Genomic DNA, 57,671 nt, shown 5'->3' with positions numbered 1-57,671 from the left:
GACGACCCGGCCGGCCGCGTGCATGGCATCGATCGACGTGTCGCTCTTCAGTTCCACCATGCCAATTACTATACCGGTATTAGAATAGGCGGCATGGTGCGCACCCCCCTCACCCCCGAAGAGCGAGCGCGCGGCGAGCGGCTCGGCCGGCTGCTGCGCGAAGCCCGCGGCGACCGCAGCATGACGCACGTCGCGACACTCGCCGGGATCTCCGCGGAGACCCTGCGCAAGATCGAGACCGGCCGGGCCCCGACCCCCGCCTTCTTCACCGTGGCGGCGCTCGCCGGGACCCTCGGTCTGTCGATGGACGACATCGCCGCGCGGTGCGCCCCGCCGGAGAGTGACGTCGCCGCCCGAAAACTGCCTGTAGCCGCGGCGTAACACAACTGGTGTTTCCTGCCGAGCGGACGAAAACGCTCCAGTCGGTTGGGGAGTTGAGCGATGACCGCGGACCAGTTGCCGGGCCGGGCCAGGGAGTTCGGCGTCTGCCTGGCGGACCTGCTGGCGCGACTCGACCAGGCCGACGGCTGGTGCGGGGTGTTCTGGCAGCGTGACCCCGACGGCATGCGGGACTGCCTGGAGGGGCGTGAGGTGCCGCCCTGGGACGTGGTGGAGGCGCTGCTGAGCGATCTCGCCGCGCGCTACGACTCCGGGACGGCCCGGGCCGAGGCGGGCCGGCTGCGCACCCTGCACACCGCCGCGCTCGCCGCGTACGACGCCCGGCCCGGCGCCCGGGGCGACCTCGGCGACCGGCTCGACCTGATGCTGCGCGAACAGCGGTACGCCGCCGAGCGGCAGGCCGAGCTGGGCCGGCTGCTGGCCGGGGCCGCCACGCCCCAGGAGACCGAGGCGCTCCACGTCGACCTGGCCTGGGCCCGCGACGACCACACCCGGGCCACCGCACGCTGCGCCGAACTCGGCGCCCGCATCGCCGAACTGGACCGACGCGCCGCCGCCGAGCACTCCACCGCCCCGGGCCCCGGCCGGTACCCGGGCGGCGTACCGCAGGATCCCGCCGCGGACTCCTCGGGCGGGCTTCCCGGCGGTGTACCGCACCGGCCGGGTGCTCCGGCTGCCGCCGAGCGCGCCGGCGTGGACTCCGCGGGGTATGCCGGCGGTGTACCGCAGCAGCCGGGCGATCCGGCCTCCGCCGAGCACGCCGCGGTGGACCGCCCCGCCGCACCCGCCGGACGCGCCGAGCCCTCGCAGCCCACCGTGCCCGCCAAGACCGCCAAGCCCCGCAAACGCCGCCGTGGCGGTGCCCGGTTCGCCGGTCTGCCCGACGGCACGGCCGAGGAGGACGCCGCCCCCGCCGTCGTACCGCCCGCGGCCTTACCGGCCCCGGCCGACGGCGGGGGTGCCGTCCCGCGCGGCGCCCGCTTCGCGGGAGCGGCCGGCCCCGCGGAACCGGTGCAGCCGCGCGCGCCCGAGCCGGACGCCGAGGACCGGCGGGAGGCCGCGCGGGTGGTCCAGGCGCTGGCGCGGCTGCGCGGCCAGGGGCGCAGCGGAGAGGCGCACGCCCTGCTCGCCGAGGCCGCCCACGGGCCCGCCGCCCGGCTGCCGCTGCTCGCCGCCGAACTGCGCCACGCCGGGCTCGGTGCCGACTGGGCCACCCTGCTGTGGGAGGCCGCCTCGCTGCCCGTCACCCGGCTGGTCGCCGCCGCCGACGCGCTGGCCGCCGCCGGCCGGGCGGGCGACGGGGAGCAGGTGCTGCGGCAGGGCGTCGCCCGTCCCGCCTCCGAGGTCGGTCAGGGCGTGCTCGGCCTGGTCGACGCGGGCCGCGACCGCGAGGTCCGGGCACTGCTCGACACCTACGTCCGCGTCCGAACCCCCGAGGAGGCCGCCCGCAGCGCCGGACCCGACCCGCACCGGCTCGCCCCGCTGCTGCTGCGGGCCGCCCAGGGCGTCTCCCACCAACGCCACTGGGACCTGGTGCACGCCCTGCGCGTCGCCGGGCTCTCCCCCTCAGGACCGCACCCCTGAAGGCCCCGCACGCCCCACGGGCCCCTCTCACCCACCGGAGTGTGAAACACGATCGACACCGCCGCTTGACGACGATGGTCTTGGCAAGCCTGTCCGAGGGGGCTTACGTTCGTCCTTCTAGGCCTGCGTCTACGGGCGTAGAGGCTCTGACGTCCCGTCGAAGGAGCAGCTCATGGCCAACGTCGTACGCGCCGCTCTGGTCCAGGCGACCTGGACCGGCGACACCGAGTCCATGGTGGCGAAGCACGAGGAGCACGCCCGCGAGGCGGCCCGGCAGGGCGCGCGGATCATCGGCTTCCAGGAAGTCTTCAACAGTCCCTACTTCTGCCAGGTCCAGGACCCCGAGCACTACCGCTGGGCCGAGCCCGTCCCCGACGGTCCGACCGTCCGCCGGATGCAGGACCTCGCCCGCGAGACCGGCATGGTGGTCGTCGCCCCCGTCTTCGAGGTCGAGCAGTCCGGCTTCTACTACAACACCGCTGCCGTGATCGACGCCGACGGCACCGTCCTCGGCACCTACCGCAAGCATCACATCCCGCAGGTCAAGGGGTTCTGGGAGAAGTTCTACTTCCGGCCCGGCAACCTCGGCTGGCCGGTCTTCGACACCGCCGTCGGCAGGGTCGGCGTCTACATCTGCTACGACCGCCACTTCCCGGAGGGCTGGCGGCAGCTCGGCCTCAACGGCGCCCAGCTCGTCTACAACCCGTCCGCCACCCACCGCGGCCTCTCCGCCCACCTCTGGCAGCTGGAGCAGCCCGCCGCGGCCGTCGCCAACGAGTACTTCGTCGCCGCGATCAACCGCGTCGGGCAGGAGGAGTACGGCGACAACGACTTCTACGGCACCTCGTACTTCGTCGACCCGCGCGGCCGGTTCGTCGGCGACCCGGCCAGCGACACCAAGGAGGAACTCGTCGTCCGCGACCTGGACTTCGGCCTGGTCGACGAGGTGCGCCGGCAGTGGGCCTTCTACCGCGACCGCCGCCCCGACGCCTACGAGGGGCTGGTGCGGCCGTGACCAAGGACCTGCTCGGCCGCCACCGGGCGGTCCTGCCCGACTGGCTCGCCCTCTACTACGAGGACCCGCTGGAGATCACCCACGGCGAGGGCCGCTACGTCTGGGACGCCGACGGCAACCGCTACCTCGACTTCTTCGGCGGCATCCTCACCACCATGACCGCGCACGCCCTGCCCGAGGTGACCAAGGCGGTCGCCGAGCAGGCCGGGCGGATCCTGCACTCCTCCACCCTCTACCTCAACCGGCCGATGGTCGAACTCGCCGAGCGCATCGCCCAGGTGAGCGGCATCCCGGACGCCCGCGTCTTCTTCACCACCTCCGGCACCGAGGCCAACGACACCGCCCTGCTGCTGGCCACCGCCCACCGGCGCAGCAACACCGTCCTGGCCATGCGCAACAGCTACCACGGCCGCTCCTTCGGCTCCGTCGGCATCACCGGCAACCGCGGCTGGTCCCCGACGTCGCTGTCCCCGCTGCAGACCCTGTACGTGCACGGCGGCGTCCGCACCCGCGGGCCCTACGCCCACCTGGACGACCGGGAGTTCATCGCGGCGTGCGTCGAGGACCTCACCGACCTCCTCGGCCAGACCCGCCCCCCGGCCGCACTGATCGCCGAGCCGATCCAGGGCGTCGGCGGCTTCACCTCCCCGCCGGACGGCCTGTACGCCGCCTTCCGCGAGGTGCTGCACGAGCGCGGCATCCTGTGGATCTCCGACGAGGTGCAGACCGGCTGGGGACGGACCGGCGAGCACTTCTGGGGCTGGCAGGCGCACGCCCGCAGCGGTCCGCCGGACATCGTGACCTTCGCCAAGGGCATCGGCAACGGCATGTCCGTCGGCGGAGTGATCGCCCGCGCCGAGATCATGAACTGCCTGGACGCCAACAGCATCTCCACCTTCGGCGGCACCCAGATCACCATGGCCGCCGGCCTCGCCAACCTCGGCCATCTGCTGGAGCACGACCTCCAGGGCAACGCCCGGCGGGTCGGCGGACTGCTCATCGAGCGGCTGAGGGCGGTAGCCGCCCAGGTGCCGCACGTACGCGAGGTGCGCGGACGCGGGCTGATGATCGGCATCGAACTCACCCGGCCCGGCACCGACCGGGCCGACCCCGAGGCCGCGTCGGCCGTGCTGGAGGAGGCCCGTTCCGGCGGGCTGCTCATCGGCAAGGGCGGCGGGCACAGCACCAGCGCGCTGCGCATCGCCCCGCCGCTGACCCTCACGGTCGCGGAGGCCGAGGAGGGCGCCGCGATCCTGGAACGCGCGCTGCGCAGCCTGTGAGCCGGCGGGAGGAACCGCCCGGAGGGACAGGAGGGAACCGCACATGACCCGGACTCTGATCACCGGCGGTCTCGTGATCACGGCCGCCGACGAGATGCATGCCGACGTACTGATCGAGCACGGCCGGGTGGTGGCCCTGGCGGCGCCGGGCAGCCAGCAGTGGACGGCCGAGCGGGTGATCGACGCGTCGCAGCGGTACGTCATCCCCGGCGGGGTCGACGCACACACCCATATGGAGCTGCCGTTCGGCGGCACCTTCGCCTCGGACACGTTCGAGACCGGCACCCGGGCCGCGGCCTGGGGCGGCACGACCACCATCGTCGACTTCGCCGTGCAGTCCAAGGGCGCGGCGCTGCAGGCCGGCCTGGACGCCTGGCACGCCAAGGCCGAGGGGCAGTGCGCGATCGACTACGCGTTCCACATGATCATGTCGGATGTGAACGAGTCGACGCTGAAGGAGATGCCGAAGCTCATCGAGCACGGGGTGACCTCGTTCAAACTGTTCATGGCCTATCCGGGGGTGTTCTACTCGGACGACGGCCAGATCCTGCGGGCGATGCAGCAGGCCGGGGAATCCGGCGGGCTGATCATGATGCACGCGGAGAACGGCATCGCCATCGACGTCCTCGTCGAACAGGCCCTGGCACGCGGCGAGACCGCCCCCCGCTATCACGGTGAGGTCCGCAAGGCCCTGCTGGAGGCGGAGGCCACCCACCGCGCCATCCAGCTCTCCCGGGTGGCGGGAGCGCCGCTGTACGTCGTGCACGTCTCCGCCGAGGAGGCGGTCGCCGAGCTGGCCGCCGCCCGCGACAAGGGGCTTCCGGTCTTCGGCGAGACCTGCCCGCAGTACCTGTTCCTGTCCACCGACAATCTGGCCGAGCCGGACTTCGAGGGCGCCAAGTACGTCTGCTCCACCCCGCTGCGGCCCAGGGAGCACCAGGCGGCGCTCTGGCGGGGCCTGCGCACCGACGACCTCCAGGTGGTCTCCACCGACCACTGCCCGTTCTGCTTCACGGGCCAGAAGGAACTGGGGCGCGGCGACTTCTCCAAGATCCCGAACGGCCTGCCCGGAGTGGAGAACCGGATGGACCTGCTGCACCAGGCCGTCGTCGACGGCCGTCTCACCCGGCGCCGCTGGATCGAGATCGCCTGTGCCACGCCGGCCCGGATGTTCGGCCTCTACCCGCAGAAGGGCACGATCGCGCCGGGCGCGGACGCCGACGTGGTGATCTACGACCCGCACGCCACCCAGACCCTGTCGGCGGCCACCCACCACATGAACGTCGACTACTCGGCCTACGAGGGGAAGACCGTCACCGGTCAGGTCGAGACCGTGCTCTCGCGCGGCGAACTCGTCATCGACCGGCGCACCTACGCGGGCCGCGCCGGCCACGGCACCTTCGTGCCCCGCTCCACGTGCCAGTACCTCGGCTGAACGGCACACACAGCACAGCGCCACAGAGCACGGCACGACACAGCACAACACCGCACGGCACGAGAAACCGCACCGCACCGTACCGACTTTGGAGGTCCCGAGTGGACTTCGGACTCGTCCTGCAGACCGACCCGCCCGCCTCGCAGGTCGTCGGCCTGATGCGCCGGGCGGAGCGCAACGGCTTCCGCTACGGCTGGACCTTCGACTCCGCCGTGCTGTGGCAGGAGCCCTTCGTCGTCTACAGCCAGATCCTCGAACACACCACCGAACTCCGGGTGGGCCCGATGGTGACCAACCCGGGGACCCGGACCTGGGAGGTGACGGCCTCGACCTTCGCCACCCTGAACGACATGTTCGGCAACCGGACCGTCTGCGGCATCGGCCGCGGCGACTCGGCCATGCGGGTGGCCGGCCGCAGGCCCGACACCCTCGCCCGCCTCGGCGAGGCCGTCGACGCCATCCGTGACCTCGCCGAGGGCCGGGAAGCGGTGGTCGACGGCAAGCCGGTCCGCATCCCGTGGATCAGGAACGGCAGGCTTCCGGTGTGGATGGCCGCCTACGGGCCGAAGGCGCTCGCGCTCGCCGGGCAGAAGGCCGACGGCTTCATCCTCCAGCTCGCCGACCCGTTCCTGACCGAGTGGATGGTCAAGGCGGTCCGCCGTGCCGCCGCCGACGCGGGCCGCGACCCGGCCTCGGTCACGGTCTGTGTCGCCGCCCCCGCCTATGTCGGCGACGACCTGGCACACGCCCGCGAGCAGTGCCGCTGGTTCGGCGGCATGGTCGGCAACCACGTCGCCGATCTGGTCGGCCGCTACGGCGAGCACTCCGGCGTGGTCCCCGACGAGCTCACCGCGTACATCAAGAACCGGCACGGCTACGACTACAGCCACCACGGCCGGGCCGGAAACCCCTCCACCGACTTCGTCCCCGACGAGATCGTCGACCGCTTCTGCCTGCTGGGCCCGGCACAGGCCCATGTCGACAAGCTCCGGCGGCTGCAGGCACTGGGCGTCGACCAGTTCGCTCTGTACAACATGCACGACGCCCGGGAGGCGACCATCGACGCCTACGGCTCGGACATCATCCCGGCCGTCAACGGCTGACCCGGAGCGAGCCCTGCCCCGGGGGCACCGCGCGGTGCGACGGTCCCCGGGGCAGGGCGTCCTGCACCGGCGCTCCTACCAGTGGACGGGCAGGCGCTCCGGGATCCGTTTCATGAACCCGGTGCGCCACACCAGTTGCTCGACGGGGACGGCCAGGTCCAGGCGGGGCATCCGGTCCAGCAGGACCCGGATCGCCACCTCGGCGTGCTTCCTGCCCAGGGCGGTGGCCGGACAGTAGTGCGCCCCGCCGCCGAAGGACAGGTGTGTGCCCGCGTCAGGACGGTCCAGCCGGATGGTGTGCGGGTCGTCGTACCGGTCGGGGTCGTGGTTGGCGGCCTCGACCAGGACCAGCACCAGCTCGCCCCGGGCCACCGTGACATCACCGAGCCGCACGTCGTCCAGGGCGATCCGGGGCAGCCCGTCGGCGATCGACAGGTTGACGCGCAGCAGCTCGTCGACGGCGGTGGGGACCAGGCCGGGTTCGGCCGCCAGCCGGTCCCGGACCTCCCGGTTGAGCAGCAGGGTCGTGCACATCATGGTCAGGGCGCCCATCACCGAGATCACCCCGGCGCCGAACATGGTGACCCCCACCGTCGCGAACATCTCGTCGGACACCTGCGCGTAGTCGGGTGTGCCGCGCAGCGCGGCCAGCTCGCCCATCAGCCCTGCCGTGTCCGGGTCGTCCAGACGGTCCTTCATATAGGCGATGTCGCGGTCCCAGTTGAGCGCGGCGGCGGGCACCGGCCGCGGGCTGTTCATGAAGGCGGTGTGCAGGCTGCGGTAGAGACGGTCCGCGTCCGCCGGGGGGACGCCCAGCATCCGGCAGTGCAGACCGGTGGAGTACGGCACCGCGAAGTCCCGGCGCAGGTCGGCCGGTGCCCCCTGGGCGACCAGCGCGTCGGCCAGCTCCCCGGCGTACCGCTCCATCCAGTCGGCGTGCGCCTTGGGGTTGAGGGCGCGCATCACCGCCCTGCGCAGCCCGGCCCCGGTGATGTTGCCCATGTTGTTGACGACCTCGGGCGGGATCGTCAGCGCGTACTGGCGGGGCACCCCCGGGGCGGAGGTCTCCTTGAGGCTGAAGCGGTCGTCCTCCAGCACCTGCCGGCACAGGTCGTAGGAGGACACCAGCCAGGCCCGGTCCCCGGCGATGGTGCGCACCCGGGTGACCGGGCGGTCCCGCAGCAGGGCCGGCACCTCCTCCGGGAGCCGGTCGCCGCGCGGCGAGAACGGGAAGTCGAGCAGGTCCGTGTCGGGTGCGGTGGTCACCGGTCGGCCTCCGTGCGGGTCGGGTTGATGATGCCGTGGCCCTGGTTGCGCGATGCGCGCAGCCCGTGCCCCGGCCCGTACAACAGGTCGGCCAACGGCAGTACCTGGTGGTAGCAGTTGAGTGAGGACGCGACGTCGAAGATCGCCGGGGAGTCGAGGAACAGCGGCAGTTCGGCCAGGATGTAGCGGGTGCAGACGTCCCGCTGCCGGGGGGTGCCGGCCCGCCCGGTGACCTTGTCCTGCAGGAAGCGGTCCACCAGGTCGGCGACCGTCGCCCGCAGCACGGGGTCGTCGGCCATCAGGGACTCCACCCGGTCGCTGAGCCGGCGGTAGCCGGGCAGTCCGGTCAGTGCGGACACCGGCCGTGCCGCCACCCGGGTGCCGGACGGATCGGCGGACAGGGCGGCGTTCGCGACCTTGGCCCGCACTCCGCGCAGGTTCTTGACCGCCTTGCGGCGGGCGTCGTCCGGCGCATAGCCCAGCGCCTCGTACATGTCGGCGACGTGCAGATCCGTATAGACGATGTCGACCCGGGCGAAGCGCTCGGCCGCCCAGTGCGCCAGGCCGGTGACCGTGTCGGCGGTGAAGAAGCCGTTGCCCGGCGAGACGCCGATGACGGCATGGCAGGCCTCTTGCTCGATGACCCGGCAGTGGGAGGTGTACGGCCGCACGGTGAATATGTCGGTCGTGATGGTCGTCAAGGTGACGATTCCTTCGGGAGCCGCTAGTCCCAGTGGGGCCTTGTGCCCCCGGTGTGGCGACTCTGGGGAGAACCTAACCGAAGGCGGGCGCGTCACACAGCATGACCGGCCAGTAACTCTGCGGATTATCCGGACCGTTGGCGTCCGTATCCGTCCGGGGGCCAGTGGGGTGGGCCTGCCGCGGCCGGCCGCAGCGCCGCAGGTCAGCCCTTCCCGCCGTCCTGCAGGGTGGCGACCGCCTCCTTGGCCGCCTTGATGGCCCCCTTGTTTATCTCGTCCGTGCTGGGTGCCTTCTTCGTCTCGAAGTCGCTGCCGTTGTACGTGATCACGACCACCGCGTTGGCGGCGCGGACCAGCACGGTGCCCTCACGGGTCTGCTGCTGGTCCTCGGTGGTCAGGTTGACGACCGAGTAGGCCGCGTCGCCCACCCCGGGCACCTCGCCCCCGCCGTCCCGGTCCGCGACCCGCTCCTCGTACGACTTCCGGGCCGCGTCGTCCGACCGCATCACCTCGAAGGAGACGTCCAGCCAGCGGTAGTCGTAGCCCTTGAGCGCGTTCCAGGAGCAGGTGCGGCGCACCTCGGAGTCGGTCGACGGTATCTCCTTGCCGGCCGTCTCGGCGCCCGGCACGAGCGACGAGACCGTCTCCTTCCCCAGGCTGGTGCAGGGCGCCGGGGCGGCGCCGTAGGTCCGGGACACCGCCTGCGTCGACGGGGCCGACGGCGACCGGGTGGCGGTCTCGGGCTGCGACGTGGGCTCGGCGGCCGGTGCCGCGGCGAACGGGCCGGTCGACAGCGCCCAGCCCGCCGAGGCGAGCACGGCGACCGGGGTCAGACGTGCGATGAGGGCGAGCGGCAGGGGGAGGGGCACGGCGCACTTCTCGTGGGGACGGTGCGGAGAGGAGTCCGCACTGCGGACGGGACGCCAGTGTCACACGACTCCCTGTGGGGCGGAAGTGTCAACTCGCTGCGTGCCCGCGCGGTGACGCAGACACACGGACGGCGCCGGGCTCGCTGGGGGATATGCCCGGAAACCCCGGAAACCCCGGAAGTCGGCAGGTGCCGGCTCCGGGGCCCGGAGCGGACCCGGGCCGCCGCGCGTTCACCGCGGGCGGTCGCCGGCGATGGTGACGCGTTCGGCGATGCGCCGGTGGCCGTCGTAGTCGTTCACCGCGTAGTGCTGGGTGGCGCGGTTGTCCCAGAAGGCGATGTCCCCTGGCTGCCAGCGGAAGCGCACCTGGTACTCGGGAACGTGCGCCTGCTGGAACAGCAGCCGCAGCAGCCGGTCGCTCTCGTCCCGGTCCATGCCGACGATGCGCGTGGTGAAGGAGGTGTTGACGAACAGCATGCGCCGTCCCGTCACCGGATGGGTGCGCACGACGGGGTGCTCCACGGGCGGGAAGAGGTCCTGGAACGCCGCGAGCCGCTCGGGCCCGTAGAAGCGGATGAACCCGGGGATGAAGTCGTGCACGGCACGGGCGTCGTCGACGCGGTCCTTCACGTCCTGCGGAAGGTTGTCGTAGGCGGCGGCCATGTCCGCCCACATCGTGTCCCCGCCGGACGGCGGCACTTCGCGGAGCTGGAGGACGGCACCGAGCGCGGGACGTTCGCGGAAGGTGACGTCGGTGTGCCAGACGTTCTCGAACGTCCGGACACCGCCGGCGCCCTTGTCGAAGCGGACGACGTCCTCGCTGGAACCGGCGGCCAGCAGGGGGTTGGTCTCCAGTTCACCCCAGTTGCCCGCGAACGCGCGCTGCCGGTCGGAGGTGAGGTGCTGGGAACGGAAGAAGAGGACCTTCCACTCCAGCAGGGCGCGGTCGAGCTCCTCGAACAGGGCGGGGGTGAGCGGGTGGGAGAGGTCGACGCCGCGGATCTCGGCGCCGATCGTGCGGGCCCGCGGGACGAGCTCGAACAGTTCGTAGGGGCGCTCCTCCGAGCCCTCCGGGAGCCGGTGCAGGGTGCGCGGTCCTTCGTGGAGCCCGTCCTGGGGGATGCGTGCGGCGCGGAGGACGGCTGCCGGTGCGGCGTCCGTGGCGGTCATGCTGCTCGTCTCCTTCGACCGGTCCTGGTCGGGTCGTGTGCCGATGTGTCAGGGGTGGGTGTGTGCTGCCAGAGCCGTCTGCGCGGGGCGGCGAGGGGCGGGCGGCAGGGCAGGCCTGCGTGCCCGGCGGACCGGCGGGGGAGAAGCAGGTACTCCGTGCCGTCCGCCACACGGGGGCGCCGGCGCCCCCGGAGGGGCGGCGCAGATGGCTCAACGGCGGTGGGTCATCGACCGGAGCGCTCACACCCGGCTCGATCGGGGCAGCGCGAGTGCCCCGTCGTCGAGTCGAACCAGGTGGTAGTCATGAGGCCGATTGTGCGATCTTCAATTGCCGCTGTCAACGGCGGCACCTTCCCGCCGGGACGGCGGGCCGCCCGGCCGACGCGCGCAGACAGCGAGGTGAGAGCCCGATGTTCACCACCCGCCCCACCCTCCAGGGCACCTTCGGCATGGTGTCCTCCACCCACTGGCTGGCCTCCCAGTCGGCGATGGCCGTCCTGGAGGACGGCGGCAACGCCTACGACGCCGCCGTCGCCGGTGCCTTCGTGCTGCACGTCGTCGAGCCGCACCTCAACGGGCCCGCCGGAGAGGTGCCGATCCTGCTCGCCCCGGCGGGTGGTGAGGTGCGGGTGCTGTGCGGCCAGGGGGTCGCGCCGGCCGGGGCGAGCGTCGCGCACTACCGTGCGCTCGGCCTGGACCTCGTCCCCGGTACCGGACCGCTCGCCGCCGCCGTCCCCGGCGCCTTCGACGCCTGGCTGCTGCTGCTGCGCGACCACGGCACCAAGTCCCCGGCCGAGGTGCTGAAGTACGCCATCGGCTACGCCGAGCAGGGGCATCCGGCCGTGGAACGCGTCGGCGGGACGGTTTCGGCCGTGCGCGGGCTGTTCGAGACCGAGTGGACGACCTCGGCCGAGGTCTATCTGCCCGGCGGGCGTCCGCCCCGGCCCGGAGAGCGGCTGCGCAACCCCGCCCTCGCCGCCACCTGGAAGCGGCTGCTCGCCGAGGTCGCGGGGGCGGGCGACCGGGCGGCGCAGATCGAGGCGGCCCGGGAGGTGTGGCGCGCCGGATTCATCGCCGAGGCGCTGATACGGCAGGCGGGTCGGCCCACGATGGACACCAGCGGCGAGCGGCACACCGGCACGCTCACGGCCGCCGACCTCGCCGGCTGGTCCGCGGCCTACGAGCCGCCCGCCACGTACGACTGGAACGGCTGGACCGTGTGCAAGGCCGGCCCCTGGAGCCAGGGCCCGGTGCTGCTCCAGCAGCTCGCCCTGCTGCCGCCCGAACTGCCGGCGTACGGCTCCGCGGACTACGTCCATCTGCTGGTCGAGGGCTGCAAGCTCGCCATGGCCGACCGGGAGGCCTGGTACGGCGACGCGCGGGAGGTGCCGCTCGACGACCTGCTGTCGGCTCCGTACAACGCGCAGCGGCGCCGCCTCGTCGGCGAGCGGGCGTCGTACGAACTGCGGCCGGGGAGCCCGGGCGGGCGCACGCCACGGCTCTGCCGGTACGCGCGCGCGGGGGCCACCGGGGAGCCGGGCTTCAACCCGACGGGCGCCGGGGAGCCGACCGTCGCCGGGAGTCCGGCCTCCGCGGTGCCGGGTGAACCCGGGGTCCGTGCCGACGGCGGCACCCGCGGCGACACCTGCCACCTCGACGTCGTCGACCGGTGGGGCAACATGGTGGCCGCCACGCCCAGCGGCGGCTGGCTGCAGTCCAACCCCGTCGTGCCGGAGCTGGGCTTCCCGCTCGGCACCCGGCTGCAGATGACCTGGCTGGAGGAGGGGCTGCCGAACTCCCTCACCCCGGGCCGCCGCCCCCGGACCACCCTCACCCCGTCGATCGCGCTGCGCGACGGCGTGCCCGTGATGGCGTTCGGCACCCCGGGAGGAGACCAGCAGGACCAGTGGCAGCTGCACTTCCTGCTCGCCGTCGCGCTGCGCGCCCCGGTGCGCGGCGGCCTCGACCTGCAGGGTGCCGTCGATTCCCCGAACTGGCACAACGACAGCTTCCCCGGCTCCTTCTTCCCGCGCGGCATGCGCCCCGGCAGCGTGACCGTCGAGTCCAGGATGCCCGGTGCCGTCGTCGCGGAACTGCGCCGCCGCGGCCATGACGTCACCGTCGGTGACGCCTGGTCCGAGGGGCGGCTGTGCGCGGTCGCCCGGGACCCGGGGACCGGGATTCTGTCGGCGGCGGCCAATCCGCGCGGCATGCAGGGATACGCCGTGGGACGCTGAGCCCCGGAACCTGTTGTTCATGCCGATTCCACCCGGAGTGCACCGGGCGGGCGGGGATTGTCAGTGGCGCATGCTCTCATGGAGTCATGATCGAAGAGACCGAAACCATCGACGAGTTTCTCGCCGGGCACGCCCACGAGGTCGAGGAGGCCCTCCGCAAGGCCGCCGCGCTGGAGATCATGCCGCGCTGGCGCCGCCTCGCCGCCGACGAGGTCGACCAGAAGAGCGGACCGCACGACCTGGTCACCGACGCCGACCGGCAGGCCGAGCTGTATCTGACCGACGCGCTCGGCGCCCTGCTGCCCGGCTCCGTGGTGGTCGGCGAGGAGGCGGTGCACGCCAACCCGGCGTCGTACGAGGCGATCCGGGGCGGGACACCGGTGTGGATCGTCGACCCGGTCGACGGCACCCGGCAGTTCGTGCACGGCGACCCCGGCTTCTGCACCCTGGTAGCGCTGGCGCACCACGGCCGGGTCCTGGCCTCCTGGACCTACGCCCCCGCCCTCGACCACCTCGCCACGGCGATACGGGGTGCGGGCGCCTTCCTGGACGGCGAGCCGCTGCGGGCCGGTTCCCCGGAGCCCGGCCGCGAGCTCAGGGTGGCCACCTCCCACCCGGACTTCACCACGGACGAGCAGAAGAGCGCCCTGCTCGGCCTGCACATCCCCGGCGTGGCCCCCCGCCCCTGCGGCTCGGCCGGACTGGAGTACCTGGCGGTCGCCCGCGGCGACCTGGACGCGACCGCCTTCTCCTGGGAGGCCGCCTGGGACCACGCCGCAGGTCTGCTGCTGGTGGAGGAGGCAGGCGGCGCCCATCTGACCCGGACGGGCGAGCCGTTCCACATCACCGGGGGCAACGACCTGCCGTTCACCGCCGCCCGCGACGCGGCCACCGCACGCCGGGTGACGGCCCTGCTGGCCGGCGGGGCCGCCTGATCCGGCCGCGGCTGTCCGCTCGCCCCGGACCGGAGTCCGCCGCACCCCACCCGCGCGCGGAGTCCGCCGGAGCCCCGGCATATCCTGATCCCCAGAGGCCATCGGCTGACGAAGGGGTCCGAAGGTGCCGTCGATGCTCGATACCGTCGTGGTGGGTGCGGGACCGAACGGCCTGACGGCCGCAGTCGAGCTGGCCCGCCGCGGCTTCTCGGTCGCCGTGTTCGAGGCCCGGGACACGATCGGCGGCGGCGCCCGGACCGAGGAGCTCACGCTGCCCGGCTTCCGGCACGACCCGTGCTCCGCGGCCCACCCTCTCGCCGTCAACTCACCCGCCTTCCGCTCGCTGCCCCTGGAGCGCTACGGCCTCGAGTGGCTGCACCCGGACCTGCCCATGGCCCACCCGTTCCCCGACGGCTCCGCCGCCGTGCTCTCCCGGTCGGTCGCCGAGAGCGCCGCCTCGTTCGGCCCTCGTGACGCGGGCACCTACCGCAGGCTGATCGAGTCCTTCCTGCCCCGCTGGGACACCCTCGCCCGGGATTTCATGGCGCTGCCGCTGACCGCGCTGCCCCGCGACCCGGTCACGCTGGCCCGCTTCGGGCTGGTCGGTCTGCCCCCGTCCACCTGGCTGATGCGCCGGTTCCGGGACGAGAAGGCCCGGACCCTGTTCGCCGGTCTGGTCGCGCACGTCATGGCCCCGCTCGGCGGCCTCGCCACCAGCGCCGTCGGCCTGGTCTTCGCGCTGGCCGCGCACGCCCGCGGCTGGCCGGTGGCCCGCGGCGGCTCCCAGTCCATCTCCGACGCCCTCGCCGGGTACCTCACCGACCTCGGGGGCACCCTGCACACCGACTTCGAGGTCAAGCGGCTGGACGACCTGCCCCCCGCCCGCGCCTATGTCTTCGACACCTCGCCCGCCGCCCTGGCCCGGATCGCCGGCTTCGGCCGGTACTACGAGGGCTACCGGTACGGCCCCGGCGTCTTCAAGATCGACTATGCCCTGGACGGCCCGGTGCCCTGGACCGCCGAGGAGCCCCGCACCGCGGGCACCGTCCAGATCGGCGCCGACAGCGCGGAGATCGGCGCCGCCCTGCACGCGGCGTCCCGCGCCGGACGTGCGCCGGACCGGCCGTTCCTCATCACCGTGCAGCCGGGCGTCGCCGACCCCACCCGGGCCCCGGCCGGCAAGCAGGTCTTCTGGGCGTACGGCCATGTCCCGGGCGGCTGGACCGGCGACCTCACCGACGCCATAGAACGCCAGCTGGAGCGCTTCGCCCCCGGCTTCCGCGACCGGATCCTGGCCCGGGCCACCGCCGGCCCGCCCGAGCTGGCCGCCCGCAACGCCAACTACGTCGGCGGCGACATCGCCACCGGCGCCGTCTCCGGCCTGCAGATCCTGCTGCGCCCCCGGCTCTCCCTGTTCCCGTACGCCACCCCGCACCCGGCGGTCTTCATCTGCTCCTCGGCCACGCCGCCCGGCCCCGGGGTACACGGCATGTCGGGACACAACGCCGCGAAGGCCGTCTGGCGGAGGCTGCGGCAGAGCGGAGGCTGAGACGGACATGACCACCATCACCTTGGTGCAGGGCGACATCACCCGCGAGAGCGTCGACGCGATCGTCAACGCCGCCAACTCCTCGCTGCTCGGCGGCGGCGGGGTCGACGGCGCCGTCCACCGGCGCGGCGGGCCCGCGATCCTCGCGGAGTGCCGCGAGCTGCGCGCCTCCCGGTACGGCAAGGGCCTGCCCACCGGACAGGCCGTCGCCACCACCGCCGGCGAGCTGGACGCCCGCTGGGTGATCCACACCGTCGGCCCGGTCTGGTCGTCCTCCGAGGACCGCTCCGCCCTGCTCGCCTCCTGCTACCGGGAGTCCCTCCGGGTCGCCGACGGCCTCGGCGCCCGGACGGTGGCGTTCCCGGCGATCTCCACCGGTGTCTACGGCTGGCCGATGGACGACGGCGCCCGCATCGCCGTCGAGACGGTGCGCGCCGCCGGGACCACCTCGGTGGCCGAGGTCCGGTTCGTCCTCTTCGACGACCGGGCGTACCAGGCGTTCGCGGCGCAGCTCGGCTGACCGGCACCGCCCGCCGGGGACCGTATGCCGTCCATCACCCGACCCCTGGGTGCGCCGGGGCCCTGCCAGGCGCTTTAATTGCGTCCGATGTGCAAGAACCAGCATTGGGCAACAAGGGTGGGGTGCAGATGAGGACCCGTCGGATACGTAGCGCCGCCGCGGCGGCAGCGGCGATGGCCGCGGGGGTCACCGCCTGCTCGGCCCCCGGTGGCGGCTCCGGCGGCGGCGACGGCAAGACCGCCGACACCGTCGTCATCGGTGTCGCCTCCGAACCGGACACGCTCAGCCCGCTGCTCGGCTACGGCAGGGACGGCAACTCCAAGATCTTCGACGGGCTGCTCGCCCGCGACACCGACCTGGAGCTGCGGCCGGCCCTCGCGGCGGAACTCCCCGAGGTCACGGACGACGGCCGCACCTACACCTACACCCTGCGCGAGGGCGTGAAGTTCAGCGACGGCGAACCGCTGACCGCCGAGGACGTGGTCTACACGTACCGCACGGTGCTCGACGAGAAGACCAACAACACCACCAAGAGCGAACTGGACGCCGTCAAGAGCGTCGACGCGAGCGGCGACGACACGGTCGTCTTCCGTCTCAAGTACCCCTACGCGGGCTTCGCCGCGCGCACCGTGCTGCCCGTCGTGCCCGAGCACGTGGCCGGCGGGCAGGACCCCAACACCGGGTCGTTCAACACCGAGCCGGTCGGCACCGGCCCGTACGTCCTCGCCGACTGGCGGAAGGGCGAGAAGCTCACCTTCAAGGCCAACCCGCACTACTGGGGTGCCGAGCCCGCGGTGACCTCGTTCACCATGGCGGTCATCGCCGACGACAGCGTCCGCGCCACCCGGCTGCGCTCCGGCGACCTCGACGGCGCCGTGCTGCCGCCCAACCTCGCGGCCACCTTCAGGAACGACGACGGCAGGCGCACCCACGAGGCGAAGTCGTACGACTTCCGGGCCGTCACCCTGCCCACCGGGAACAAGGTCACCGGCGATCGCGCGATCCGGCAGGCCCTGGATGCCGCCGTGGACCGCCGGGCCATGGTCGACAAGATCCTCGAAGGCGCCGGCCGGCCCGCGTACGGGCCGCTGCCCACCGACGACCCCTGGTTCACCGAGGACATCGAGCGGACCCGGGACCTCGCCGAGGCCCAGCGGATCCTGGACGAGGCCGGCTGGACGCCGGGCAAGGACGGCATCCGCGGCAAGGACGGGCAGCGCGCCACGTTCACCCTGTACTACCCCTCGGGCGACAAGGTCCGCCAGGACCACGCCCTCGCGTACGCCTCCGACGCCAAGCAGGCCGGTATCGAGGTGAAGGTGGAGGGCGCCACCTGGGAGGTCATCGAACCGCGGATGGGCCGCGACGCGGTCCTCGCCGGCTTCGGCAGCGTCGGCGACCCCGACTTCGGCCTCTACACCCTGCTGCACTCCTCGCTCGCCGGCGACGGCTTCAACAACATGGCCCGCTACGACAACCCGGTCGTGGACGAGGCCCTGGACACCGGCCGGCAGAGCCAGGACCCGAAGCAGCGCGCCGCCGCCTACGACAGGCTGCAGAAGGCACTGGTCGACGACCCCGGGTACACCTTCCTCACCCACATCGACCACCTCTACGTGCTCGCCGACCGCTGGGACGGGCTGACCACCCAGCTCGAACCGCACGAGCACGGCTTCGCCAGCGGCCCGTGGTGGAACATCGAGGACTGGCAGCCGAAGGCATGACCCGCAGTCCCCGGAGACTTCCCTGGGGAGCGATGGCACGGCTGGCGGGGCGGCGGGCACTGTTCGCCGCCCCCGTCCTGGCCGTCGTCACCTTCGCGGTCTTCGCCATCGCCGCCGCCTCCCCGTTCGACCCCGTCAAGGCCTACGCCGGCACCGCGGCCCTCGGCGCCGACCAGGAGACCCTGGACCGGCTGCGCGCCAACCTCGGAGTCGACCGGCCCTTCGTGAGCCGCTGGTGGGACTGGCTGACCGCCGCGCTCTCCGGCGACCTGGGCCACTCCAGCGTGATGCGGCAGCCGGTGGTCCAGGTGATCGGCGAGCGCCTGGTGTGGTCGGCGCTGCTGTGCGCCGTCGCCTTCGCCGCCGCCGTGCTGCTCGGCACGGTGCTCGGGGTGCTGGCCGCGCGCCGCCCCGGCGCACCGCTGGACCGGGCGGTGACCTCGCTGTCGTACGCCCTGGAGGCCGCCCCCGTCTTCTGGATCGCGCTGCTGGCGGTCTGGCTGTTCGCGCTCCAGTGGGACCTGCTGCCGGCCGGCGGCCTCACCGACACCGGAAGCAGCCAGGTCACCGCGGGGCAGGTGGCGAGCCACGTCGTGCTGCCCGCCGGGGTGCTCGCCGTCTCCCAGCTGCCCTGGTTCACCCTCTACGTGCGCCAGGGGGTCACCGACGCCCTCGCCGAGGACCCGGTACGCGGCGCCCGCGCCCGCGGTCTGAGCGAACGCACCGTCCTGCTGGGCCACGCCCTGCGCTCCGGACTGCTGCCGGTGCTGACGCTGATCGGCTCCCGCGTCCCCGAACTCATCACCGGCGCCCTGCTGGTGGAGACCGTCTTCAGCTGGCCGGGCATCGCGGCGGCCACCGTGGAGGCGGCCACCGCGGTCGATTTCCCGCTGCTCGCCGCGCTGACCACGCTAGCCACCGCCGCGGTACTCGCCGGCAACCTGCTGGCGGACCTGCTCTACGGACTGTTCGACCCGAGGGTGAAGCTCAGTGACATGTGACGCCCCCGCTCCCCCGGAGCAGACCTGGCGGTCCTACGGCGGCGACCGCCGCTCCACCCGCACCCTGCGGGTGCGCACCTCCGCCGTGCTGGTGGCGGTGACCGTCCTGGCCGTACTGCTCGTCCCCCCGCTGGTCCAGCTCGACCAGCAGGCCGTCGACCTCGCCGCCAAGCTGCAGCCGCCCAGCTGGGAGCATCCCTTCGGCACCGACGACGTCGGCCGGGACCTGCTGCTGCGCTGCGTCTACGGGCTGCGCGTCTCGCTGCTGGTCGGGGTGGTGGCGGCGGTGGCGGCCACCGTCGTCGGCACCGCGGTGGGCGCCGCCGCGGGGGCACTGGGCGGCTGGTTCGACCGCGGCATCATGCGGATCGTCGACACCTTCTCCTCCGTGCCGCACCTGCTGCTCGGCATCTTCATCGTCGCCCTGTTCCGGCCGGGCGTCTGGCCGGTGGTGGTCTCGGTGGCGCTCACCCACTGGCTGTCGACCGCGCGCATCGTCCGCGCCGAGGTGCTGTCCCTGCGCTCGCGGCCCTACATCGACGCCGCCGTCTGCGGGGGCGCCTCCCGGTGGCGGGTGGCGGTCAGGCATCTGCTGCCCGGCGTACTGCCGCAGGCGGCGCTGGCCGCCGTGCTGATGATCCCGCACGCCATGTGGCACGAGTCGGCGCTGTCCTTCCTCGGGCTCGGGCTGCCCACCCACATGGCGAGCCTCGGCAACCTGATCGAGAGCGCCCGCACCTCGTTGCTGGCGGGACAGTGGTGGCCGACCCTCTTCCCGGGCCTGTTCATCATCGTCCCGACCCTCGCCGTCGCCGGTCTCGCCGGCGCCTGGCGGGAACGGATCAACCCCCGCCGGCGATCGGAGCTGATGCTGTGACCCACGGAACCGACGCGGCTCCGGATGCCGCCGACCCCGTGCCCCACGACGGTGCCGTCCCGGCCACCGGTGCCGACGCCCCGACGGAGCGCACCGCCCCCGTGCTGGCCGTGCGTGGGCTGTCCGTGCGGTTTCTGATGCCGGGCGGGCGGCGGATCGCCGCGGTGACCGACGTGGCGTTCGACGTGGCGGCGGGGGAGTGTCTGGCACTGATCGGGGAGAGCGGCTGCGGGAAGTCCGTCCTGGCCTCCGCGCTGCTCGGGCTGCTGCCCGGCAACGCGCAGAGCGCCGGCCGGGCCCGGCTCGGAGACCTGGACCTGCTCGCCGCCGACGAACGCACCCTCGCCCGCACCGTACGCGGGCGGCTGATCGGTCTCGTCCCGCAGAGCCCCGCCGCCCACCTCACCCCCGTACGCACCATCCGCTCCCAACTGGAGGAGACCGTCGCGGCCCTGACCCCGGTCCGGGGCGGCGCCGAGCTGCGCACCGCCGCCGAGGCCGCCGCCGAACGCGCCGCGTTCCCCCCGGACCACCTCGACCGCCACCCGCACGAGCTGTCCGGAGGGCTCGCCCAGCGCGCCGCCACCGCGCTCGCCCTGGTCGGCGACGCCCCGCTGCTGCTGGCCGACGAACCCACCACCGGACTCGACCGGGACCTGGTGGACCGCACGGTCGACGAGCTGCGCCGGCACGTCGACGGCAGGACCGGGAAGGGCGACGCCGCCGGGCGCCGAGCGCTGCTGATGATCACCCACGATCTCGCCGCCGCCGAGCGGATCGCCGACCGGGTCGCCGTGATGTACGCCGGCCGGATCGTCGAAGTCGCCGAGGCCGCCGCCTTCTTCGGCACGCCCGGACCCCGCCACCCCTACGGCCGCGGCCTGCTCCAGGCCCTGCCCGACCGCGCGTTCACCCCCGTCCCGGGAATGCCCCCGGAGCTCGGCGCGCTCCCCGACGGATGTGCCTTCGCCGCCCGCTGCGACCGCGCCACCGACGCCTGCTCCGTGCAGCCGGCGCTGTCCGGCACGGTCGCCTGCCACCACCCGCACACCGCTCACCCGCACACCGCCCACCCGGAGGCCGCCGACCGTGCTTGACCTGCGCGCCATCACCGCCGGATACACCAGGAGCACCCCGGTGGTCCGGGACGTCTCGCTGAGCGTCGCCCCCGGCGAGGCGGTCGGGCTGCTCGGCCCCAGCGGCTGCGGCAAGTCCACCCTGGCCCGCGTCGCGGCGCTGCTGCACCGCCCCGACGCGGGCAGTGTCGTCGTCGACGGCGAGCCGGTGCGCCGCTGGCGCCACCGCGCACCGCGCGAGCAGCGCACCGCGTTCGGCGTCGTCTTCCAGCAGGCGCGGCTCTCCGCCGACCCCCGGCTGCCGCTGGCCGACCTGATCGCCGAACCGCTGCGCGCCACCGGCCGGCGCCAGGGCAGCGCCGACCGGGTCGCCGAACTGGCCGCCACCGTGGGGCTCACCGGCGACCTGCTGACCCGGCGGCCCCACGAGGTCAGCGACGGCCAGCTGCAGCGCGCCTGCCTGGCCCGCGCCCTGGTACTGCGCCCGCGCTGGCTGGTCTGCGACGAGATGACCGCCATGCTCGACGCCTCGACCACCGCCGCGCTGGTCCGGGCGGTGGAGGACTACCGTTCGGCGACCGGCGCCGGCCTGCTGGCCGTCGGCCACGACCGCACCCTGCTGGACCGCTGGTGCGACCGCACCGTCGACTTCACGAGCCTGTCCACCGCGGTCCCCCGCAAGGCAGCCGACCGGTAACTCGCCCTCCGGTTAATCGACATGCATCCGTCGAACCAGGGCAACGGGCGCACCCATCGGGGTTCATCGGGCGCGGATTGGCTGGTCAGGTCCGACCATCCGCCGTCTGGAGGTTCGATGACCCGGCCGCGCACCAGTATGGACGACCCCCTGAAGCGCAGGGGATTCCTCGGGATGGCCGGCGCCGGTGCGGGCGCGGTGCTCGTCGGCACCGCCGCCGCGCCCGCCGTCGCCGCCCCCTCGAGGCGGATCCCCGGCGACCTCTTCCGGCTCGGCGTCGCCTCCGGCGACCCGCTCCCCTACGGCGTGCTGCTCTGGACCCGGCTCGCGCCGAAGCCGCTGGAGTTCGACGGCGGCATGCCCCGGCGCCCGGTCCCGGTGCACTGGGAGATCGCCCTCGACGCACGCTTCCGGCGGGTCGTCCGGCGCGGCACGGAGCTCGCCGTGCCCGCCGAGGCGCACACCGTCCACGCCGACGTACGGGGCCTCGGCCCGCACCACGAGTACTACTACCGCTTCCGCGCCGGCCGGTCCGTCTCCCCGGTCGGCCGCACCCGCACCGCGCCGGCCCCCGGCACCGCCCCCGCCGTCGAGTTCGCCTTCGCCTCCTGCGCCAACTGGGAGCAGGGGTACTTCACGGCGTACCGGCGCATGGCCGAGGAGCGGCCCGACGTGGTCTTCCATCTCGGCGACTACCTCTACGAGTACCGGGCCGGGGCGAACGGCAGTGTGCGCACGCACATCGGCGACGAGATGAACACCCTCGACGAGTACCGGCAGCGGCACGCCCAGTACAGGACCGACCCCGACCTGCAACTGCTGCACGCCACCGCGCCCTTCGTGGTCACCTGGGACGACCACGAGACCGACAACAACTACGCCGGCCTCGTTCCGGAGAACACCGACCCCGGCCAGGGCAACGACACCACCGCCCGCTTCGCCGCCCGCCGCACCGCCGCCTACCGGGCCTACTGGGAGCACATGCCGCTGCGCCGGTTCCGCAGGCCGGTCGACACGGACCTGCCGCTGTACCGCCGGCTGGAGTTCGGGAACACCGCCACCTTCAGCGTGCTGGACACCCGCCAGTACCGCACCGACCAGCCCTACGGCGACCGGTGGCAGGTCTCCGGGCCCGAGCAGTGGGACCCGGACGGCACCATCCTCGGCGCCGAGCAGCACCGCTGGCTGGAGCGCAGCCTGTCCCGCTCGCGCTCGATGTGGAACGTGGTCCCGCAGCAGATCTACTTCGCCAACTGGGACGCCCTCGCCGGGCCGGACGACGGCGGCTACAACGACGGCTGGGACGGCTACCGGGTCTCCCGCGACCGGGTGCTCGGCTTCGTCGAGGAGCGCGGCATCGAGAACTTCGTCGTCCTCACCGGTGACGTGCACACCAACTGGACCAACGACCTGCGGCGCGACTTCGAACGCCCGGAGACCCGGCTGCTGGGCAGCGAGTTCGTCACCACGTCGATCAGCTCGGGCGGCGACGGCACCGGTTCCCACGACCCGGGCCAGGTCTACTGGGACGAGAACCCGCACCTGAAGTACTACAGCAACCGACGCGGCTATGTGCGCTGCCGGGTGACCAGGGAGCACTGCACGGCCGACTACCGGGCCGTCGACCACGTCACCCGGCCCGGCGCCCCGGTCCGCACCGACCGGTCGTTCGTGATCGAGGCGGGCCGGCCGGGCGTCCAGGACGCCTGACGGGGGAACCGCCCCGGACCAGGGGGCGACGGCCGGTGGCCGACCGTCGCCCCTCAGGAACGCACAGAGTCCGACACGGTGATTGATTCGATTGTGTTCGGGTTCTAGGGTGTGGCTGACCCGGTAGTCGCCCCCTCACCGGCAGTTGCGATCGGGCACCGTGCCAACTGCCGTCTGTGCACCGTGTGTTGAGCAGCTCCCACCGAAGCCCACGGAAGGCCACGGTCATGCCGCACCCGCCCGTGTCACCCGCCGGTTCCCAGGCCGCCCCCCACCCCCGCCCGTGCGTCAGCCGCCGCCGGCTGCTGGAGAGCGGGGCCGCCGTGCTCGGCGCCCTCGCGCTGTCCGGGTCGCCCACCGCGGCACACGCGGCCGGCCGGCGCGCCCCCGCGGGGCCCGCCGCCCCGACCGCCCCCGGCACCCCTCCGGCCTGGAACGACCTCGGAGTCTTCCGGCTCGGCACCGAGCCGCCGCACACCACGCTCATGCCGTACGCGGACGTCCGCCAGGCCCTGACCGGTGACCGCACCCGCTCCCCGTACCGCATCGGCCTCGACGGCACCTGGAAGTTCGCCTACGCGGACCGCCCCGACGACCGCGACCCCGACTTCCACCGCACCGACCTCGACGACACCGGCTGGGAGACCATCCCGGTCCCGGCCGTCTGGCAGCTGCACGGCCACGACTTCCCCGTCTACCTGAACATCACCTACCCGTACTGGGGAGCCAACGGCCTGGGCGAGGAGCCGCGGCCGCCCGCCGCGCCGACCCGCTACAACCCGGTCGGCCAGTACCGGCGCACCTTCACCGTCCCGGCCGACTGGTCCGGCCGCCGCACCTTCCTGCACTTCGAAGGCGTCAGGTCCGCCCACTATGTATGGATCAACGGCGAACTGACGGGCTACCACGAGGACTCCTGCACTCCCGCCGAGTACGACATCACCGACCGGCTCAGGCCCGGCACCAACCAGATCGCCGTCGAGGTCTACCGCTACTCCGACGGGGACTGGCTGGAGGACCAGGACATGATCCGGCTGAGCGGCATCTTCCGCTCGGTCTACCTGTACTCCACCCCGGCCGTGCATCTGCGGGACTTCAAACTGGACACCCCGCTGGACGACACCTGCACCGGCGCCGAACTCTCGGTCACCGCGAGCGTGCGCGCCTACGGCGAGCGCGGCACCGGACGGTACACCGTCGAGACCCGGCTCTACGACGCCCGCGGCCACGCCGTCTGGTCCCGGCCGCTGGAGCAGACCGCCGACCTCGGCACGGTGAGGGCCGGTGAGGACGTCACCGTACGCGCCACCCGGACCGTACCCTCCCCGAAGCTGTGGTCCGCCGAGCACCCGTATCTCTACACCGCCGTGCTGCGGCTGCGCGACCCCGCCGGAAGAGTGACCGAGACCCTCTCGCACCGGGTGGGCCTCCGCGAGTTAGCGCTCAGGGACGGGCTGATGCGGATCAACGGCCGACCGGTCTCCTTCCGCGGCACCAACCGGCACGAGCTCCACCCGGACCGCGGCACCGCCCTCACCCGCGAGGACATGATCGAGGACATCGGGGTCATCAAACGGCTGAACATGAACAGCGTCCGCACCTCGCACTACCCGAACAACCCGCTGTGGAACGAACTCGCCGACGAGTACGGCCTCTACCTCGTCGACGAGACCAACCTGGAGACCCACGGCATCCGCTCCGAGTACCCCGGCGACCACCCGGAATGGACCGCCGCCTGCGTGGCCCGCGCCCGGAACATGGTCCACCGCGACAAGAACCACCCCTCGGTCGTCATCTGGTCGCTCGGCAACGAAGCGGGCGGCGGCAGCACCTTCACCGCCATGCACGACTGGATCCGCTCCTACGACCCCACCCGCGTCATCCAGTACGAGGGCGACGACCGCCCCGGGATCAGCGACATCCGCTCCCAGATGTACGACACCCCCCAGCGCGTCGAACAGCGGGCGAAGGACAGCTCCGACACCCGCCCCTACGTGATGATCGAGTACTCCCACGCGATGGGGAACTCCAACGGCAACTTCACCAAGTACTGGGACCTCGTACGCCGCCACGACGTCCTCCAGGGCGGCTGGATCTGGGACTTCGCCGACCAGTCGCTGCGCTGGCCCACCCCGGACCGCACCCTGTTCACCGAGACCGGACCCGCCCGGCTGCGCGGCGAGCTCCTCGCCCCCTCCGGCAGCTTCGACCCCGGCCGCGGACTGTCCGGCGGCACCGTCTTCGCCCGCGACGACAGTCTCGACCTCACCGGCTCGCTCACCCTGGAGGCCTGGGTCACCCCGCACGTCACCGGCTACCACCAGCCGATCATCACCAAGGGCGACACCCAGTACGCCCTGAAGCTGAACGACCGCACCCTGGAGTTCTTCATCCACTCCGGCGGCCGGTGGATCACCGCCGCCTGGACGGTCCCCGACGACTGGACCGGCCGCGAGCACCACCTCGCCGGCGTCTTCGACGCCGACGCCGGCACGCTCACCCTCTACGCCGACGGCACGCCGCGCGCCACCCGCAGCACCGACCGGCGGCCCGGCAGCACCACGGCACCCCTCGCCCTCGCCACCGACGCGGACAACCAGGTCCGCGAGTTCAGCGGCACCGTCCGCCGCGCCCGCGTCCACGCCCGCGCCCTCACCGCCGCCGAACTCGCCGACGGCGACCGCGGCCCCGGCGACGACGGCGTCCGCTTCTGGTTCGACGCGGCTACCGTCGGCGTCGACCGCAAGCGGCCGGAGGAGCGGACCTTCCTCGCCTACGGCGGCGACTGGGGCGACAACCCCAACGACGGCAACTTCGCCGCCGACGGCATCGTCCTCGCCGACCGCGGCCACACCGGCAAGGCCGCCGAGATCAAGCGCGTCTACCAGGCGATCGGCGCCACCGCCCGCCCCGGCGGCCCCGGCGCGATCACCCTCAGCAACGAGTATCTGTTCACCGGCCTGCGCGCGTTCGACGGCCGGTGGGAGCTGGTCGCCGACGGCGAGGTGGTGCGGCGCGGCAGGCTCACCCGCGACCAGCTGGACGTGGCACCGCTGTCCCGCAAGGACATCACCGTGCCGGTCCGGCTGCCCCGCGACCCGGCGCCGGGCACCGAGTACTTCCTGCAACTGTCCTTCACCACCAGGGAGTCCACGCCCTGGTCCCCGGCCGGCTTCGAGGTGGCCCGGCACCAGCTTCCCCTCGACGCCGACGTCCCGGCGGTCACCCCGGTGCCCCTGGACCGCGTCCCGGCCCTGCGCCACCGCGACGACGGCGACGAGGTCACGGTCGACGGCAGGGACTTCTCGGTCACCGTCGACAGGCGCAGCGGCACCCTCACCTCCTACGAGGCGCACGGCACCGCGCTGATCACCTCCGGGCCGGTGCCGAACTTCTGGCGGGCGCCCACCGACAACGACCACGGCAACGGCCAGCACGTGCGCAACCAGACCTGGCGTGACGCCGGAGCCCGGCGCACGGTCACCGGCGTCGCCGTGCGCACCCTCGGCGACCGGGCCGTCGAGATCCGGGTCAGCGGCACCCTGCCGACCACCACCGAGTCGGCGTACACCACCACCTACACGGTGTTCGGCAACGGCGAGATCAAGGTCGACAACACCCTGCACCCGGGCGCCCCGAGCCTGCCCTACCTCCCGGAGGTCGGCACCCTGCTGTTCCTGCCGCGCCGCCTGGACCGGCTGCACTACTACGGCCGCGGCCCCGAGGAGAACCACTGGGACCGCAACACCGGCACCGACGTCGGCCGATACTCCGGCACCGTCGCCGGGCAGTGGACCCCGTACATCCGCCCCCAGGAGAACGGCAACAGGACCGACGTCCGCTGGGTCGCCCTCACCGACCGCCACGGCGTCGGGCTGCTCGCCACCGGCGAACCCCTCCTCGAGGTCAACGCCTCGCACTTCACCCCGGAGGACCTGTCGGCCGGCGCCCGCCACGACTACCAGCTCACTCCGAGGGACGCGGTCGTCCTGCGCCTCAACCACCGGCAGATGGGCGTCGGCGGCGACAACAGCTGGGGCGCGCACACCCACGACGAGTTCAAGCTGTTCGCCGACCGAGACTACGCGTACACCTACCGGTTGCGCCCGATCACCGACGTCCGCGACGCGGCGGCGGCCCGGCGGCGGCCCACGGCCACCGAGTAACCGGCTCGCGCGATCCGGATCGGTCCAGGAAGCGGCACGTCCATGTCGGATTCCCGCCAGCCCCGGTGGGTCCGCTACGCCATCCTGGAGGCATGCAGAAGGGGATGCACACCGACACCGAGCGCTGCGTGCGTGCAGTCCGGTCCAAGGACGCGCGGTTCGACGGCTGGTTCTTCACCGCGGTCCTGACCACCCGCATCTACTGCCGGCCCAGCTGTCCGGTGGTGCCGCCGAAGCCGCAGAACATGACCTTCTACCCGAGCGCGGCGGCCTGCCAGCAGGCCGGCTTCCGGGCCTGCAAGCGGTGCCGCCCCGACACCAGCCCCGGCTCCCCGGAGTGGAACGGACGCGCCGATCTCACCGCCCGCGCCATGCGGCTGATCGCCGACGGCGTCGTGGACCGCGACGGCGTGCCCGGCCTCGCCACCCGGCTCGGCTACAGCACCCGGCAGATCGAACGCCAGCTCCTCGCCGAGCTCGGCGCCGGCCCGCTGGCACTGGCCCGTGCCCAGCGCGCCCAGACCGCCCGCGTGCTCATCGAGACGACCCCCCTGCCGATGGCACAGATCGCCTTCGCCGCCGGCTTCTCCTCCATCCGCACCTTCAACGACACCGTCCGCGAGGTCTTCGCCCTCAGCCCGAGCGAACTGCGCACCGACGTACCCCGGGCCGGCGCCCCCGGCGCGCCCGGTGCCCTCTCGCTCCGGCTGCCCTTCCGCGCCCCGCTCAACCCCGACAACCTCTTCGGCCATCTCGCCGCCACCGCCGTCCCCGGCGTGGAGGAGTGGCGGGACGGGGCCTACCGGCGCACGCTCCGCCTGCCCTACGGCCACGGCATCGCAGCGCTCACCCCGAACTCCGACCACATCGGCTGCCGGCTCGTCCTGAGCGACCTGCGCGATCTGACCGTCGCCATCAGCCGCTGCCGCCGGCTGCTCGACCTGGACGCCGACCCCGCCGCCGTCGACGACCAGCTGCGCACCGATCCGCTGCTGGCGCCGCTGGTCGGCAAGGCACCCGGCCGCCGGGTGCCGCGCACCGTCGACGAGGCCGAGTTCGCCGTACGCGCCGTGCTCGGCCAGCAGGTCTCCACCGCCGCCGCCCGCACCCACGCCGCCCGGCTGGTCACCGCCCACGGCGAACCGGTGGACGACCCCGAGGGCGGCCTCACCCATCTCTTCCCGTCCCCCCGGGCGCTCGCGGCGGTGGACCCGGACACGCTGGCCATGCCGCGCACCCGCCGCACCACCCTCACCACCCTCGTGCGCCATCTCGCCGACGGCTCCCTCACCCTGGGCGTCGAGAGCGACTGGGCGGAGACCCGCGCCCTGCTGCTCGACCTGCCCGGCTTCGGCCCCTGGACGGCCGACGTCATCGCCATGCGTGCCCTCGGCGACCCCGACGCCTTCCTCCCCACCGACCTCGGTATCCGCCGCGCCGCCGGAGAGCTGGGCCTGCCCGCCACCCCGGCGGCGCTCACCGCCCGCGCCACGGCCTGGCGGCCCTGGCGGGCGTACGCCGTCCAGTACCTGTGGGCGACCGACAGCCACCCGATCAACTTCCTGCCCGTGTGAGGAGCTTCCCCGATGAACACAGTGAAACAGCACACCGTCCTGGACAGCCCCTACGGCCCGCTGACCCTGGTCGCCGAGGACGGCGTCCTGTGCGGCCTCTACATGACCGAGCAGCGCCACCGCCCGTCCGAGGAGACCTTCGGGGACCGCGACGGCGCGCCCTTCGCCGAGGCGACCGAGCAGCTGGAGGCCTACTTCGCCGGGGAGCTGCAGGACTTCACCCTCCGGCTGCGTCTGAACGGCACCCCGTTCCAGCGCACCGTCTGGGACCGGCTGCGCGCCATCCCGTACGGGGAGACCCGCACCTACGGCGAGCTCGCCGACGCGCTCGGCAACCCCGCCGCCTCCCGGGCCGTGGGCCTCGCCAACGGGCGTAACCCCATCGGCATCATCGTCCCCTGTCATCGGGTCATCGGCGCGAGCGGCAGTCTCACCGGCTACGGCGGCGGCCTGGCCCGCAAGCAGCGGCTGCTGGACTTCGAACGGGGCGAACCGGCCGGGGCGCTGTTCTAGGAGTGCCGGTGTGCCGGCTGTGCTGCTCCAGGAGGCCGCGCAGCAGCGCGGGCAGCGCCGTGCCGATCGGCTCCCGGACCACCCACCCGGTCGGCGAGGTCGTCGTACGGCGCCGGCTCGGCGTTGACCACGAGCAGCCGGGCACCGTGGTCGGCGGCCACGCCGGCCGGCCCGCCGGGTCAGCCGACCCGGCGGCCGTTCTCCAGCTCGACCGTGCCGGTGCCGTCCGTCACGGCGTCCAGCGCGGACACCACCCGGCCGAGGAGGATGCCCGGCAGATGGCCGCCCAGCCGCTCGCGCGGCACCAGCCGCCAGGACAGCAGTTCCTCCTCCTGGAGCCGGATCGCCCTGAGCTCCTCCTCGCCGAGGACCCCGCCGTCGTACAGGTACGCAACCAGTGGCGGCCGGCCCGGCCCCGGCACCCAGTCGACGGCGAGCAGCCGGCCCGGCACGACGTCCAGGCCGATCTCCTCGGCCGTCTCCCGGCGCGCGCCCTCGCGCGGGGTCTCCCCGTCGTCGGACTCGACGGTGCCGCCCGGCAGCGCCCACCCCTCCCGGTAGTTGGGCTCGACCAGCAGTACCCGGCCCTCGGGGTCCCGGAACAGCATCGCGGCGCCGCACAGGACACGGGGCAGGCCGGCGATGTACGCGGCGAAGTCAGAGGTGGTGGTCACCCGGGAAGCCTAGCCGGACCGGACCCGGTCACGCCCCCGCCTGCGCCAGCCGCAGGGTGCGCTCCGCCAGCGCGCTGATGCGTACGCCGTCGAAGCCGAACACCGCGCTGCGCACCGTGTCCCGCAGCGGCTCGGTCCACTGCCGAGGGATCGCCGCCGCACCGCACAGAACCCCGGCCACCGAACCCGCCGTCGCACCGTTGGAGTCGGTGTCCAGACCGCCGCGCACGGTGAGCGCGATGGTGCGGGTGAAGTCCCCGTCGCCGTACAGCAGCCCGGCGGTGAGCACGGCGGCGTTGGGCACGATGTGGATCCAGCCCAGCCCGGCGGTCTCCGCCGCCAGCGTGGTGAGCGTGTCCTCCCAGGCCACCCCGGCCTCGTGCAGCGAGGCCACCCGGCGCACCGTGCGGGCCAGCCGGCTGCTCGCCGGGATCACCGTCAGTGACCGGTCGAGTGCGTGCCGCGGGCCGGGGGCCGTGAACGCCGCCGAGATCAGCGCAGCGGCCCACATGGCGCCGTAGACGCCGTTGCCCGTGTGGGACAGCACCGCGTCCCGGCGGGCCTGCAGCGCGGCGCGGCCCGGATCGCCGGGGCGGGTCCAGCCGTGGATGTCGGCGCGGATCAGCGCGCCGATCCACTCCTGGTACGGGTTGCCGCAGGTGGCGGTCAGCGGCGGCCTCAGCCCGCCCGCGAGGTTCCGGTACGCCGCCCGCTCCGCGGTGAACGTCTGCAGGTACGGCAGCCGCGTCAGCCACAGCTCACCCACCTGCTCGGTGCTGAAACCGAAACCGTGCGTCTCCAGCAGATCGAGTCCGAGGACCGCGTAGTCGATGTCGTCGTCGCGGCAGCTGCCGTGGATCCGGCCACGGACACACTCCGGCCACTCGGGGCGCAGCGGCGCGCCGGCCCCGCCGTCGTCCGGCGGTGCGGGCAGGTAGTCGGTCAGCGGGAGCGCGCCGGCCCGCCGCAGATAGCGGTCGATCCGTTCGCGGGTCCACACCTCGCCCTGCTCCACCGGCTTGCCGAGCATGTTGCCCGCGATCCGGCCGAGCCAGCCGCCGTGGATGCGGTCGGCCGGCCCCGGAGCGGCGATGTCGTCGAGGGTCATGTCTGCGGTGTACCCCCTTCCGGGCCCGCCGGACGCCGTTCCAGGGACCGGGCAGGGCATGACGCCGGGGCGGCCCTGAGGTTAAGGTCGCAGCGGCGCGACTGCCTTGACGTGCGCAAGGCCCGAAGAGCAAGGGGATAGCAAGGTGGCTGACGCTGCAGTGGACGGGGCCCGTCGGGTGCTCGTCGCCGCGGACAAGTTCAAGGGGTCGCTGACGGCCGTGGAGGTCGCCGAGCGGGTGACGGCCGGGCTGCGCCGTGTCGTGCCGGACGTCGCCGTGGAGGCACTGCCCGTCGCCGACGGCGGCGACGGCACGGTCGCCGCGGCGGTCGCGGCCGGGTTCGAGCGCCGGGAGCTGCGTGTCGTCGGGCCGGTCGGCGACGAGGTGACCGCGGCGTACGCGCTGCGCGGGGACACCGCGGTGGTGGAGATGGCCGAGGCGAGCGGGCTGCAGAGGCTGCCCGAGGGCGTCCTCGCGCCGCTGACCGCGTCCACGTACGGTTCCGGCGAGCTGCTGCGGGCCGCGCTGGACGCGGGCGCCCGGACGATCGTGTTCGGGGTCGGCGGCAGTGCGACCACCGACGGCGGCGCCGGGATGCTGGCCGCGCTGGGCGCGCGGTTCCTGGACGGGGACGGCAGGCCGGTGGCGCCGGGCGGCGGCGGGCTCGCCGAGCTGGCCACGGCCGACCTGTCGGGTCTGGACCCGCGGATCACCGAGGTCGAGCTGGTGCTCGCCAGCGACGTGGACAACCCCCTCACCGGGCCGAAGGGCGCGCCCGCGGTGTACGGGCCGCAGAAGGGCGCCTCGCCGGAGGACGTGCGGAGGCTGGACGCCGCCCTCGTGCACTTCGCCGGGGTCCTGGAGGGTGTCCTGGGTCCGAGGGCCGCCGAGTACGCGGCCTCCCCGGGTGCCGGGGCCGCGGGAGGTATCGGCTACGGGGCACTGCTGCTCGGCGCGGGGTTCCGGCCCGGTATCGAGGTGATGCTGGACGTGCTGGGCTTCGCTCCGGCGCTGGAGCGGGCCGGGCTGGTGATCACCGGTGAGGGTTCGCTGGACGAGCAGACGCTGCACGGCAAGGCCCCGGCGGGCGTCGCGGCAGCGGCGCGGGCCGCGGGCAAGGAGGTCGTGGCGGTGTGCGGGCGGCTGGCGCTGCCGGCGGACGCGCTCGGGCGGGCCGGGATCCGGCGGGCGTATCCGCTGACGGAGGCCGAGCCCGACGTGGCGAGGTGCATCGCGGAGGCCGGGCCGATCCTGGAGCGGGTCGCCGAGCGGATCGCCCGGGACTTCCTGGTCTGAGCGCCGCAGGGGGTTGCGCCTCCGCCGCCCTCACTTGATCCGAACGGGGCCTGCCGCCCCCGCACCCCGCATCGGCCCTGAACGGGCCTCGTCGTCAAGCGCCGGACGGGCTGGGTGGGCTCGGCGGGCCCGACGCCGAGGTGCCGGGCGGCCGGGGAGGCCCGGGTACCCCCCGGCCGGAGAGCCGGGCGGTGGGTGGGCAGCGGTCCCGGGGGCCAGGGGGCGGAGCCCGCGGCTCGGGACAACGCGGCCCGGAGACAGCCGAAGGGCCCCGGAACGGACTGGTCCGGGGCCCTGCACACCGCGCCGTACGGCGACCGCGCCGCTACGGCAACTGCGCCGCCCGCGCCTCCCGCCGGTTGTCACGGAAGTTGTTCACCCGGCGAGCAGTGGCGAACAGGGGGATGACAGCCCCCATGACCAGCTGCAGCGCACAGCCCGTCTGCAGCAGCAGCTGACCGCTCGGGGCGTCGAACGCCCACGCCGCCAGCAGGCCCATGCTCAGCACGATCCAGGTCAGCATCGCCACCGCGAGGCGCCCCCGCGGCTTCGGGTACTCCACCCGGCTCACCATCAGCCACGCGGTGCCGATGATCGCCAGCAGCGTCGCCACGAAGGGCAGCTCCAGCAGCACGATCGAGACCACGGTCAGTGCGCCGAACGGCGACGGCATGCCCTGGAAGGTGCCGTCCTTCATCGTCACGCACGAGAATCTCGCCAGCCTCAGCACCACCGCCAGCAGCACCACGATCGCCCCGACCGCCGCCACCCGCTGGTGGGCGTCATCGGCGACCATGCCGTAGACGAGGACGAAGTACGCCGGGGCCAGCCCGAAGCTGATCAGGTCGGAGAGGTTGTCCAGCTCCGCGCCCATCGGCGAGCTGCGCAGCTTGCGCGCCACCAGCCCGTCGAACAGGTCGAAGACCGCCGCGCACAGCATCAGGATCACCGCGGTGGCCGCGCTGTGCCGGGCCATGCCGGTCTCCTGGCTGCCGGTGAGGTGCGGGATCAGAATGCCGGTGGTGGTGAAGTACACCGCCATGAAGCCGCAGGTCGCGTTGCCGAGGGTGAGCGTGTCCGCTATCGACAGGCGCAGCGACAGCGGCATCTCCTCCTCTTCGTCGACCTCGTCGGCCTCCGGCACCCAGCCGGCCTTGGTCTCCGGGTCAATCACGGTCAATGCGAGTCACCCCAGCCACCGTCTTCTGACCGACCTCGACATCGACCTCCACGCCCTCGGGCAGGTAGAGGTCGACGCGCGAGCCGAAGCGGATCAGACCGATGCGGTCGCCCTGCTCGACCTTGGTGCCCTGGGGCAGGTAGGGGACGATGCGGCGGGCCACCGCGCCGGCGATCTGGACCATCTCGATGTCGCCGAGCTCGGTGTCGAAGTGCCAGACGACCCGCTCGTTGTTCTCGCTCTCCTTGTTGAAAGCGGGAACGAAGCCGCCCGGGACATGCTCGACCGAGGTCACCGTGCCGGCCAGCGGCGCGCGGTTGACGTGGACGTTGAGCGGGCTCATGAAGATCGCGACGCGGGTGCGCCCGTCCTTCCACGGCATGATGCTCTGCACCACACCGTCGGCGGGCGAGATGACCCGGCCCTGGGTGATCTCGCGCTCGGGGTCGCGGAAGAACCACAGCATCCCCGCCGCGAGCGCGGTGGCGGGGACGGCGACGGCCTTGGCGGCACCCGAGCGGCGGGCACGGGCCAGGCTGACGGCTGCGGTGGCGACGGTCGGGAGGAGCCACGGCGATGCTCCGCGCGCGAGGCGTACGCCGGCGAGGCTGTCGCGAGGTGCAGAGGTTTGGCTGTGGGGCATGGATGACCTTCGTAGCGGATCAGGCCGCGCTTCGACGGGGGACGGCGGCTTTCCGGCGATCGTAGCGGCTCGGGGCGGCAACTGGGTAAGCCAGGAAGCCGAGTCGGAGGCCGAAGAATGCCTACGGGGTGTGATCTTCTTCTCCAAGAAAACACCCCGTATCCGGACATCTAGCCCTGGAATCGATACTCTTCGAGCAACCTGCGGCCGATGATCATTTTCTGGATCTCGGCGGTGCCTTCACCGATCAGCAGCATGGGCGCCTCCCGGTAGAGACGCTCGATCTCGTACTCCTTGGAGAAGCCGTAGCCACCGTGGATCCGGAAGGCGTCCTCCACGACCTCCTTGCAGTATTCGGATGCGAGGTACTTCGCCATCCCTGCTTCGAGGTCGTTTCGTTCGCCGGAGTCCTTTTTGCGTGCCGCGTTCACCATCATCGCATGAGCGGCCTCCACCTTGGTAGCCATCTCCGCGAGCTTGAACTGGATGGCCTGGTGCTGGGCGATCGGCTTTCCGAAAGTGTGACGCTGCTGGGCGTACTGGACACCCAGCTCGAAGGCACGCTGAGCGACACCGCAGCCACGCGCCGCCACATTGACGCGGCCGACCTCCACGCCGTCCATCATTTGGTAAAAACCTCGGCCGGTGCTGCCGCCGAGCACCCGATCGGCCGGAATGCGCAGTCCGTCCATGATGAGCTCGGTGGTGTCGACCCCCTTGTAGCCCATCTTGTCGATCTTCCCGGGGATGGTGAGGCCGGGGCGCACCTCGCCGAACCCGGGCTCCTTCTCCACCAGGAAGGTCGTCATCGACCTGTGCGGCGCCGTCCCCTCGGGGTGACCTTCGTCACTTCGGACCAGGACGGCCACCAGCGACGACGTACCGCCGTTGGTCAGCCACATCTTCTGGCCGGTCAGGACGTACTCGTCGCCGTCCTGTACCGCCTTCGACGTGATGGCCGACACGTCGGAGCCGAGCGCCGGCTCCGACATCGAGAACGCGCCCCGGATGTCGCCGGCGGCCATCCGCGGCAGGAAGTGCTCCTTCTGCTCCCGCGTGCCGTGCTGCTTGAGCATGTACGCCACGATGAAGTGGGTGTTGATGATGCCGGACACCGACATCCAGCCCCGGGCGATCTCCTCCACACACAGCGCGTACGTCAGGAGCGACTCGCCCAGGCCCCCGTACTCCTCGGGGATCATCAGCCCGAACAGGCCCAGCTCCTTCAGCCCGTCGACGATCTGCTGCGGGTACTCGTCGCGGTGCTCCAGCTCCGTCGCGACCGGGATGATCTCCTTGTCCACGAAGTCCCGGACGGTGGAGAGGATCTCCTGCTGGACGTCCGTGAGGCCGTGGGTCTGCGCGAGTCGGCTCATGGGTGCCTCACTTCTCCTGGGACTTCGGCTCCGGGCGGCCCGGCTGCTCGCCGCCGCGCTCCTTGATGTACGTCTCGGTGGGCACCATGACCTTGCGGCGGAAGACGCACACCAGCGTGCCGTCCTGCTTGTAGCCCTTGGTCTCCACGTGCACGATGCCGCGGTCGTTCTTCGACTTCGAAGGCCACTTGTCCAGCACGGTCGTCTCGCCGTAGACGGTGTCGCCGTGGAAGGTCGGTGCCACGTGCTTCAGCGACTCGATCTCCAGGTTGGCGATCGCCTTGCCGGAGATGTCCGGCACGGACATGCCGAGCAGCAGCGAGTAGATGTAGTTCCCGACCACCACGTTCCTGCCGAAGTCCGTCGTCTTCTCGGCGTAGTTGGTGTCCATGTGGAGCGGGTGGTGGTTCATGGTGAGGAGACAGAACAGGTGGTCGTCGTACTCGGTGACCGTCTTGCCCGGCCAGTGCTTGTAGGTCGCCCCGACCTCGAACTCCTCGTAGGTCCGTCCGAACTGCATCTCCGTCACGCCTCCGGGATCTCGAATGTGCTGGTGCGCCGCATGCCGGCGGCGCGCCCCTTGCCCGCGACGACCAGCGCCATCTTGCGGCTGGCCTCGTCGATCATCTCGTCGCCGAGCATCGCGGAGCCCTTCTTGCCGCCCGCCTCGGACGTGTAGTACTCGTACGCGTCCAGGATCAGCTCGGCGTGGTCGTAGTCCTCCTGGGAGGGCGAGAAGATCTCGTTGGACGCCTCGACCTGGCCCGGGTGCAGCACCCACTTGCCGTCGAAGCCGAGGGCCGCGGCGCGCTGCGCGACCTCGCGGTAGCCGTCGATGTTGCGGATCTGCAGGTAGGGGCCGTCGATCGCCTGGAGGTCGTTGGCGCGGGCGGCCATCAGGATCTTCATCAGGATGTAGTGGTAGGCGTCCGCCGGGTAGCCGGGCGGCTGCTCGCCCACGACGAGGGACTTCATGTTGATGGACGCCATGAAGTCGGCCGGGCCGAAGATGATCGTCTCGATGCGCGGGCTGGCCTGGGCGATCTCATTGACGTTGTTGAGGCCCTGGGCGTTCTCGATCTGTGCCTCGATGCCGATGCGGCCGACCTCGAAGCCCATCGTCTTCTCGATCTGGGTGAGCAGCAGGTCGAGGGCGACGATCTGCTGCGCGTCCTGCACCTTCGGCAGCATGATGCAGTCCAGGTTCGGGCCGGCGCCCTCGACGACCGTGACGACATCGCGGTACGTCCACTCGGTCGTCCAGTCGTTGACGCGCACGACGCGGGTCTTGCCGGTCCAGTCGCCCTCGTTGAGGAACTTGACGATGGTGTGCCGCGCCTCGGGCTTGGCGAGCGGGGCGCACGCGTCCTCCAGGTCCAGGAAGACCTGGTCCGCAGGGAGGCCCTGGGCCTTCTCCAGGAAGCGCGGGTTGCTCCCCGGGACCGCAAGGCAGGAGCGGCGTGGGCGAAGGCGGTTGACGGTCGTCATGCGGGGACCTCCAGGGGGTCGAGCTTGTTCGCGTGGCGGATCTCGTCGACGATCCGGCCGATGATCCCGGTGATGTCGAAATCCTTCGGGGTGAAGACCGCGGCCACTCCGGCGGCCCGGAGCAGTTCGGCGTCTCCGTTCGGGATGATGCCACCGGCGATCACCGGAATATCTGTGGCACCGGCCACACGGAGCCTTTCCAGCACGTCCGGCACCAGCTGCGCGTGCGAGCCGGAGAGGATGGACAGGCCGACCGCGTGCACGTCCTCCGCCAGGGCGGCGTCCACGATCTGCTCCGGCGTCAGCCGGATGCCCTGGTACACCACCTCGAAGCCGGCGTCACGCGCGCGCACCGCGATCTGCTCGGCGCCGTTGGAGTGCCCGTCCAGGCCGGGCTTGCCCACCAGGAACCGCAGCTTGCCGACGCCGAGGTCCTGGGCGGTCAGCTCCACCGCCTTGCGCACGCGGGCCATCGCGGTGCCCTCCTCGGCGGTGACCGCCACCGGCGCCGAGGACACCCCGGTCGGCGCCCGGAACTCGCCGAACACCTCCCGCAGCGCCCCGGCCCACTCGCCGGTGGTGACCCCGGCGCGGGCGCACTCGAGGGTGGCCTCCATCAGGTTCGCGTCGGAGCGGGCCGCTTCCTTGAGCCGGTCGAGGGCCTGGGTGACGGTCGGGTACACGTACGGGTCGCCGTTGCCCTGGCGGTCCGAGGCCTCCTGACGGGTGGTGCGCCACTCGTCCAGTGCCCGGACCACCCTCGCCTCGACCTCCGGGTCCACCGTCTGGATCGCGGTGTCCAGGTCGGCGGTGAGCGGGTTGGGCTCGGTGCCCTCGAAGGCGTTGACACCGATGATCTTCTCCTCGCCGGACTCGATCCGGGCCCGGCGCTCCGCGTGCGAGGCGACCAGCTGCGACTTCAGATAGCCGGACTCGACGGCCGCCATCGCGCCGCCCATCTGCTCGATCCGGTCCATCTCCGCCAGCGAGTCCTCGACCAGCTGGTCCACCTTGGCCTCGATCACCCTCGAACCGTCGAAGATGTCGCCGTACTCCAGCAGGTCGCTCTCGTAGGCGAGCACCTGCTGGATCCGCAGCGACCACTGCTGGTCCCAGGGGCGGGGCAGGCCGAGCGCCTCGTTCCAGGCCGGCAGCTGCACGGCACGCGCGCGTGCGTCCTTGGAGAGGGTCACGGCCAGCATCTCCAGGACGATCCGCTGGACGTTGTTCTCCGGCTGGGCCTCCGTCAGGCCCAGCGAGTTGACCTGGACGCCGTAGCGGAAGCGGCGGTGCTTGGGGTTCTCGATGCCGTACCGCTCGCGGGTGACCCGGTCCCAGATGCGGCCGAAGGCGCGCATCTTGCACATCTCCTCGACGAAGCGGACACCCGCGTTCACGAAGAAGGAGATCCGGCCGACCACGTCGCCCATCCGCTCCTGCGGCACCTGGCCGGAGTCGCGGACGGCGTCCAGCACGGCGATCGCGGTGGACATCGCGTACGCGATCTCCTGCACCGGCGTGGCCCCGGCCTCCTGCAGGTGGTAGCTGCAGATGTTGATGGGGTTCCACTTCGGGATGTGGGAGACCGTGTACGCGATCATGTCCGTCGTCAGGCGGAGCGACGGCCCCGGCGGGAAGACATGGGTGCCCCGGGACAGGTACTCCTTGACGATGTCGTTCTGGGTCGTGCCGCTGAGCCTGGTGATGTCCGCACCCTGCTCCTCGGCGACGACCTGGTAGAGCGCCAGCAGCCACATGGCCGTGGCGTTGATCGTCATCGAGGTGTTCATCTGCTCCAGGGGAATGTCCTGGAACAGCCGGCGCATGTCACCGAGGTGGGCGATCGGCACCCCGACCCGGCCGACCTCGCCGCGGGCGAGGATGTGGTCGGAGTCGTAGCCGGTCTGGGTCGGCAGGTCGAACGCCACCGACAGGCCGGTCTGGCCCTTGGCGAGGTTGCGCCGGTACAGCTCGTTGGACGCCTCGGCCGTGGAGTGACCGGCGTAGGTGCGCATGAGCCACGGCCGGTCCTTCTCCCGCCTGCCGTCGGCGGGCTGACGCTCAGTCATCTATGACCTCGGGTGTCCTCAGATGTTGCGGAAGCGGTTGATGGCGTCGAGGTGCTTGGCGCGCATCTCGTGGTCGCGCACGCCCAGGCCCTCCTCGGGCGCCAGGCACAGCACGCCGACCTTGCCCTGGTGGGCGTTGCGGTGCACGTCGTGGGCGGCCTGGCCGGTCTCCTGGAGGGGGTAGACCTTGGACAGGGTCGGGTGGATCTTGCCCTTGGCGATCAGCCGGTTGGCCTCCCAGGCCTCGCGGTAGTTGGCGAAGTGGGAGCCGATGATCCGCTTCAGCGACATCCACAGGTAGCGGTTGTCGTACTCGTGCATGTAGCCCGAGGTCGAGGCGCAGGTGGTGATGGTGCCGCCCTTGCGGGTGACGAAGACGCTCGCGCCGAAGGTCTCGCGGCCGGGGTGCTCGAAGACGATGTCGATGTCCTCCCCGCCGGTGAGTTCGCGGATGCGCTTGCCGAAGCGCTTCCACTCCTTGGGGTCCTGGGTGGTCTCGTCCTTCCAGAACCGGTAGCCCTCGGCGTTGCGGTCGATGATCGCGTCGGCGCCCATCGAGCGGCAGATGTCCGCCTTCTGCTCGCTGGAGACGACGCAGATCGGGTTGGCGCCGCCGGCCAGCGCGAACTGGGTGGCGTAGGAGCCGAGACCGCCGGAGGCGCCCCAGATGAGGACGTTGTCGCCCTGCTTCATGCCGGCGCCGTTGCGGGAGACCAGCTGGCGGTAGGCGGTGGAGTTCACCAGGCCGGGGGCCGCGGCCTCCTCCCAGCTGAGGTGGTCGGGCTTGGGCATCAGCTGGTTGGACTTCACCAGGGCGATCTCCGCCAGCCCGCCGAAGTTGGTCTCGAAGCCCCAGATGCGCTGCTCAGGGTCGAGCATCGTGTCGTTGTGGCCGTCGGAGGACTCCAGCTCGACGCTCAGGCAGTGCGCGACGACCTCGTCGCCGGGGTTCCAGGCGTTGACGCCGGGGCCGGTGCGCAGCACCACGCCCGCGAGGTCGGAGCCGATGATGTGGTACGGCAGGTCGTGCCGCTTGGTCAGCTCGCTGAGCCGGCCGTAGCGCTCCAGGAACCCGAAGGTCGACAGCGGCTCGAAGATCGAGGTCCAGACCGAGTTGTAGTTGACCGAGGAGGCCATCACGGCCACCAGGGCCTCGCCCGGACCGAGCTCCGGGAGCGGCACGTCGTCCAGGTGGATCGACTTGCGGGGGTCCTTGTCGCGGGTCGCGAGGCCCGCGAACATCTCCGTCTCGTCCTTGTGCACGGTGATCGCGCGGTACGACTCGGGGAGCGGCAGGTTGGCGAAGTCGGCCGAGGTGGAGTCGGGCGACTGGATCGCGGCCAGGATGTCCTTCGTGGTCACGGTGTTGCCTCCGGCGTCGAGCGCCCTGAGGGAGGGGCGCTGAGGGTTACGTCGGTGCTGCTGAGGGTCGGTGAAGGTGGGTGCCGTCGGTTCGGCGGGTGGTGCTGTGCGGCGGCGCTTGGTTGGCGCGGGAGGTTGCCTGTGACGCAGGCGTCCGGGTCGCAGGCGATCGCTTGCGGGGACAGCCCGGACACCTTCAACGTATGACACCGCGTGTCACCCTGCAAGGCACTGAGTGCCAGAAATTGCTCTCAGATGAAATCTTTACGTAACAAATGAGCGATGATCGATCGAACAGGTCTCCCGGGAGGTGGAAAAAGGGGCATTGGCATGCAAAAACGGCCACCCGTCGGGTGGCCGTTCTCACCATGGGCGGTCGGAGGTCAGCGCTCCTTCAGCGCCTGCTCGATGGTGCGCAGCACCTCGTCCAGCGGGGCGTCGCTCCGGGCGACCGTGACCAGCACCTCGCCCTCGGCGAGCGTCGAGGCCGCGGCCGGCTGGGAGGTCCCGGCCCGTCCGGCGCCGATGCCGGTCCCGAACGTCTTCCGGACGATCGCGAAGGCGTGGTCGAGCTGGGCCTCCACATCGCCCTGCCCGCCGGCCCGCAGCCAGCGGCGCAGCACATGGTTGTGCGCGGTGACCACGGCGGACGCGGCGACCTCCGCCAGCAGCGGGTCGTCGTTGGCGTCGTCGTCGTGGGCGTGCTCGTCGAAGTGGCCGAGGAGGTAGCGGGTGAACAGGCGCTCGTAGCGGGCCACCGAGGCGATCTCCGCCTCGCGCAGGGTGGGCACCTCGCGGGTCAGCTTGTAGCGGGCGACCGAGATCTCCGGCCGGGCCGCGTACATCTTCATGACCTCCTTGATCCCGCGGCACACCGTGTCGAGCGGGTGCTCGTGTGCCGGCGCGGCGTTGAGCACCGCCTCGGCGCGGACCAGGGTGTCGTCGTGGTCGGGGAAGATCGCCTCTTCCTTGGAGCGGAAGTGGCGGAAGAAGGTGCGTCGGGCGACCCCGGCCTGGGCCGCGATCTCGTCGACGGTGGTCGCCTCGTACCCCTTGGTCGCGAACAGTTCCATCGCGGCTGCCGCCAGTTCCCGGCGCATTTTCAGCCGTTGGGCGGCGGCTCGGCCGCCCGCGGCACTCTCCGGTGCGTCGGGCGTCGTGGGTGTACGTGAGGACTTGGCGGGCTGGGACATGACCCGAACGTACTGCATGGGCGCAGGTTGCTGCGCAGGGCCGGACCCCGGGGGGGCTCCCCCGCCCACGGAGCGCGGGGGAGCGCCGGCCGGCACGGCCGGGGGGGAACCGGCCGACGGGGGCGCGGGGCGGGCGCCCGGGTCCAGGAGCCCGCCCCAGTCCTCGTCGGCCCGCAGCCGGTCGCCGGGACGAGGGTCAGCGGCGGGCATATTCGCGGAAGCCGCGGCCCGTCTTGCGGCCGAGGCAGCCCGCGGCCACCAGGTGCTCCAGCAGCGGGGCCGGGGCGAGACCCGGGTCGCGGAACTCGCGGTGCAGCACCTTCTCGATGGCCAGCGAGACGTCCAGGCCCACCACGTCCAGCAGTTCGAACGGCCCCATCGGGTAGCCGCCGCCCAGCTTCATCGCCGCGTCGATGTCGTCCAGCGACGCGTAGTGCTCCTGCACCATCTTGACCGCGTTGTTCAGGTACGGGAACAGCAGCGCGTTCACGATGAACCCGGCCCGGTCGCCGCAGTCCACGGCGTGCTTGCGGATCCGCCCGCAGACCTCGCGGACCGTGGCGTGCACATCGTCCGCGGTCAGCACCGTGCGGACCACCTCGACCAGTTTCATCGCCGGGGCGGGGTTGAAGAAGTGCATGCCGATCACGTCCTGCGGACGCGACGTGGCGCGGGCGCAGGCGACCACCGGCAGGGACGACGTGGTGGTCGCCAGGACCGCGCCCGGCCTGCACACCTTGTCCAGCGCGGCGAACAGCTGCTGCTTGACCTCCAGGTCCTCGGCGACAGCCTCCACCGCCAGGTCGACCTCGGCGAAGTCGTCGTAGCTGCCCGTCGGCGCGATCCGCTCCAGTGTCTGCGCGGCGGCCTCGGCGGTCATCCGGCCCTTGTCGACCGAGCGGGCCAGCGACTTGCCGATCCGGGCCTTGGCGGCCGCGGCCTTCTCCTCGGTACGGGCGGCGAGCACGACCTCGAACCCGGCCTTGGCGAACACCTCGGCGATGCCCGACGCCATGGTGCCGGACCCGGCCACGCCGACCGACCGGACCGGACGGCCCGGGACCGGGCCGTCGCTCTCGCTCGGGGTCAGCGCGTCCGCCACCACGGCCGCGCTGCCCGGCGCCTCGTAGGTGTAGAAGCCGCGCCCGGCCTTGCGGCCCGTCAGGCCCGCCTCGCTGAGCTGCTTGAGGATCGGCGCCGGGGCGTGCAGCCGGTCGCGGGAGGCGGCGTACATCGCGTCCAGGACCGTGCGCGCGGTGTCGATGCCGATCAGGTCCAGCAGCGCCAGCGGGCCCATCGGCAGTCCGCAGCCGAGCCGCATCGCGGCGTCGATGTCCTCGCGGGAGGCATACCGCGCCTCGTACATCGCCGCCGCCTGGTTGAGGTAGCCGAACAGCAGCCCGTCGGCGACGAAACCGGGCCGGTCACCGACGGCGACGGGCTCCTTGCCCAGGTCCAGGGCGAGGTCGGTGACCGCGGCGACCGCCGCGGGCGCGGTCAGCACCGAGGAGACCACCTCGACCAGCTTCATCGCCGGGGCGGGGTTGAAGAAGTGCAGGCCCAGCACCCGCTCGGGGTGGGCCGAGTCGGCGGCGAGCCGGGTGACGGACAGTGCGTTGGTGCCGGTGGCCAGGATCGTCCCGGGCCGCACGATGCCGTCGAGCTCACGGAAGATCTGCTGCTTGATCTCGTACGACTCCGGCGCCACCTCGATGACGAGGTCGGCGTCGGCCGCCGCGCCCAGATCGGTGGCGGTGCGGACCCGGGCGAGGGCCTCGGCGCGCTCCTGCCCGGTGAGCCGGCCGCGCGCCACGGCACGGGCGGTGGAGGCCTCCAGCCTGGCGACGGCCTGCGTGGTCTGGGCCTCGCCGATGTCGATGCCGACGACATCACGGCCGGCCTTGGCCAGGACCTCGGCGATGCCGGTGCCCATGGTGCCGAGGCCGACGACGGCGACGGTGCGGAGCGGGGAGTGAGGGGTGTCGGACAGGGGAGTGGCCATCGCGGACTCCAGGAATGAGGGTGACGACGGAAGACGCCCCCGGGTGCGCCGAAGGCGCACCGGGTGCGTTGGAGTGCGGGTGTTGCCGGGCTGCGAGCGCACACGCCCGGTGCCGTCGGAGCGGGCGATGCACACGCCCGCGCGGCGGCGAGAGGCCGACCGGCCCTGTCCCGGGGCCGAGTCGTACAGCGGTACTGGGTACCGAACCGACTTCGCTCACGACGGCCGCGTCACCAGACCGCCGTGAGAAGCAGCGAGTGGGTAACTCGCTCGTCTGAGCTTAACTCGCGGGTAACGAGCGCGCCAGACCCTGGTGTTTGTGATGTACGTCCCGCGCACCGCCGGACGGCTCTAACCTCGGCTGCATGGACGAAGAGTTGCGATCGCTCACGGAGCGCTTACGGGGCGAGGCGGGATCGTCGCCGGCCTTCGACCGGCTCGCGGCGACCGGGGACCTGGACGAACTCGCGGCGGTGCTCATCGCACCGGGCCAGCCGCTGTGGGCCCGGGAGCTGACCGCGTTCCGGCTGGGGCGCGCGGGGGACCCGCGTGCCTTCGAGGCGCTGGTGCTGCTGCTGAACCACCGCGATCCGCCGCGCTGCGCCTCTGCCGCGCACGCCCTCGCCCGCCTCGGCGACCCGCGCACCGCCCGCGCCGCCGCCGCCCTCGCCACCAACGAACTCCGCGTCGCCTACGCCCTGCACCCGGTGCGGCTGCTGGTCGAGCTGCGCGCCCCGGAGGCGGTGCCCGCGCTGATCGCCACCCTGGAGCGGCGGCTGCGCCCGCGCGACCCCTACCGCCGGGTGGCCCTCGCCTGCGTGGAGGGGCTCGGCTCGCTCGGCGACGCCCGCGCCCGGACGGTGCTGCACGAGGCGCTCGCCCACCCGGCGCTCGCCGAGGCGGCGGTGCGGGCGCTGGCCCGGATCCCGCAGCCGCGGTGAGGGTGCCGTCAGCCGGCCAGTGCCCGCACGTACCGCATCTCCGGCACCCGCGTCCCGTCCACCTCGAACGACTCCTCGGCGCCGTCGGCGCGAAAACCCGCCCGCTCGTAGAAGCGCCGGGCGCGCGCGTTGCCCGCCACCACCCACAGCAGCATCCGCGGATACCCGGCGGCCGTGCAGCGGCGCACCGACTCCCCGAGCAGAGCCCGCCCGATGCCGCCGCCCAGCCGCCCTGCGTCGGCGTAGACGGCGTACAGTTCGGCGTCGGCGGTGCGCGACGCACCGTCCCGGTACGGACCGTGGCAGGCCCAGCCCAGCACGGTGCCGGCCGCATCCTCGGCGACCAGGTTCACCACCTCCGCCGGTGCCCGGACGAAGAACTCGCGGCGCCGCTCGGCGTCCTCGGCGACGCTCAGCCCGTCGAGGTACGGCTGCGGCATCAGCCCCCGGTAGGCGTGCCGCCAGCCGCCGATGCGGATCGCGGACACCCGGTCGCAGTCCCCCGGCTCCATCTCGCGCACGCGCACGGCACCGCCGGGGGCGGGGATCGGGGTCTGCTCGCTCATGCGTCCATGATGGATCTTCCGTGACCGGGCCGGGCAGCCGGGGGTGCGGGCCCGCCCGCGCTCAGGGCCGGAAGCCCAGCAGCCCGTGCAGGGTGGCGCCGGGGGAGGACGTCGACACCGCCTTGGACTGCAGCGGCTTCGGCTCGGGCAGCGCCGCGCACACCGCGTCGGCCGCTTCGCCGCCGCGCGGCAGGGTGCCGTCGGCCAGATAGGCCGCCAGATGCCGGTCCAGGCAGGTGTTGCCGCTCAGCGTGATGCCGTGGTTGCCGCCGCCCTTCTCCACCACGAGGCGGGAGCCGTGCAGCAGCCGGTGGACGGCGACCGCGCCCTCGTACGGGGTGGCGGCGTCGTGCGTCGCCTGGAACAGCAGTGCCGGCGGCAGTGCCCGGTTGGCGACGTCGACCGGCTGCCGGGACCCGGCCGGCCAGAAGGCACACGGCGCGTTGTACCAGGCGTTGTTCCAGGTCATGAACGGCGCCTTCGCGTACACCTCCCAGTTGTCCTCGCGCCAGTCGGCCCAGTCCCGCGGCCACCCGGCGTCCCGGCACTCGACCGCCGTGTAGACGCTGTAGCCGTTGTCGCCCGAGGCGCCGACGGCGCCGAACTTCTCGTACGCCCCGACCAGCGGACCCGGGTCCCCGTCGAGCACGTAGGCCGCGAACGCCTGGGCCAGATGAGGCCAGTAGCCGTGGTAGTAGCCGCCCGGGAGGAAGGTGTCCTCGAGTTCGGCGGCGCCCACCCTGCCGTCCGCCGGCCGCTGGGCCAGCTCCGCGCGCATCCGGTACCACGCAGCCTCGATCCGCCCCGGATCGGTCCCGAGCCGGTACGCCGCGTCGTGCCGTGCGACCCAGGCCAGGAAGGCCCGGTGACGGTCGTCGAAGGCCAGGTCCTGCCGGAGGTTCGCCTCGTACCAGACACCGGTCGGGTCGACCACGGAGTCGAGCACCAGCCGGCGCACCCGCTGGGGGTACAACTTGGCGTACACGGTGCCGAGGTACGTGCCGTACGAGTAGCCGAAGTAGTTGATCCGCGGTGCGCCCAGCGCCCTGCGGACGGCGTCCATGTCGTGCGCGGCGCTGACGGTGTCGAGGTACGGCAGCACGTGGGCGTACTTCCGGCCGCAGGCCTCGGCGAAGGATCTGGCGCGTTCCAGGTTGGCCCGCTCGACGGCGGGCGTATCGGGCACCGGGTCGGGCCGGACCGTCCCGAAGTGGCCCGGCAGGCAGTCCAGCGCAGGGGTGCTGGCGCCCACACCGCGGGGATCGAAGCCGACGACGTCGTACTGGGCGGCCACCTGCGCCGGCAGCGAGGACGCCACGAAGCCGGCCAGGGCCAGCCCGCTGCCGCCGGGACCGCCGGGGTTGACCAGCAGCGGTCCCTGGGAGTGCCGGGCGGTGTGCGGGACGCGGGACAGCGCCAGCTTGATCTGCGGCCCGTCCGGGCGGTGGTGGTCGAGCGGCACCGTGAGGGACCCGCACTGGAGCGTCGGGTAGTCGTCCGTGCCGCACGCCTTCCAGGCGATCCCCGCGCCGGAGGCGCCACCCGCCCCGGAGGAGGCGGCCGGTGCGGCGGGTGCGGCCTGCACGGCGGGTGCGGCCTGCGCGGCGACTCCGGTCCCGGCCAGCACGGCGGCCGCGGCGCAGAGCACGGCTGCGCGGTGTCTCATGGGGCCTCCCAGGACGGAGAGGGCGGACCGCGGGGGCCGCGGTTCTCGCCGCATCGTCCCGGACTCGACCCCAGGAGGAACGTGTTCTGTCGATTCTTGACCCGATTGGGCCGCCGGATGCCCTCGAATGCTCTCAGATGAGCGACAGTTGGGTCGGTCCGGACACCGCTGCCCCGGACACGGCCGCCCCGGGCGGCGCCGGCGCGGCGTCCGACGGCTCCGGGCCCCGCCGCGACGCGCCCGCGCGTGCCGGACCGATGCCGTACTCCTGCGCCAGCTCGTGCACCTGACGGGTGATCCGGCGCTGGTACCACTTCGGCGCGTAGGCACCCTCCGCGTACAGCCGCTCGTAGCGGGGCACCAGGTACGGATGGTGGCGCGCCAGCCACGCGGTGAACCACTCCCGGGCGCCGGGCCGCAGATGCAGCACCAGGGGTGTGACGGACGTGGCGCCGGACGCCGCGATCGCCCGGACCGTCGCCCGCAGCCGCTCCGGCTGGTCACTCAGGAACGGGATCACCGGAGCCATCAGGACACCGCACCCGATGCCGTGCTCGCCGAGCGTCCGCACGACCTCGAGGCGCCGCTCGGGCGCGGGCGTGCCCGGCTCCACGGTGCGCCACAGCTCCGGGTCGGTGAACCCGACGGAGACGGAGATGCCGACCTCCGTCACCCGGGCCGCCTCCGTCAGCAGCGCCAGGTCGCGCAGGATCAGCGTGCCCTTGGTCAGGACCGAGAACGGGTTGGCCCGGTCGCGCAGCGCCGCGATGATGCCCGGCATCAGCCGGTAGCGGCCCTCGGCGCGCTGGTAGCAGTCGACGTTGGTGCCCATCGCGATGTGCTCGCCCTGCCAGCGGCGCGAGGCCAGCTGGCGGCGCAGCACCTCGGGCGCGTTCACCTTGACCACGATCTGCGAGTCGAACCCGAGCCCGGTGTCGAGGTCCAGATAGCTGTGTGTCCTGCGGGCGAAACAGTAGACGCACGCATGGGTGCAGCCGCGGTACGGATTGACCGTCCATTCGAACGGCATGCGCGAGGCGCCCGGCACCCGGTTGAGGACCGAGCGGGCCCGCACCTCGTGGAAGGTGATGCCGTGGAACTCGGGCGTGTCGAGGGTACGGGTGACCACCGCGTCCGCGCCGAACAGCGCGGCGTCGGCGGCCCGGCCGTGGCCGGAGTCGGTGAGGTTGTCCCAGCGCATGACGCCTCCTCGGTAGCACTGGCGCACAGAATAGAACACTTGTTCCCTTGATCGTGCGCGAGCATGCGAGGGCGGGTGAAGGTGCGTGTCCGTCGGATTCCGGTCGGGAACGATCGCCCCGATTTGGCCGCCGGAGGCAGGGGTGGTTGGCTTGCCCCGACCCCGAGCAACCAGGCCCTGGAGGAATCGATGGCGCAGGTCGAGGCCACGACGGAGCGGACCGTCGCGGCGGACGCGGAGACGGTGTTCGACACCCTCGCCGACTACAGCGGCACCCGCGCGAAACTGCTGCCCGAGCAGTTCAGCGAGTACGAGGTCCGTGAGGGCGGCGACGGCGAGGGCACGCTCGTCCACTGGAAGCTCCAGGCCACCAGCAAGCGCGTGCGGGACTGCCTGCTGGAGGTCACCGAGCCCGCCGACGGCGAACTGGTCGAGAAGGACCGCAACTCCTCCATGGTCACCACCTGGCGCGTCACTCCGGCGGGCGAGGGCAGGTCGCGGGTGGTCGTGCACACCGTCTGGCAGGGCGCCGGCGGCATCGGCGGCTTCTTCGAGAAGACCTTCGCGCCCAAGGGGCTCGGCCGGATCTACGACGCGATCCTGGCCAGGCTCGCCGCCGAGACGGAGAAGTAGCCAACCGGCTGCGGTGAGGCGGCCGTTGGCCGCCTCACCGGTTCGAGTGATCCCCCGGCCGGTGTTCCGTATGCCGTAACTCGCCGCACTTGTCCGCAGTTGTCGCCTCAGGCGGCGATGGTGCGCCGGTGCGACGAGGGGAGCGGTACGTGGGCGGGATCACTCTGGTGCCGGACGAACCGGCCGCCTCCGCACCCCCGGACATCCCCGCCCCCGGACCGGAGCCGGCCGCCGCGCTGAGCCCGCGCCGGGTACGTCTGGTCTTCTTCGCGCTGATGCTCGCGCTACTGCTCGCCGCCCTGGAGCAGATGATCGTCGCCACCGCGCTGCCGAAGATCGTCGGCGAGCTGCACGGCCTCGACAGGATGTCCTGGGCGATCACCGCCTATCTGCTCACCTCCACCGTCGGCCTGCCGATCTACGGCAAGCTCGGCGACCTCCTCGGCCGCAAGGGCGTCTTCCAGTTCGCGATCCTGGTCTTCGTCGCCGGTTCCGCGCTGGCCGGCCGGGCGCAGACCATGGACCAGCTGATCGCCTTCCGAGCGGTCCAGGGCATCGGCGCCGGCGGACTGATGACCGGTGTCCAGGCGATCATCGCGGACATCGTGCCGGCCCGGCAGCGCGGCCGGTTCATGGGCCTGATCGGCGCCGCGTTCGGCCTCGCCTCGGTCGCCGGACCGCTGCTCGGCGGCTACTTCACCGACCACCTCTCCTGGCGCTGGTGCTTCTACGTCAACGTGCCCTTCGGCCTGCTCACCATGGCCGTCGTCGCCCTCGTTCTGAAGCTGCCGAAACCGCGCGGCCGGCGCCGCCTGGACGTCCTCGGCGCGGTCCTGCTCACCGCCGCCTCCACCTGCCTGGTGCTGCTGACCAGCTGGGGCGGCACCGAACACGCCTGGGACTCGCGCACGATCCTCGGCCTCGGCGCGGGCGCGGCCGGCGCCACCGTCCTGTTCCTGGTCGTCGAGCGGTTCGCGGCCGAACCGCTCATCCCGCTGCGGCTGTTCCGCGACTCCGTCGTCAACGTCACCGCACTGGTGGGCTTCGTCGTCGGTGTCGCCCTGTTCGGAGCCGCCGGCTATCTGCCGACCTGGCTGCAGATGGTCGACGGCGCCACCGCCACCGAGTCCGGACTGCTGATGCTGCCCATGATGGGCGGCATCGTCGGCGCCTCCGTCGTCTCCGGTCGGCTCATCACCCGCACCGGGCGCTACAAGGCCCACCCCGTCCTCGGCGGGGCCCTGGCGGTGACCGGCATGTGGCTGCTCTCCCGGCTCGACACCGACACCCCCCGGCTGCACTCCGGCATCTGGATGGCCGTACTCGGGTCCGGCATCGGCATGGTGATGCCGGTACTGATCCTCGCCGTGCAGAACTCCGTGCGCCACGCCGACCTGGGCACCGCCACCAGCGCCCACAACTACTTCCGGCAGATCGGCGGGAGCGTCGGCGCCGCCGTCTTCGGCGCCCTCTTCACCGACCGGCTCACCGACGCCCTGGCCGGCCGGGTCCCGGCCGGGACCGGCAGCGGGCTCCCCGCCGCCGAGGCCATCACCCCGGAGCTGGTGCACGCCCTGCCGCCGGAGCTGCGCGACGCCTATGTCCAGGCGTACGCCGACGCCATGCCGCGGATCTTCCTGTACCTGGTGCCGGTGCTCGTCCTCGGCCTCGTCCTCGCCTTCTTCCTCAAGGAGAAACCGCTGGTGTCCCACAACGCCCCCGTGACCGAGCCGGCGACCGCACCGCCCACCGCCCAGGTCCCGCACGCCCGTTCCCGCACCGCCGGAATTCCCGTCTGCGGCACCGTCCAGCACCCTGACGGCACCGTCGTGCCCCGCGCCGCCCTCACCCTCATCGACGTCACCGGCCGGCAGACCGGGCGCGGCGCCAGCGGGGACGACGGGCGCTACGCGCTGGCCACCCCGGGCCCGGGCGCGTACGTCCTGATCGCCGCGGCCGGCGGCCACCAGCCGCAGGCGGTCTCCGTGACCGTCGGCGAACGCCCGGTGGAGCTGGACGTGGTCCTCGGTGGCGCCGGACGCCTCGCCGGGACCGTGCTGACCGCCGACGGCACCCCCGTGCGCGACGCCACCGTCACTCTCACCAACGTCCACGGCGAGGTGGTGGCCGGCGCTCGCAGCGGACGCGAGGGCGGTTATCTGATCACCGAACTGGTGGCCGGCGAGTACACCCTCGCCGCGAGCGCCCCCGCCTTCCGCCCCGCCGCGCTCCCGGTCAGCGTCCAGTCCTCCCGCGAGACCCGGCAGGACGTCGAACTGGCCGGCGGCGCCCTGCTGCGCGGCACCGTGCGGGCCGACGGCGGGCGGCCGGTCCAGGACGCCCGCGTCACTCTGCTGGACGCGGCCGGCAACGTCGTCGACACGCTCACCACCGGGGCCGAGGGCACCTTCCGGTTCATCGATCTGGCCTCCGGCGAGTACACCGTCATCGCCGCCGGATACCCGCCGGTGGCCACCGTGCTCCAGGTGGCCGGCGGCGGCCGCACCGAACGCGACCTCCAGCTCGGCCACGAGGACTGAACCGGCCCGGGGCGCACACCCGTGCGCCGGTGTGTTTCCGTGCCGCCAATTCGCCTGTTGCCGCACATCGTCGGCGGGCCGCGCCGTACGGTGGAACCCGTCGGTACAGATCTTGCCGAGCTGTCGGCAGAGAGGGCCTGACGCCATGGACCGTGGCACCGAACGCGATCTGCCTCCCGGCCGCATCCCCCTGGCCGTGGTCGTGGTGGACCGCGACGGCCTGGTCTCCCACTGGAGCCGCGGCGCGCGGCGGCTGTTCGCCCTTCCCAAGGAGGAGGCGATCGGGCGCCCGGCCCTCGATCTGCTGCCCGTGACCGGGGCGTTCCCCGAGGAGGAGGACCTCGCCGGCTACGGTGAGTACGCCGCCTACGACGGACTCGGACCCGGCCTGGCGTCCTCCCTCGACGGGCAGCTTTCCTACCCGGCCGCGGGCCGCGCCCGGCTCGCCGTCCCCGGCCCGGACCGCGCGGACGTGCTCTGGTGGGCCTACCCGCTGGTGGGGCCGGGCCCGGAGCGGCTGCTGGTGCTGGCCGCCGACGCCGACGGGCTGCGTGCCGACGGGCCCGGGGCGGAGCGGGCCGGCGAGCGGATCGCCCCCGGCTTCGCGCTGCACACCGACTTCCCCGGCGCCGAGGACCTCGCCCGCCGGCTGCCCGAGATCCTGCCCAGCATGAGTGTCGACCAGAGCGCCCGCATCGCCGCCCAGGTGCTGGAACTCGGCTACCCCGTCCTCGAGTTCAGCCAGAACGAGCGGGTGCCCGTCACCCCCGACTGGGGCGTGGCCCGGCGCACCGAACGCCGGGCGCGCCGGGAGCGTGCGGCGCTCGCCCCGGCGTCCGGCGAACCGCTGCCGCCGGGACTCGGCACCGGGGCCGGGGACGCCGAGTACGCCGAGGATCTCGAGTACGCCGCCGTCCGCGAACGCCTGGAATTCCTCAACGAGGTCAGCGGCCGCATCGGCACCTCCCTCGACCTGGCGCGGACCATCGTCGAGGTCAGCCGCGCCGTCGTGCCCCGCTTCACCGACGTGGCCGGCACCTATCTGCGCGAACAGGTCGTCGCCGGGGAGGGCTTCCCCGACGGCGTACCGGACACCACCACCATGTGGCACCGGGTCGCGCTCGAGCACACCGACGAACCGGGCCGCTGGGACGACGTGGTCCCGGTCGGCGAGGCGATGCCGTTCCCGGCGCACACCCCCTTCTTCCAGTGCATGACCTCCGGCGAACCGGTGCTGGTGCCGCGGATCACCGAGGAGATGGGCCACGCCATCGCCTCCCAGTTCGAGAAGCGGGACATCCGCCCGCTCATCACCGGCCGTTCCATGCTGGTCGTACCGCTCAAGGCCCGGCACGTGGTGCTCGGCTTCATGATCCTGCTGCGCCACCCGGAGCGGCCCGTCTTCAACGACATGGACCGGGTCACCGGTGCCGAACTCGCCGCCCGCGCGGGGCTCGTCCTCGACAACGCGCGCATGTACACCCACCAGGAGAACGTCGCCGAGACGCTCCAGGACAGCATGCTGCCGCACATCCCCGCGCACCTGGCGGGCTGCGACATCGCCACCCGCTATCTGCCCGGCACCCTCCTCGGCCGGGTCGGCGGCGACTGGTTCGACGCCGTCAAACTGCCCGGCGCCCGCACCGCGTTCGTCGTCGGCGACGTCATGGGCCACGGACTGAACTCGGCCGCCATGATGGGGCAGTTGCGCACCGCCGTGCAGACCATGGCCGGCCTCGACCTGCCGCCCGCCCAACTGCTGCGCAACCTCGACGACCTCGCCCAGCGGCTCGGCGACAGCTACCTCGCCACCTGCCTGTACGCCGTGTACGACCCGGTCGCCGGCGAGCTCCACCTCGCCAACGCCGGGCACATCCCGCCGGTCCTGGTCCGTGCCGAGGACGGCCGCAGCGAGCTGATCGACCTTCCCACCGGCGCGCCGATAGGCGTCGGGGGCGTGCCCTTCGAGTCGGCACGCGTGCGCGTGGCACCCGGCGACCGGCTGGTGATGTGCACCGACGGGCTGGTGGAGGTGCGCGGCGAGGACATCGGCGTCGGCCTGGCCACGCTGTGCGAGTCCGCCGCCCACCCGGCCGCGTCCATGGACGACGCCTGCGACACCATCATCCGCGCACTGAACACCCGCGGCGGACGCAAGGACGACGTGGCCCTGCTGATGGCCCGGCTCGGCGGCATCGCCCCGGAGGACGTCGCCGAGTGGCGTCTGGCCCCGGACCCGGCCGAGGTCCGCCGGGCCCGCGCCGCGGTCCACGAGCAGCTGCACGCCTGGGGACTTCAGCCGCTGGCCGGCAACGCCGCGCTGCTGGCCGGTGAGCTCGTCACCAACGCCGTACGGCACGCCGGCGGCCGGGACGTCGAACTGCGGCTGGTGCGCGCCGACACCCTGCTGTGCGAAGTGGACGACGACAGCCATGAACTGCCGGTACTGCGCAGCACCGGACCCGAGGACGACGGAGGGCGCGGACTGCGGGTGGTCAGCACCCTCGCCCGGGAGTGGGGCAGCAGCCGGACCCGGGCCGGCAAGACCGTCTGGTTCGAGCTGACCCTGCCGCGCCGGCGACCGTATCCGGGCACCTAGCGACACCGAGAGCGCCCGTTGGCGTTACCCGTGTCGAACGCGGCGTGAAGGTCGTGTACGCGCGGGTTGTGGCCGTGGCGGGTGCGCGATAGACCGTACTGGCCCGTCACTTCCGGCGGGCGGGACGTCGCACCCTGGGGAGCGGGCATGAGCGTGTCGAGTCGGTACCGTCGGGCCTGGGAGGGCTTCTGGGCCGAGGCCCCCGAGGAACGGGGGGCGGTGTTCTGGGACGCGGAGCCCGCCCTGACCGCCGCCCGCCACCTGGCCCTCTTCGAACCCCATCTGGCCGACCCCGGGCTGCCCCTGGTCGACCTCGGCTGCGGCAACGGTACCCAGACCCGCTACTTCGCCGACCGGTTCCCGCGCGTCGTCGGCGCCGACCTCGCCGCCGCCGCGCTCGACCACGCCCGGCGCGCCGACCCCGCCGGGCAGGCGACGTACCGTCAGCTGGACGCCGCCGACAAGGCCGAGGTGGAGACGCTGCACGCGGAACTGGGCGACGCCAACGTCTATGTGCGGGGCGTGCTGCACCAGTGTGCGGACGACGACCGGCAGCCACTGGCCGACGGACTCGCCGCGCTGCTCGGCACCCGCGGCCGGGCGCTGCTGGTCGAACCCTCCCAGGCGGCCAAGTCGGTGCTGATGGGCCTGGCCCAGGGCCCCGCCGGCCCGCCGGCCAAGGTCGCGCCGGTCTTCCGGCACGGACTGACCCCCGGCGAGGCCGCGGACTCCGCGGTCTCCGAGCATCTGCGCGCGGCCGGACTGGCCGTCCTGGCCGGCGGCGAACTGCCGCTGGTGACCACCGAGCACGGCCCGGACGGCACCCGGATCGAACTGCCGGCCCTGTGGCTGGTGGCCGGCGCCGCCTGACCGACCGCGCCGGCGCACGGAGCGGGGACCGCGGCCCGGGTCTCCGCTCCGGTCCCGCTCCCGCCCGGCTCCCGGTCCCCGCCCGCAGCGAACCCAGGAGGCGCACGTGACCACGGTCCCCGACCACGCCGAGCTGACCGGAAGGCTGGGCCCGGACGCCGCCCACGCCGTGCTCGACTGGGCCGACCTGAACGGCCTGTCGGTGCGCCTGCTGCCCTCGTGGCTGCCGTCCGGCACCGGATACACCGGCGCCGTGCTGACCGCGCTGGAGACCGCACCGCCGCCGCGGATCGTCATCCTCAAGGTGCTCCCGGAGGGGCCGCACCGCACCGAGCCGCGGCGGCACACCGAGGCGCTGCGCCACTCGCCCCCCGGCTTCGCCGGCGCCCATCTCGTCGAGCAGGCCTTCGCGCCCTTCCCGCTGAGGACCGGCGGCGCCCTGATGTTCCAGGCCGTCGCGGGGGACGGACTGCGCGACGCCGTGCCGCTGGGCGCCCTGGACGGCGAGGAGTACGCCCGCACCGCGGCGGCGGTGGTGCGCGGGACCCTGACGGAGTGGAACCGGCAGCTCACCGCCCCGGTGCGCATGCCCGCCTCGGCCTTCCTGCGCGGCGAGCTGGAGACCGCGGGGACCGCGGCGGCCGCCCTGAGGCCGTGGCGGCGGCGGGCCGGGCTGACCGGATCCGTGCGGCCGTGGTTCGAGGCGGCGGGACGGCGGCTCCCCAACCCCTATCTGCTCGTCGAGGGAGCACAACCGGGCCTGCCCGACCCGGAGTTGTCGGCGCTCACCGGGCTGACCCACGGGGACCTGCATCCGGACAACGTGGTCGTGCCGGTACGGCGCGGCCTGCTGCAGGAGCACGCCTACCGGCTGATCGACCTCGGCGGCTTCCGCGCCGACGGCGCGCTGAGCCGCGACGTCGCCATGCTGCTGCTCTCGGGGCTCCTACCCGTCCTCGGGCAGCCGCTGCCGGAGCACCGGAGGCAGGCGCTGCTGGACTACGTCGTCGCCCCGCACCACGGCCACACCGGCCGGCTCCCGGACGGCGCGGCCCGCCGCGTCGACTGCGTCCGGGACACCGCTGCCGAGGCGATGGGGCAGTGGCGGGAGCCGTGGCGGGACCAGCTGCTGCTGTCCCTCGCCGCCGGCGCACTGGCGTTCACTACCTACTCCGGTCTCGCCCCCGATGTCCGGGACTGGTACCAGCTGCTGGCCGCGCACGCGGCCGGGGCCTTCCTCGGCACCGAGACCGCGACCGGCACCGCCCCCGTCGCCCCCGTGATCCCCGCGACCCCCGTCGTCCCCACCGCCCCCGGGGCCCCCGGGGCCCGCGGGACGCAGCCGGCCGAGCCCGCGCCGCACCGTCCCGCCCGGCCGCGGCCCGCCCCGCGGACGGCGCTCGTCGAGGCCCTGGAAGAACTGCCCGCGATGACCGACCCCGTCTCCCGGGAGGCCGTGCTGCGGCGGCTGCCGCGCCGGCTGGCGACGAGCGTTCCCCGGTCGGCCGTGCTGCGGGTGGAACTGCTCGGCCTGGTCGACACCTGCGTCACCTTCCACGGCGGCCTGCGGGCCCTGTGGGAGGCCGTCTCGGCCGTGGACACCGGCACCCGCGAACGCGATGCGGTTTTCGATGTTCTGCTTCGAATGCCGGAATTCTCGCAGAGCCCGGACGACGACGGGGCCTGAGGCCGGATTACGCGGCTCGGGGTTTCCGGCCATGCCTTGCTGGGACATCATGAAAGCGCAGGGTCGGGCCACGTGGCCCGGGACGGGGAGGGCCGCAGAACATGGATCACGCGAAGTCCGTCATAGAGTCGGAGCTGCTCGATCTCTCCCAGCTCACGCTGGAGGACGTGCGCGCCCACAGGGGCGGCTCCGAATGGCAGACCGTGGAGCGTCGGCTGACGAGGGAGTTCAGAAATCCCTCCGTCTTCTTCGCCGACCCCCAGAGCAGTGCGGACCGGTGAGGACGAGGCCCGGACTGCGATCACGGAGGCCCATCGGTGAGTGGCTCCTTCAGCACCTCGGGACGATCGGCAGAAGGACTCCCACGCCATGGGCTTCCCCCACGGCACTTCGACTCACTGGCCGCCGGCCGGGGCGGCGGCCCCGTCATCGCCCACCTCTGGGACTCCGAGCGCAGCCACCGGCTGGTGCTGTTCGGTCTGCTGACCGCCACCGCAGGCAGCCGGCCCGACGCGCTCGGGCCGCTGTCCGGCATCGACGAGGCCTGGAACCTGCTCGTCGCCGTGGAACGCCACAGCGGCGTGATCACGGACGAGATCCTCCTGCTGCCGGAGACGGGCCGCTGGCTGCGCTCCTGCCTCCAGCGATTACAGGCCTCCGGCAGGGTGCGGAAGCCCGACGAGCCGCCCCTGTGGGTGGACGTGGGCCATCTGCACCTGCTGGCGGCAGCGGCGGCGGTCCGGGCCGGGCTGCCCTTCGAGCTGCGGGTGCCGGCCCGTGACGGACAGGTGTGGCTGCCCACCCTCGGCTGCGCCACGGTGCACGGGGACATCGCCGCCTGGCAGCCGGCCGACGTCGTCTTCGCCACCGGCCGGCTGACCTTCGCGCTGGCGGGAGCCGCCGGAGCGGGCCACGACCCGGTACGGGTGGAGCAGCCGGCCACCGAGCCGACGCCCCACTGGCAGGTCCCCCGCACCCTCCCCCTGGAGCTGCCGGAGGGCCCCCGGAGCATCGTCCTGCACGACCTGGGCCCGTACCGGATGCAGGCCGGCGCGGACGGCAGGCCCGCGGACGCCACCGAGGAGGACACCGTCCGCCGCTGGACCGCCCTGCTGCACAGCTCATGGTCCCTGCTGGCGCGCGTCGACCCCGGCGGCGCCGAGGACGTCAGCGCC

At 72.9% G+C, this 57,671-nt stretch carries 47 protein-coding genes and 1 pseudogene (2 of these 48 running past the window's edge); 28 read left to right on the top strand and 20 right to left on the bottom strand.

The genetic code is table 11. From position 1 onward, the window contains the following. Positions 1-60, bottom strand: partial view of a type I methionyl aminopeptidase gene (map, locus tag V5O46_RS03470; protein ID WP_332882890.1) — the 5' portion only. It extends 717 nt beyond the left edge of the window; only the first 60 of its 777 coding nucleotides appear in the window; it begins with the start codon at positions 58-60; its stop codon lies off the left edge, out of view. Positions 61-93: 33 nt separating this feature from the next. Here map and V5O46_RS03465 point away from each other — a divergent pair, with 33 nt between their 5' ends. From V5O46_RS03465 to V5O46_RS03440, 6 genes are all read left to right on the top strand, one after another. Beyond that, complete coding sequence (locus V5O46_RS03465; RefSeq protein ID WP_332882889.1) at positions 94-381, top strand: helix-turn-helix domain-containing protein; 288 nt, start codon at positions 94-96, stop codon at positions 379-381. Positions 382-441: 60 nt separating this feature from the next. Next, complete coding sequence (locus V5O46_RS03460; protein ID WP_332882888.1) at positions 442-1,983, top strand: hypothetical protein; 1,542 nt, start codon at positions 442-444, stop codon at positions 1,981-1,983. Between the two features lie 172 nt (positions 1,984-2,155). After that, positions 2,156-2,998 (top strand): nitrilase-related carbon-nitrogen hydrolase, encoded by an 843-nt coding sequence (locus V5O46_RS03455; RefSeq protein WP_332882887.1) that lies wholly within the window; start codon positions 2,156-2,158, stop codon positions 2,996-2,998. After that, positions 2,995-4,278, top strand: a complete 1,284-nt coding sequence (locus tag V5O46_RS03450; protein ID WP_332882886.1) for an aspartate aminotransferase family protein — start codon at positions 2,995-2,997, stop codon at positions 4,276-4,278. The genes V5O46_RS03455 and V5O46_RS03450 overlap by 4 nt, the downstream gene beginning before the upstream one ends. Positions 4,279-4,321: 43 nt before the next feature. After that, positions 4,322-5,713, top strand: a complete 1,392-nt coding sequence (gene hydA, locus V5O46_RS03445) for a dihydropyrimidinase (protein WP_332882885.1) — start codon at positions 4,322-4,324, stop codon at positions 5,711-5,713. A 101-nt stretch (positions 5,714-5,814) separates the two neighbouring features. Beyond that, a complete protein-coding gene (locus V5O46_RS03440) occupies positions 5,815-6,816 on the top strand; it encodes a TIGR03842 family LLM class F420-dependent oxidoreductase (protein ID WP_332882884.1) in 1,002 nt (333 codons plus the stop codon). A gap of 75 nt (positions 6,817-6,891) precedes the next feature. On the opposite strand, the gene V5O46_RS03435 is transcribed toward V5O46_RS03440, so the two are convergent. The 4 genes from V5O46_RS03435 to V5O46_RS03420 form a co-directional block, all read right to left on the bottom strand. Beyond that, on the bottom strand, positions 6,892-8,082 hold the full coding sequence (locus V5O46_RS03435; RefSeq protein WP_332882883.1) for a cytochrome P450: 1,191 nt from the start codon (positions 8,080-8,082) through the stop codon (positions 6,892-6,894). After that, entirely contained in the window at positions 8,079-8,783 is a 705-nt protein-coding gene (locus V5O46_RS03430) for a cyclodityrosine synthase (protein WP_332882882.1), read from the bottom strand. Before V5O46_RS03430 ends, V5O46_RS03435 begins: the two co-directional genes overlap by 4 nt. A 203-nt stretch (positions 8,784-8,986) precedes the next feature. Next, positions 8,987-9,652: a hypothetical protein gene (locus tag V5O46_RS03425; protein ID WP_332882881.1), complete on the bottom strand. Its 666-nt coding sequence runs from the start codon at positions 9,650-9,652 to the stop codon at positions 8,987-8,989. A 231-nt stretch (positions 9,653-9,883) separates the two neighbouring features. Next, complete coding sequence (locus tag V5O46_RS03420; RefSeq protein WP_332882880.1) at positions 9,884-10,822, bottom strand: TauD/TfdA dioxygenase family protein; 939 nt, start codon at positions 10,820-10,822, stop codon at positions 9,884-9,886. A 410-nt stretch (positions 10,823-11,232) separates the two neighbouring features. Between V5O46_RS03420 and V5O46_RS03415 the strand changes: the two genes are divergently transcribed. From V5O46_RS03415 to V5O46_RS03355, 13 genes are all read left to right on the top strand, one after another. Then, complete coding sequence (locus V5O46_RS03415; protein WP_332882879.1) at positions 11,233-13,059, top strand: gamma-glutamyltransferase family protein; 1,827 nt, start codon at positions 11,233-11,235, stop codon at positions 13,057-13,059. An 86-nt stretch (positions 13,060-13,145) separates the two neighbouring features. Beyond that, on the top strand, positions 13,146-13,994 hold the full coding sequence (locus V5O46_RS03410) for an inositol monophosphatase family protein (protein ID WP_332882878.1): 849 nt from the start codon (positions 13,146-13,148) through the stop codon (positions 13,992-13,994). Between the two features lie 133 nt (positions 13,995-14,127). Then, positions 14,128-15,543, top strand: a complete 1,416-nt coding sequence (locus tag V5O46_RS03405; protein ID WP_332882877.1) for a phytoene desaturase family protein — start codon at positions 14,128-14,130, stop codon at positions 15,541-15,543. A 7-nt stretch (positions 15,544-15,550) separates the two neighbouring features. Further along, positions 15,551-16,063 (top strand): O-acetyl-ADP-ribose deacetylase, encoded by a 513-nt coding sequence (locus tag V5O46_RS03400; protein WP_332882876.1) that lies wholly within the window; start codon positions 15,551-15,553, stop codon positions 16,061-16,063. A 128-nt stretch (positions 16,064-16,191) separates the two neighbouring features. After that, on the top strand, positions 16,192-17,787 hold the full coding sequence (locus tag V5O46_RS03395) for an ABC transporter substrate-binding protein (protein WP_332882875.1): 1,596 nt from the start codon (positions 16,192-16,194) through the stop codon (positions 17,785-17,787). A gap of 32 nt (positions 17,788-17,819) precedes the next feature. Further along, a complete protein-coding gene (locus V5O46_RS03390; protein ID WP_332882874.1) occupies positions 17,820-18,788 on the top strand; it encodes an ABC transporter permease in 969 nt (322 codons plus the stop codon). Next, positions 18,778-19,665, top strand: coding sequence for an ABC transporter permease (locus V5O46_RS03385; RefSeq protein ID WP_332882873.1), 888 nt, complete (start codon positions 18,778-18,780; stop codon positions 19,663-19,665). Before V5O46_RS03390 ends, V5O46_RS03385 begins: the two co-directional genes overlap by 11 nt. Positions 19,666-19,802: 137 nt before the next feature. Then, the gene (locus tag V5O46_RS03380) at positions 19,803-20,762 is read left to right on the top strand and encodes an ABC transporter ATP-binding protein (protein WP_332883194.1); all 960 of its coding nucleotides are present in this window, start codon (positions 19,803-19,805) and stop codon (positions 20,760-20,762) included. Then, positions 20,755-21,438: an ABC transporter ATP-binding protein gene (locus tag V5O46_RS03375; RefSeq protein WP_332882872.1), complete on the top strand. Its 684-nt coding sequence runs from the start codon at positions 20,755-20,757 to the stop codon at positions 21,436-21,438. The genes V5O46_RS03380 and V5O46_RS03375 overlap by 8 nt, the downstream gene beginning before the upstream one ends. 117 nt (positions 21,439-21,555) lie before the next feature. Next, positions 21,556-23,148, top strand: a complete 1,593-nt coding sequence (locus tag V5O46_RS03370; RefSeq protein WP_332882871.1) for an alkaline phosphatase D family protein — start codon at positions 21,556-21,558, stop codon at positions 23,146-23,148. A 227-nt stretch (positions 23,149-23,375) separates the two neighbouring features. Beyond that, positions 23,376-27,314, top strand: coding sequence for a glycoside hydrolase family 2 TIM barrel-domain containing protein (locus tag V5O46_RS03365; protein ID WP_332882870.1), 3,939 nt, complete (start codon positions 23,376-23,378; stop codon positions 27,312-27,314). A gap of 92 nt (positions 27,315-27,406) precedes the next feature. Next, on the top strand, positions 27,407-28,888 hold the full coding sequence (locus tag V5O46_RS03360; RefSeq protein ID WP_332882869.1) for an AlkA N-terminal domain-containing protein: 1,482 nt from the start codon (positions 27,407-27,409) through the stop codon (positions 28,886-28,888). A 21-nt stretch (positions 28,889-28,909) separates the two neighbouring features. Next, a complete protein-coding gene (locus tag V5O46_RS03355; protein WP_332883193.1) occupies positions 28,910-29,401 on the top strand; it encodes a methylated-DNA--[protein]-cysteine S-methyltransferase in 492 nt (163 codons plus the stop codon). A gap of 31 nt (positions 29,402-29,432) precedes the next feature. On the opposite strand, the pseudogene V5O46_RS03350 reads toward V5O46_RS03355, so the two are convergent. The 3 genes and pseudogenes from V5O46_RS03350 to V5O46_RS03340 all read right to left on the bottom strand — a co-directional run. Then, a pseudogene (locus tag V5O46_RS03350) lies at positions 29,433-29,574 on the bottom strand (NAD-dependent deacetylase); the annotation flags it as partial. Between the two features lie 6 nt (positions 29,575-29,580). Then, a complete protein-coding gene (locus V5O46_RS03345) occupies positions 29,581-30,075 on the bottom strand; it encodes an NUDIX hydrolase (RefSeq protein ID WP_332882868.1) in 495 nt (164 codons plus the stop codon). 28 nt (positions 30,076-30,103) lie between these two features. Further along, positions 30,104-31,183, bottom strand: a complete 1,080-nt coding sequence (locus V5O46_RS03340; RefSeq protein WP_332882867.1) for an ADP-ribosylglycohydrolase family protein — start codon at positions 31,181-31,183, stop codon at positions 30,104-30,106. A 160-nt stretch (positions 31,184-31,343) separates the two neighbouring features. Here V5O46_RS03340 and V5O46_RS03335 point away from each other — a divergent pair, with 160 nt between their 5' ends. Next, positions 31,344-32,480 carry a glycerate kinase gene (locus V5O46_RS03335; protein ID WP_332883192.1) on the top strand — a complete coding sequence of 379 codons (1,137 nt, stop codon included), beginning with the start codon at positions 31,344-31,346 and terminating at the stop codon, positions 32,478-32,480. A 325-nt stretch (positions 32,481-32,805) separates the two neighbouring features. Here V5O46_RS03335 and pssA read toward each other — a convergent pair whose 3' ends face one another. The 9 genes from pssA to V5O46_RS03290 all read right to left on the bottom strand — a co-directional run bounded on the left by pssA (position 32,806) and on the right by V5O46_RS03290 (position 43,793). Next, positions 32,806-33,624 carry a CDP-diacylglycerol--serine O-phosphatidyltransferase gene (gene pssA, locus V5O46_RS03330; protein ID WP_332883191.1) on the bottom strand — a complete coding sequence of 273 codons (819 nt, stop codon included), beginning with the start codon at positions 33,622-33,624 and terminating at the stop codon, positions 32,806-32,808. A 22-nt stretch (positions 33,625-33,646) separates the two neighbouring features. Then, a complete protein-coding gene (locus V5O46_RS03325) occupies positions 33,647-34,303 on the bottom strand; it encodes a phosphatidylserine decarboxylase (RefSeq protein ID WP_332882866.1) in 657 nt (218 codons plus the stop codon). 170 nt (positions 34,304-34,473) lie between these two features. Next, entirely contained in the window at positions 34,474-35,679 is a 1,206-nt protein-coding gene (locus V5O46_RS03320) for an acyl-CoA dehydrogenase family protein (protein ID WP_332882865.1), read from the bottom strand. Positions 35,680-35,686: 7 nt separating this feature from the next. After that, the gene (locus tag V5O46_RS03315; protein WP_332883190.1) at positions 35,687-36,199 is read right to left on the bottom strand and encodes a MaoC family dehydratase; all 513 of its coding nucleotides are present in this window, start codon (positions 36,197-36,199) and stop codon (positions 35,687-35,689) included. A 5-nt stretch (positions 36,200-36,204) separates the two neighbouring features. After that, entirely contained in the window at positions 36,205-37,167 is a 963-nt protein-coding gene (locus V5O46_RS03310) for an HpcH/HpaI aldolase/citrate lyase family protein (protein ID WP_332882864.1), read from the bottom strand. Further along, positions 37,164-39,236, bottom strand: a complete 2,073-nt coding sequence (locus V5O46_RS03305) for a protein meaA (RefSeq protein WP_332882863.1) — start codon at positions 39,234-39,236, stop codon at positions 37,164-37,166. Before V5O46_RS03305 ends, V5O46_RS03310 begins: the two co-directional genes overlap by 4 nt. Positions 39,237-39,254: 18 nt before the next feature. Then, the gene (ccrA, locus tag V5O46_RS03300; protein ID WP_332882862.1) at positions 39,255-40,598 is read right to left on the bottom strand and encodes a crotonyl-CoA carboxylase/reductase; all 1,344 of its coding nucleotides are present in this window, start codon (positions 40,596-40,598) and stop codon (positions 39,255-39,257) included. Positions 40,599-40,981: 383 nt separating this feature from the next. Continuing rightward, on the bottom strand, positions 40,982-41,809 hold the full coding sequence (locus tag V5O46_RS03295) for a TetR family transcriptional regulator (RefSeq protein WP_332882861.1): 828 nt from the start codon (positions 41,807-41,809) through the stop codon (positions 40,982-40,984). Between the two features lie 178 nt (positions 41,810-41,987). Next, positions 41,988-43,793 (bottom strand): 3-hydroxyacyl-CoA dehydrogenase family protein, encoded by a 1,806-nt coding sequence (locus V5O46_RS03290; protein WP_332882860.1) that lies wholly within the window; start codon positions 43,791-43,793, stop codon positions 41,988-41,990. 365 nt (positions 43,794-44,158) lie between these two features. On the opposite strand from V5O46_RS03290, the gene V5O46_RS03285 reads away from it, so the two are divergent. Further along, positions 44,159-44,734, top strand: a complete 576-nt coding sequence (locus V5O46_RS03285) for an adenylosuccinate lyase (protein ID WP_332882859.1) — start codon at positions 44,159-44,161, stop codon at positions 44,732-44,734. Between the two features lie 8 nt (positions 44,735-44,742). Here the strand turns inward: V5O46_RS03285 and V5O46_RS03280 are convergent, their stop codons facing one another. The 3 genes from V5O46_RS03280 to V5O46_RS03270 form a co-directional block, all read right to left on the bottom strand. Further along, positions 44,743-45,300, bottom strand: a complete 558-nt coding sequence (locus V5O46_RS03280) for a GNAT family N-acetyltransferase (protein ID WP_332882858.1) — start codon at positions 45,298-45,300, stop codon at positions 44,743-44,745. Between the two features lie 61 nt (positions 45,301-45,361). Then, a complete protein-coding gene (locus V5O46_RS03275; RefSeq protein WP_332882857.1) occupies positions 45,362-46,966 on the bottom strand; it encodes an alpha/beta hydrolase in 1,605 nt (534 codons plus the stop codon). Between the two features lie 133 nt (positions 46,967-47,099). Beyond that, positions 47,100-48,167, bottom strand: coding sequence for an Rv2578c family radical SAM protein (locus V5O46_RS03270; RefSeq protein WP_332882856.1), 1,068 nt, complete (start codon positions 48,165-48,167; stop codon positions 47,100-47,102). A 189-nt stretch (positions 48,168-48,356) separates the two neighbouring features. Here V5O46_RS03270 and V5O46_RS03265 point away from each other — a divergent pair, with 189 nt between their 5' ends. The 7 genes from V5O46_RS03265 to V5O46_RS03235 form a co-directional block, all read left to right on the top strand. Continuing rightward, positions 48,357-48,800 (top strand): SRPBCC family protein, encoded by a 444-nt coding sequence (locus V5O46_RS03265; protein ID WP_332882855.1) that lies wholly within the window; start codon positions 48,357-48,359, stop codon positions 48,798-48,800. Positions 48,801-48,949: 149 nt separating this feature from the next. Next, positions 48,950-51,340 carry an MFS transporter gene (locus V5O46_RS03260; RefSeq protein ID WP_332882854.1) on the top strand — a complete coding sequence of 797 codons (2,391 nt, stop codon included), beginning with the start codon at positions 48,950-48,952 and terminating at the stop codon, positions 51,338-51,340. Between the two features lie 145 nt (positions 51,341-51,485). Continuing rightward, positions 51,486-53,939 carry a SpoIIE family protein phosphatase gene (locus V5O46_RS03255; protein ID WP_332882853.1) on the top strand — a complete coding sequence of 818 codons (2,454 nt, stop codon included), beginning with the start codon at positions 51,486-51,488 and terminating at the stop codon, positions 53,937-53,939. 147 nt (positions 53,940-54,086) lie between these two features. Continuing rightward, on the top strand, positions 54,087-54,809 hold the full coding sequence (locus V5O46_RS03250; RefSeq protein WP_332882852.1) for a class I SAM-dependent methyltransferase: 723 nt from the start codon (positions 54,087-54,089) through the stop codon (positions 54,807-54,809). Between the two features lie 106 nt (positions 54,810-54,915). Beyond that, a complete protein-coding gene (locus V5O46_RS03245; protein WP_332882851.1) occupies positions 54,916-56,496 on the top strand; it encodes an effector-associated domain 2-containing protein in 1,581 nt (526 codons plus the stop codon). A gap of 101 nt (positions 56,497-56,597) precedes the next feature. Continuing rightward, positions 56,598-56,777 carry a hypothetical protein gene (locus tag V5O46_RS03240; protein WP_332882850.1) on the top strand — a complete coding sequence of 60 codons (180 nt, stop codon included), beginning with the start codon at positions 56,598-56,600 and terminating at the stop codon, positions 56,775-56,777. A 36-nt stretch (positions 56,778-56,813) separates the two neighbouring features. Beyond that, positions 56,814-57,671, top strand: the 5' end (the start) of a protein-coding gene (locus V5O46_RS03235; protein ID WP_332882849.1) for an HEXXH motif domain-containing protein. Its footprint extends 1,083 nt past the window's final position; only the first 858 of its 1,941 coding nucleotides appear in the window; the start codon lies at positions 56,814-56,816; its stop codon lies off the right edge, out of view.

This window comes from Streptomyces poriticola (assembly GCF_036689765.1).
In the GTDB taxonomy this organism is placed as follows: Bacteria; Actinomycetota; Actinomycetes; order Streptomycetales; family Streptomycetaceae; genus Streptomyces; species Streptomyces poriticola.
The sequence above is the reverse complement of the archived record's forward strand: the minus strand, read 5'-3'. Positions and strand labels throughout refer to the sequence as shown.

Coding starts and splice junctions, on each gene's coding strand:
- V5O46_RS03360 (WP_332882869.1), top strand. CDS start 27,407: ATGCAGAAGGGGATGCACACCGACACCGAGCGCTGCGTGCGTGCAGTC.
- V5O46_RS03285 (WP_332882859.1), top strand. CDS start 44,159: ATGGACGAAGAGTTGCGATCGCTCACGGAGCGCTTACGGGGCGAGGCG.
- V5O46_RS03295 (WP_332882861.1), bottom strand. CDS start 41,809: ATGCAGTACGTTCGGGTCATGTCCCAGCCCGCCAAGTCCTCACGTACA.
- V5O46_RS03310 (WP_332882864.1), bottom strand. CDS start 37,167: ATGACGACCGTCAACCGCCTTCGCCCACGCCGCTCCTGCCTTGCGGTC.
- V5O46_RS03390 (WP_332882874.1), top strand. CDS start 17,820: ATGGCACGGCTGGCGGGGCGGCGGGCACTGTTCGCCGCCCCCGTCCTG.
- V5O46_RS03320 (WP_332882865.1), bottom strand. CDS start 35,679: ATGAGCCGACTCGCGCAGACCCACGGCCTCACGGACGTCCAGCAGGAG.
- V5O46_RS03305 (WP_332882863.1), bottom strand. CDS start 39,236: ATGACTGAGCGTCAGCCCGCCGACGGCAGGCGGGAGAAGGACCGGCCG.
- V5O46_RS03410 (WP_332882878.1), top strand. CDS start 13,146: ATGATCGAAGAGACCGAAACCATCGACGAGTTTCTCGCCGGGCACGCC.
- V5O46_RS03420 (WP_332882880.1), bottom strand. CDS start 10,822: ATGACCGCCACGGACGCCGCACCGGCAGCCGTCCTCCGCGCCGCACGC.
- V5O46_RS03365 (WP_332882870.1), top strand. CDS start 23,376: ATGCCGCACCCGCCCGTGTCACCCGCCGGTTCCCAGGCCGCCCCCCAC.
- V5O46_RS03460 (WP_332882888.1), top strand. CDS start 442: ATGACCGCGGACCAGTTGCCGGGCCGGGCCAGGGAGTTCGGCGTCTGC.
- V5O46_RS03280 (WP_332882858.1), bottom strand. CDS start 45,300: ATGAGCGAGCAGACCCCGATCCCCGCCCCCGGCGGTGCCGTGCGCGTG.
- V5O46_RS03415 (WP_332882879.1), top strand. CDS start 11,233: ATGTTCACCACCCGCCCCACCCTCCAGGGCACCTTCGGCATGGTGTCC.
- V5O46_RS03395 (WP_332882875.1), top strand. CDS start 16,192: ATGAGGACCCGTCGGATACGTAGCGCCGCCGCGGCGGCAGCGGCGATG.
- V5O46_RS03325 (WP_332882866.1), bottom strand. CDS start 34,303: ATGCCCCACAGCCAAACCTCTGCACCTCGCGACAGCCTCGCCGGCGTA.
- V5O46_RS03340 (WP_332882867.1), bottom strand. CDS start 31,183: ATGACCCTCGACGACATCGCCGCTCCGGGGCCGGCCGACCGCATCCAC.
- V5O46_RS03250 (WP_332882852.1), top strand. CDS start 54,087: ATGAGCGTGTCGAGTCGGTACCGTCGGGCCTGGGAGGGCTTCTGGGCC.
- V5O46_RS03315 (WP_332883190.1), bottom strand. CDS start 36,199: ATGCAGTTCGGACGGACCTACGAGGAGTTCGAGGTCGGGGCGACCTAC.
- V5O46_RS03370 (WP_332882871.1), top strand. CDS start 21,556: ATGACCCGGCCGCGCACCAGTATGGACGACCCCCTGAAGCGCAGGGGA.
- V5O46_RS03400 (WP_332882876.1), top strand. CDS start 15,551: ATGACCACCATCACCTTGGTGCAGGGCGACATCACCCGCGAGAGCGTC.
- V5O46_RS03405 (WP_332882877.1), top strand. CDS start 14,128: ATGCTCGATACCGTCGTGGTGGGTGCGGGACCGAACGGCCTGACGGCC.
- V5O46_RS03275 (WP_332882857.1), bottom strand. CDS start 46,966: ATGAGACACCGCGCAGCCGTGCTCTGCGCCGCGGCCGCCGTGCTGGCC.
- V5O46_RS03290 (WP_332882860.1), bottom strand. CDS start 43,793: ATGGCCACTCCCCTGTCCGACACCCCTCACTCCCCGCTCCGCACCGTC.
- hydA (WP_332882885.1), top strand. CDS start 4,322: ATGACCCGGACTCTGATCACCGGCGGTCTCGTGATCACGGCCGCCGAC.
- V5O46_RS03240 (WP_332882850.1), top strand. CDS start 56,598: ATGGATCACGCGAAGTCCGTCATAGAGTCGGAGCTGCTCGATCTCTCC.
- V5O46_RS03255 (WP_332882853.1), top strand. CDS start 51,486: ATGGACCGTGGCACCGAACGCGATCTGCCTCCCGGCCGCATCCCCCTG.
- V5O46_RS03265 (WP_332882855.1), top strand. CDS start 48,357: ATGGCGCAGGTCGAGGCCACGACGGAGCGGACCGTCGCGGCGGACGCG.
- V5O46_RS03455 (WP_332882887.1), top strand. CDS start 2,156: ATGGCCAACGTCGTACGCGCCGCTCTGGTCCAGGCGACCTGGACCGGC.
- V5O46_RS03270 (WP_332882856.1), bottom strand. CDS start 48,167: ATGCGCTGGGACAACCTCACCGACTCCGGCCACGGCCGGGCCGCCGAC.
- V5O46_RS03380 (WP_332883194.1), top strand. CDS start 19,803: ATGCCGGGCGGGCGGCGGATCGCCGCGGTGACCGACGTGGCGTTCGAC.
- V5O46_RS03465 (WP_332882889.1), top strand. CDS start 94: ATGGTGCGCACCCCCCTCACCCCCGAAGAGCGAGCGCGCGGCGAGCGG.